The sequence below is a fragment of the Actinomadura rubrobrunea NBRC 15275 genome, from assembly GCF_001552235.1.
Lineage (GTDB): Bacteria > Actinomycetota > Actinomycetes > Streptosporangiales > Streptosporangiaceae > Spirillospora > Spirillospora viridilutea.
Map to the genome: position 1 here is coordinate 1 of NZ_BCQU01000022.1, position 55490 is coordinate 55490.

The window sequence follows — 55490 nt, forward strand, 5'->3', positions numbered from 1 at the left end:
GTCCCGGGCGCCGCGGCCGCCGGGGACGGCGGCCCGCCGGTCCGCGCCGCGGCCCGCCTCCAGGAGGGATCATGAACGTCCGCAGGCCGCCCGACGAGCGCACGGCCGCCGAGGTGATGAGCACCGACCTGCTCACCGTCACCGCCGACGAGTCCGTGCTGATGGCATGGGAGCTGATGTGCCGGGCGCGCGTCCACCACCTGCCGGTCCTCGACGGCACCGGGCACTGCCTGGGCGTCCTGGACTCCGCGTCGCTCACCGCCGCCTGGGAGCCGTCCGGTCCGTTGCGCGCCCGCCGGTCCGTCGCCGCGCTGCTGCCGCGCCGCGGCCCCGCGTGCGTGCGGCCGGACGCCACGCTCGCGCGGACCGCGGCCGCCATGCTCGCGGCCGAACGCGACCACGTCATCGTGACGGGCGAGCGCGGCGACCTCATCGGCCTGATCACAGCCCGCGACCTGATCGCGGCCTTGGCCGGCGTCGCCGGACGCGACCGCTCCCGCACGTCGAGCATGCCGTCGATGTTCCGGATCGAACCGGTGCTTCCCGAGCACGCCCCCGACGGGGACGCCGTCCCGGGCAGCGCGGTCTCCCCGGACTGACGCGATCTCCACCTCGCCGGGGCGCCGTCGGGCGGAGGCGGCGGTTTGGGGCGGCGGGTGTCCGGGCAGACGGATGAAGCGCCGACACGTTGGGTGACGAGCCCGTCGCTTTGCGCCCCGGACCGTCGCGTCAGAGGACGCCGTGCTCGCGCAGCGGCCCCACCTGCAGTCCCAGGTCGGCGCAGCGGGCCACGAGGCCGGGCAGGGCGCCGAGCGCCGCCCGCCAGGACCCCGGAGCGGAGGTGCAGTCGGAGTCGTGAAGCAGGACGGTGGCCCCGCCGTGGAGGCCGGGGGCGAGCGCGGCGAGGACCGACGCGGGCGTCGCCGTGGAGACCCAGTCCTTCCCCCACGCGGTCCACAGCACCGGTCGGAGCCCGTGACGGCGGGCCCCTGCCAGCGCCTCGGCGCTCAGCACACCGTAGGGAGGGCGGTACCAGAGCGGTTCGGTCCCGGTGACGGCGGCGACCAGGTCGACGGTGCGGCCGAGCTCCGCCGTCACCCTGCCGGGGCGGGTCAGCAGAGAGTTGCGGTGGTGCCAGCCGTGCACCGCGATCTCGTGCCCCTCGGCGACGATCCGGCGGCCGAGCTCGGGCCGCCGCCGGAGCATGTCGCCGAGCACGAAGAAGGTGGCCCGGCAGCCGAGCCGCCGCAGCTCGTCGAGGAAGAGCGGGGTCGACCGGGGGTCCGGTCCGTCGTCGAAGGTCAGGGCGACGTGCCCGGCGCGGCCGACGCCCGCCAGCGCGGGCAGGCGGCGGCGCACGGCGGGCAGCCAGGACGCGGCGGGCCCGGCGTGCAGCAGGGCCAGGCCGGTGATGGCGAAGGTCAGCGCGGCGCGGGCCATTCACCCCAGTCTGCGGGACGCCGGACCGTGACGCCAGCGCGACACAGGGTGTTGATCGTCAGCGCGAGCATGGGCGCCGGGCACGACGGCGCCGCCGCCGAGCTGGCCCGGCGGCTCGCGGCGGCGGGCGCCGCCGCGGAGGTGGTGGACCTGCTGGAGCTGCTGCCGCTGGGCGTGGGCGGCGCCCTGCGCCGGTGGTACGGCTGGATGATGCGGTCGGCGCCGTGGGTCTACGCGCTGATCTACCGGGTGTTCTTCGCTCCCCCGCCGCCGTCCGGCGCGGGCGGCGGCGCCCCGACCGGACCGGCCGCGGCCCGCGACGGCCGCGACAACCGCGCTTGGGACTCGCCGCTCACCGTTCTGGCCGCCGCGCGCCTGCGGCGGCTGGTGCGGCGCCGCCGCCCCGACGAGGTGGTCACCGTCTTCCACGTGGCCGCGCAGGCCGCCGGACGGCTGCGCGAGCGCGGCCGGCTGGACGTGCCGTGCACCGTGCTGCTGACGGACTTCGCCGTGCATCGGATGTGGCTGCACCCGGGCAACGACCGCTACCTGTGCCCGTCCCGGGCCGCCGCGCGACGCGTGACCGCGCTGACCGGGCGGCCTGCGGCCTGCTGCGCCCCTCTCACCGACCCGGCGTTCGCCCGTCGGGCCGGGCGAGGGCCGGCGGCGGCCGGGAACGGGGCGGGCGCCGCGCGCGCCCTGTCGGGCCTGCGGCCGGAGGACCGGCCGGTGCTGGTGTCGGCCGGCTCGTGGGGCGTCGGCGAGGTGGCCGAAACCGCCCGAGTCCTGGCGCGCTCGGGGCGGTACGTCCCCGTCGTCCTGTGCGGCCGCAACGAGCGGCTGCGCCGCGGCCTTGCCGATCTGCGGCCCGGCCTGGCGCTGGGCTGGCGCGACGATCTGCCCGCGCTGATGGCCGCCGCCTACGCCCTGGTCGACAACGCCGCCGGGCTGACCTGCCGGGAGGCGTTCGCGGCCGGACTGCCGGTGATCTCCTACCGGCCGATCCCCGGCCACGGCCGCGACGGCGCGGTCGCCATGGTGCGCGACGGGTTGAGCGTCCTCGCCGACGGCCCGGCGGACCTGCTGGCCGCCTTGGACCGTCTGGCCGACCCCGAAGAGCGCGCCCGCCTGGTGTCCGCCGGCGCGGCCCTGTTCGCGGAGCCGTCCGCCGAGGCGCTGCTGCTGGGCGGTGCACGGCCCGGGGCGCGGGACGGCCTTCAGTCGCAGTCCCTGCCCTCGGCGTGGTCGCGCAGCGGCCGGGACTGGGTCAGGCGGACGCTGCCGTAGAGGATCATGCCGATCCCCAGCAGCTCCAGGACCACCCACCCGCCCAGGCGGATCGACTCGCCGAACAGGCCGACCCCGTAGGCGATGCTGGCGACCGGGTCGGAGACGTTGAGCGCCGGCTGCACGGCGACCAGGGAGCCGCTGCGCAGGGCGTCCTGCAGCAGCACCAGGCTCGCCAGCCCGGCCGCGACCATGGCGTACAGGGCCCACGAGGTCAGCACGGCGGTCGCCCCGCGGGAGATGGCGCCGGTGGCCTCCTTCATGAGCGCCGCCGTGAAGGAGAACCCCAGCCCGGCGGCGATCCCGACCATGACCGCCCGGCGCGCGCCGCCGACCAGGCGCGCCGCCGTCGTCAGGTACCCCATCAGCCCGACCGTCACCAGGACGGCGATCGCCCATTCGAGGCCGCTGGGCGTCCTGGTGCCGTGCGCCGGGTCGGCCGCGGCGAGCAGCGCGGCCAGCCCGACGGTCAGCGCCGCGACCGCCGTCCAGGAGTCGCGGTCCAGCCGGCTGCCGAGCATCAGCCACAAAAACGCCATGGTGAACGGCAGCTCGGTCACCAGGATCGGCTGGACGAGGGCGAGCTGGCCGACGGTGAGCGCCCCCGCCTGGAACAGGAAGCCCCCGATCATCGCGAGGATGCCGAGGAGCCAGCCGGGGCTGCGCAGCAGGCCCAGCATGATCGACAGGCGGAACGAGTCCCCCGGGGCGACCACGCGGACCGCGCGCCGCTGCAGCACCGAGGACAGGGCGTTGCTGGCCGCGGCGCACAGCGCGAGGACGATCGCGATCATGAGGGGCCGTCCCCGCCGGACGCGACCGGTTCCGGCTTGCCGGGATAGGGCGACCGGCCCAGCACGGTGATCCCGACGACGATCATGATCAGCCCCGCCACCTCGGCGGCCAGCGCGCCCGCGGTGATCTGCAGGCGCTCGGCGAAGACGAAGACGCCGAGGACGATCCCGATGACGGGTTCGGCGGCGGTGATGGCGGGCAGCGAGATGGCGATCGGGGCCGCGTCGAAGGCGCTCTGCGCCAGCAGCAGCGACAGAACGGCGATCACGACCAGGGCGTACGGCTGCCAGTTCCACATCACCGACCCGAGGCCGCCGCCCCGGGCCAGCAGCGTGCCGCGGGTCAGGGCGTCCTGGACACCGAACATCATCCCGGCGGCGGCGGAGAACAGGATCGCCTTGGTCCGCAGCGAGCAGGGCGCGGCGGCCAGCACCAGCACGGCGGCCAGCGCCATCACCGCCCCCGCCGCGAGCCAGCGCGGCGACTCCGGTCCCGCGGGCTGGCCGCCGTGCGGCCGCCCGAAGGTCAGAAAGCTCGCCACCCCGCCGGTGACCAGCACCGCGCCCCACCAGACCGCGCGGCTCAGCCACTCCTTGTAGACCAGGTGCGCGATCACGAAGGCGAAGATCAGGTTGGTGGCGAGCAGCGGTTCGACGCGGCCGAGGTCGGACTCGTCCAGCGCCGCCGCGCTCAGCACCTGGCCGCAGACCATCGCGGCGATCCCGAGCAGCCACACCGGCCTGCGGACCAGGTGGGTCAGCAACCGCACGTGCAGCATCTCGGCCAGCGGCTCGCGGTAGGCGACGTGCTGCTGGGCGACGAATCCCGCGCCGATGAAGCACGCCGCCACCAGCGCCAGCGCGGTGGTCACCGCCCCGTCCCCCGAGATCATGGCGTCCGTCGTACCCGCCTCGCGGCGCTTCTCACCGGCCGCATCGCCCGTGGCCTGCGGCTTTCGCGCCGCAAGTCGCGGGCGTCCGGGAGCGGCCGGCGCTATGCGAGGCGATGCGCTGTTTCAGTGGCTCCGTTCGGCCCTTTCCGAGCCCGCCGGACGCCCCGCCTAGACGCGGCGGGCGCGCTCCGCCGCGGCGGGCGGCCTTTCCGGTTGCGCGAATTCGCCCCGGTCTTTGTTTTCTGCTGACGGTGGAAGCGACGGTTCTGGGGCGAGCCAACCCGCCACCACGATTCCGTAGAGGATGTGATCGGCGGCCACAACGGCGCGCCAAAGGGCGGGGCGTTCGCGGGCATGGCGGACCCCGAGAAGCGGGGCGATCCCCAGTTCGAACGCCAGCCAGATCGACAGCCCGTAGACGGGGCCGGCGGCCCGGTGCAGCCTGACCCGGCGGGGCAGCAGGCCGAACACCGCCCCGCCGGCGGCCCCGTAGATCCAATGCGTGAGCTCGGTGACGGCCTCCCGGCGGCGGCGCGGCATCCGCCGGAACCGTTCGGGGGCGTGTTTCTCGAAGATGGCCTGCGGCGGGCTCTTCTCGCGGCCGCCGACGGCCGCGGTGAGGGTGCGGACGCCGGTCATCGCCATCGCGGCGACCAGTCCGCGGGCCGCTGCGCGGGTCATCGTCGGACGCTTTTCTTCCGTGCGCACTCTGCGACCTCCTGACGGGGATTGCGCTTTGAGGCGATCTGCCCGTCCTTCCGGCCCGCATTCACCGTATTTCGCTAGGTGCGCTCTTCACCTATCGTCCGGCGCCACTTACTGCGCATTGAGAATTGTTGCTATACACGGAAAGTCCCCGCCTGTGGGCGGGTGTTCGCCGGCAGCCGAATTCCAGCGCGACGGAGGACGGTCGGATGGGACGGGTCGATTCCGCCACCGCGGGTTTCGAGGCCGCGCGGGCGGTGGCCGACGCCGTCCTGTACGAGGGGTATCTGCTGTACCCGTACCGCCGTTCGTCCATCAAGAACCGGGTGCGCTGGCAGTTCGGGGTTCTCACGCCGCGGACGTGGACACTGGCGCGCGGGCCGGCCGACGCCGGCGTGGCGGGCTCCGCCGAGACCTGGTGGCAGCAGACCGAGTGCCTGCTGGAGGCGCCGGCGGACGCGGTGGTCGACTGCCGGGTCCGCTTCCTGCAGATGCAGCGCCGATCGGTCGAACGGCGGACGCCCGACGGCGCCTACCGGCCCGTCGACGCCCTGGAGGCGGGGCCGCGGACGGAGCTCAGCTTCGACGAGGCGGTCCCGTGGGAGTTCGACGTCGGGTTCTCCGTCGCGGAGGTGCTCGCCGAGACGCGCGAGGTCACGCTGCGGGCCGACGCGGGCGAGGACGTCGAGCCGCTGGCCGACGAGACCGGCCGCCCGATCGGGCGGGTGGTCCGCGGCCGCGCACCGGTGACGGTCCTGCTGGCCGTCTCGGCGTCCCCCTGCCAGGCGCGCACCCCGGCGTTCCGCCTGCGCGTGCGGGTGGAGAACCTCAACGACACCTTCCAGGTGGAGGCGTCCCGCGACGAGGCGCTGCGGGTGTCGCCGATCGCCACGCACGTCCTGCTCGCCGCCCGCGACGGGGCGTTCGTCTCGCTGCTGGACCCCCCGCCGTGGGCGGTGGACGCGGTCCGCGCGTGCAGCAACCAGCACACGTTCCCGGTGCTGGCGGGCGCGCCGGGCCGGCGCGACGTGGTCCTGTCGTCGCCGATCCTGCTGTACGACCACCCGCGCGTCGCCCCGGAGAGCCCGGGCGACCTGCACGACGCCACCGAGATCGACGAGATGCTCTCGCTGCGCACGCGGACGCTGACCGACACCGAAAAGCGCGAGGCGCGCGCGACCGATCCCCGCGCCGCGCGGATCCTCGACCAGGTCGACGGGATGCCCCCGAAGATCCTGTCGCGCCTGCACGGGACGATCCGGTCGCGCCGACCGGTCCCGCCGCACGACCGCCCCTCCGACGGACACGACCGCCCCTCCGACCGACACGACCGCCCCTCCGACGGCACGGGCGAAGAGCGCCCGTCGACGCCGTGGTGGGACCCGGGCGCGGACTCCTCCGTGTCCCCCGAGACGGACACCGTCATGGTCTCCGGCGTGCCGGTGTCCAAGGGGACCCGGGTGCGGCTGCGGCCGCGCAGCCGCGGCACCGACCCGCAGGACGCGTTCCTCGACGGCCGCACCGCCACGGTCGAGGCGGTGCTGCTGGACGTGGACGGCGCCCGCCACCTGGCCGTGACCGTGGACGACGACCCCGGCGCGGACCTGCACCGCTGGTACGGCCGGTTCCGCTACTTCTTCCCCGACGAGGTCGAACCGCTGGTCGGCGAGGGAGGGGACGCGCCGTGAGCGGGACGCCTCGGCGGGTGCTCGTCGCGGGCATCGGCAACGTCTTCCTGGGCGACGACGGCTTCGGCGTCGAGGTGGTCCGCCGGGTGGACGGCTCGGCGCTGCCCGCGTCCGTGGACGTCGCCGACTACGGCATCCGCGGCGTCCACCTGGCCTACGACCTGCTCGACGGCCGCCACGACACGCTGGTCATGGTCGACGCGGTCCCCGTCGACGGTCCGCCCGGCACCCTCGCCATCCTCGACGTGAGCGACGCCGCCGGCGAGCCGGCGGGGGACACGGCGGGGGACGCGGCGGCCCACGCCGGCGTCCCGGCGGCGCCGGCGGTCGACGGTCACGGCATGGACCCGCTCACGGTGCTGCGGCTGCTGCGCCGCCTCGGCGGCGCGGTGGAGCGCGCGCTGGTGGTCGGCTGCCGTCCCGCGTCCCTCGAGGAGCGCATGGGGCTGTCGGAACCGGTCGCCGCCGCCGTGCCGGAGGCGGTCCGCCTGGTCATGGCCGTGGCGCGCGAGGAGTCGGCGCCGGCGGCCGCGCAGGGCGCGGAGGCGGCGCGCACGGTCACGGCACGGGGGGTGGGCGCCGATGCATGAGCTGGGCATGTGCGAGGCGATCGTGGACGCCGCCGTCCGCGAGGCCCGCGGCCGGCGGGTGCGCGGGCTGCGGGTCCGCGTCGGCGGGCACGCCGTCGACCCGGGCGTCGTCGAACAGGGCTTCCGGATGGCGGCCGCGGGGACGGTCGCGCAGGACGCCGCCCTCGATCTGGTCGTGGAGCCGCTGACGGCGCGCTGCGGCGGCTGCGGCGCCGAATCGCCGGTCACCGACGCCGCCCGCCTCGTCGCCTGCCCGCGGTGCGGCGGGGTCGACGTCGAGGTCGCCGGGCACGACGACGTCGTGGTGGAGTCGATCACCCTGGACGGCGCCGGCCGGGGAGGCTCCTGATGGACGCCGTCGACCTGCTCGTCCACGACCACCGGAGGGTGGAGCAGCTGTTCCGCGACTACCACTGCGCCGCCTCGGACCGGCAGCGCCGGGCGGTGGTGGAGCTCCTGGTGCGGGAGCTGTCCCGGCACACCGCGGTCGAGGAGCTGGTGTTCTACCCGTTCGCCGAGCGGGTGCTGGACGACCGGCAGGGCATCGCCCGGTACCGCGGCGAGCACCTGACCGTCAAGCGCCTGCTGGCCGAGCTGGACCGGCTGCCCGAGGGCGACGAGCGCACCGGCCGGCTGATGGCGGGCCTGCGCACCGCCGTCGCGGAGCACATCCGCGAGGAGGAGGGCGACCTCATGGTCCGGGTGCGCGGCCGGGTCGGCGAGCGGGCCCTGCTCGCGCTGGCCCGCGACATCCGACGTGCCAAGGAGCGGGCGCCGACGCGCCCGCACCCGGCCGCCCCCGATCGGCCGCCCGCGTTGACGCTGGCGGCGCCGGTGGCCGCCGTCTACGACCGTGTTCGCGACCGGATGCAGGGGAGGCCACGCACATGACCCAGGCACAGGAGGCGACCGCTCCCGCCCGCGAGGGGTTCGACGAGATCACCATCTTGTGGATCTCGGAGGGGATGAGCTGCGACGGCGACACCGTCTCGATGACCGCCTCGGCCCAGCCGTCGATCGAGGACCTGGTCAACGGCCGGATCCCCGGGCTGCCGAAGGTGAACCTGCACAACAAGGTGCTGTCGCCCGCCGTCGGCGGCGAGCAGTTCCTGGCCCCGTTCCGCGCGGCCGCGCGCGGCGAGCTGGATCCGTTCATCCTCGTCATCGAGGGCTCCATCCCGAACGAGAACGTCAACGGGGACGGCTTTTGGACGTCGTTCGGCAACGACCCCGACACGGGCGAGCCGATGACGCTCAACCGGTGGATCGACATGCTCGCGCCGCGGGCGTGGGCGGTGGTGGCCGCGGGGACCTGCGCCGCCTACGGGGGCATCCACGCGATGGCGGGCAATCCGACCGGCTGCATGGGGCTGGCCGACTACCTCGGCTGGGACTTCCGGTCGGCCGGGGCGCTGCCGATCGTCAACGTCCCGGGCTGCCCCATCCAGCCGGAGAACTTCATGGAGACGCTGACGTGGGTGCTGTACCACGCGGCGGGGTCCGCGCCCCCTCCCCCGCTGGACTCGATGCTGCGCCCGCAGTGGCTGTTCGGCAAGACGGTGCACGAGGGCTGCGACCGCGGCTCCTACTACGAGCAGGCCGACTTCGCCAGGGACTACAACTCCCCCAAGTGCCAGGTGAAGGTGGGCTGCTGGGGGCCCGTCGTCAACTGCAACGTGCCCAAACGGGGCTGGATGGGCGGCCTCGGCGGCTGCCCGAACGTGGGCGGCATCTGCATCGCCTGCACCATGCCCGGGTTCCCGGACAAGTTCATGCCGTTCATGGACCAGCCGCCGGGCGGCAGCCTCTCCACAATGCTGATCAAGCCCTACGGGGCGTTCATCCGCCGCATGCGCGCCATCACCAACCGCACGGCGAACCGCGAGCCCAAGTGGCACCACAAGCGCGACGCACTGACCAGCGGCTACGACCCGCGCTGGCGCCCCTAGCGGCGCACCCCGGCGCCGTCCGCGCCGCGAGGGGCGGACGGCGCCGGCAGAACGGGACGACCGGCAGAACGGGACGAAAGGAACCGGGCGGATGACGACGACAGAGCGCAGACCCGCACCCGCCGAACCCGGGCAGCTCGTCGAGATGTCCTGGGACCCGATCACGCGCATCATCGGCAACCTGGGCATCTACACGAAGATCGACTTCGCCAACCGGCAGGTCGTGGAGTGCCACAGCACCTCGTCGCTCTTCCGCGGCTACTCGGTGTTCATGAAGGGCAAGGACCCGCGCGACGCCGGGTTCATCACCAGCCGCATCTGCGGCATCTGCGGGGACAACCACACCACCTGCTCGGTGTACGCGCAGAACATGGCCTACGGCATCCAGAACCCGCCGCTGGCCGAGTGGATCATCAATCTCGGCGAGGCCGCCGAGTACATGTTCGACCACACGCTGTTCCAGGACAACATGGTCTTCGTCGACTTCTGCGAGGCCATGGTCAAGGAGACCAACCCCGGCGTGCTGGCCAGGGCCCGCGAGACCGAGGCGCCGCGCGGCGACCTGCACGGGTACCGGACGATCGCCGACATCATGGCGGCGTTCAACCCGTTCGAGGGCGAGTTCTACCAGGAGGCGCTGCAGGTCAGCCGCGTCACCCGGGAGATGTTCTGCCTGATGGAGGGGCGGCACGTGCACCCGTCGACGGTCTATCCCGGCGGCGTGGGCACGATGCCGGAGCCGACGCTGTTCACCGACTACCTGAGCCGTCTCATCCGCGTCGTCGACTTCGTCAAGCGGTCCGTCGCGATGAACGACGACGTCTTCGACTTCTTCTACGAGGCCCTGCCGGGCTACGAGGAGGTCGGGCGCCGCCGGATCCTGCTGGGCTGCTGGGGCGCGTTCCAGGATCCCAACGTCGTCGACTACCGCTACGAGACGATGAACCGGTGGGGCAAGGCGATGTTCGTCACGCCGGGCATCGTGGTGGACGGCCGGCTGGTCACCAACGACCTGGTCGACATCAACCTCGGCATGCGCATCCTGCTCGGCAGCTCCTACTACGACGACTGGGTGAACGAGGAGCCGTTCGTCACGCGCGACCCGCTGGGCAACCCCGTCGACATCCGGCACCCGTGGAACCAGACGACGCTGCCGGTGCCGCAGAAGCGCGACTTCGAGAACAAGTACAGCTGGGTGATGAGCCCGCGCTGGCTGCACCCTGACACCGGGGAGCATCTCGCGCTGGACACCGGCGGCGGTCCCTTCGCCCGGCTGTACGTCACCGCGCTGTCGGGGATGGTGGACACCCCCTACGTGCAGGCGACCGGTTCCAGCGTGCGGATCACGCTGCCGAAGGGCGAGAAGCTGCCGGAGCAGACGCTGGAGTGGCGCATCCCGGAGTGGTCCAACACGATCGAGCGCGACCGGGCGCGGGTGTACTTCGTGGCCTACGCGGCGGCGATGGCGCTGCACTTCGTCGAGCAGGGGCTGCAGCTCGTCCGCGGGGGCGACACCCGGGTGTTCCAGGACTTCGAGGTGCCGGACGAGGCGATCGGCTGCGGCTTCCACGAGGCGGTGCGGGGCGTGCTGTCCCACCACATGGTGATCCGCGACGGCAAGATCGCCAACTACCACCCGTACCCGCCGACGCCGTGGAACGCCAGCCCGCGCGACAGCTTCGGCACGCCCGGCCCGTACGAGGACGCCGTGCAGGGGTCGCCGATCTTCGAGGAGAACGGCCCCGACGAGTTCAAGGGCGTCGACATCATGCGGACGGTGCGCAGCTTCGACCCGTGCCTGCCCTGCGGCGTGCACATGTACCTCGGCAAGGGCCGCGAGCTGCGCAAGCTGCACTCTCCCATGTTCGGTGCCGCCCATGGCTGACCGGCGCGCCGTCGAGCGGGAGCCGCGGCCGGCGGCCGCGGCTCCCGAGGCGGGCGCTCCGCGGCGGCTCGGCGATCGGACGGTCGCCGAGCGGCTGGAGCGCCTGGAGCGGCTGCTCGCCGACCTGGAGCGCACGCCGGGGCCGACCGCCGAGACGGCGCTCGACGCCGTCGCGATGCTCACGGAGGTGTACGGCGAGGCGCTGGCCCGCTGCATGGACCGGGTCGGTCCCGAACCGGCCGCGGCGCTCGCGGGCGACCGGCTCGTCGGCCACCTGCTCGCCCTGCACGGCCTGCATCCCGCGTCCGTGGAGCAGCGGGTGCGGGGAGCGCTGGAGGAGGTGCGCCCCTTCCTGCGCGCGCAGGGCGGCGACGTCGAACTCAGCGGCGTCGAAGGCGGCGTGGCCCGGATCCGTCTGACCGGCGCGGGCCGGTCGTGCGCCGCGTCGACGCGGACGCTGGAGACCGCCGTCCGGGAGGCCGTGCTGGCCGCCGTACCCGAACTGTCCGCCGTCGAGCGGGTCCCTTCGCCTTCGGACGGCGGGCGGGCCGAGGCCCCGGCGGCGTTCGTTCCCGTCGACGCGTTGCTGCGCACCCGTCGCTCCGGAACGGAGGGCACGGCATGACGGCGGGTGCGCTGCAGCGGGCGATCCGGCGGGCGGACGGCCTCGGCCGGGAGCGCGGCGAGCGCTGCGACCTGTGCGGCGCCGACGTCCCCGACGCGCACGCGCATCTGCTGGACGAGCGGCAAGACAGCCTCATGTGCGCGTGCCGGGCGTGCGCGCTGCTGTTCGAACGCGAGGCCGCGGGCCGGGGCCACTACAGGCTGGTGCCCACCCGGCGGGTCCGGCTGAGCGGCGTGCCGACCGCGGAGTTGGGCGTGCCCGTGGGGCTGGCGTTCTTCGTCACGAGGCCGGACGGCGCCGTCCTCGCGCACTATCCGAGCCCGGCGGGCGTCGCCCGGTGGGAGTTGGACGCCGGAATCTGGGAACGCGTCGTCCAGGAGTGCCCGGAGCTGCGGTCCCTGCGCCCCTTGGTCGAGGCCCTGCTGGTCAACACCGTTCGGGGTGCGGACGAGCAGTGGCTGGTCCCCATCGACGACTGCTACCGGCTGGTGGCCGTCGTCCGCGGCGCCTGGAAGGGCCTGTCGGGCGGGCCGCGGGTGTGGCCGGAGATCGACCGGTTCTTCGCCGCGCTGGCCGGGCGCGACGGTCGACGGCGCCCGCATGCGGCGGCGAGCTGAAAGGACGAGCTGAAAGGAGGCGAGGCGGATGGCGGAGATCCGTGTGGGCAGGCGCCACGTGAAGCCCGACGCGCCCTCGCACGTCAGGGGCGTGCGCCAGGGCAACCGGAAGGGCGCGCTGAAGAGGCAGGCGGGGCACTACCTGGACGGCACGGCCGACGCGCGGCGGTCGACCGGTGTGAACCCCAAGAAGCGCGACCCGATCCTGCCGGTCATGCCGAATCTGCCGCCCGGGTGAGGCCGGCCCGGCGACGAGGCGCGACGACGAGGCGCGACGACGAGGTCCGACGACGAGGTGCGACGACGAGGTGCGACGACGACGTGAAGGGAGAGGGGCGATGCGGCGACCGTTGACCTGGGTGGCCGTGCTGGCCGGCGCGGGGGTGATCGCGCTGATCGTGAAGGAGTTCCCCGCGATGCGGCGCTACTACAGGATCGCGCGGATGTGAGCGGGGGGACGGCGGATGTGTCTCGGCATCCCCGGGGAGATCGTCGAGATCCTCCCCGGGCGGACCGATCTGGCCCGGGTCGAGGTGGCGGGCGTCCGCCGCGCGATCAACATCGGGCTCCTGGGCGAGGGCGCCGTGCGCCCCGGCGACTGGGTTCTGGTGCACGTCGGCTTCGCCATGTCGAAGATCGACGAGGCGGAGGCGGCGGCCACGCTGGCCCTGCTCGACGGGCTCGGCCAGGCCTACGCCGACGAGCTGGAGGCGCTGTCCGGTTCCGACATCACCTGAGCCGGCGGCGGCCGCGTCCCGCGGCGCCCGGCGGCTCCCGACGAGAAGGCGGCTGACGACATGCGGTTCGTCGACGAGTACCGCGACGCGGACAAGGCGCGCGCGCTGGCCGCGCGGATCGCCTCACTGTGCGAGCCGGGCCGGCGGTACAAGTTCATGGAGGTGTGCGGCGGCCACACCCACACCATCTACCGGCACGGCCTGGAGGACTACCTGCCGGAGAGCGTCACGCTCGTGCACGGCCCGGGATGCCCGGTGTGCGTGATCCCCATGGGGCGGGTGGACGACGCCATCGCCATCGCCCGGCAGCCCGACGTGATCATGACGTCGTTCGGGGACATGATGCGGGTGCCGGGCGGGCGGGGCTCGTTCCTGGACGCCAAGGCCGCGGGCGCGGACATCCGCATGGTGTACTCGCCGCTGGACGCGCTGGCCCTCGCCCGGCGCAACCCCGACCGCCGCGTGGTGTTCCTGGCGGTGGGGTTCGAGACCACGGCGCCGTCCACGGCGATGACCGTGCTGCGCGCGGCCCGCGAGGGCGTGGCGAACTTCTCGGTCTTCTGCAACCACGTGACGATCATCCCGGCGATCAAGGCGATCCTGGACTCGCCGGACCTGCGGCTGGACGGCTTCATCGGCCCGGGGCACGTGTCCACGGTGATCGGCTGCCGTCCGTACGAGTTCATCGCCCGCGACCACGGCAAGCCGCTGGTGTGCGCGGGCTTCGAGCCGCTGGACGTGCTGCAGGCGGTGGCGATGCTGCTGCGGCAGCTCGCCGAGGGACGGGCCGAGGTGGAGAACCAGTACGCCCGGGTCGTCCCGTGGGAGGGCAATCCCCGCGCGCTGCGCGCGATCGGCGAGGTGATGGAGCTGCGTCCGCACTTCGAGTGGCGCGGCCTGGGCTTCATCTCGCAGTCCGCGCTGCGCATCCGGGACGCCTACGCCGCCCACGACGCCGAGCGGATCTTCGAGGTGCCCGGCGTGCGCGTGGCCGACCCGAAGGCGTGCCAGTGCGGGGAGGTGCTGAAGGGCGTCCTCAAACCCTGGGAGTGCAAGGTGTTCGGCACCGCGTGCACCCCGGAGACCCCGATCGGCACCTGCATGGTCTCGTCGGAGGGCGCGTGCGCCGCGTACTACAACTTCGGGCGGTTCACGCGGCGGCGCGTCGAGGAGGTGACGCCCGCATGACCGAGCCGGGCACGGCGCGCCTGTCGCGGGAGGAGCAGGTCCTCGAGCGCATCGAGCGCGTGCGCCGCCGCCCCCGCGTGCGCGAGTCGCACATCACGCTGGCGCACGGGGCGGGCGGCAAGGCGACGCAGACGCTGGTGGAGGCGCTGTTCGTGGAGCGGTTCCGCAACCCGGCGCTGGAGGCGCTGGGCGACGGCGCCGTGCTGGCGGTCGACGGCGGGCGCATGGCCTTCACCACCGACTCGTTCGTGGTGTCGCCGCTGTTCTTCCCCGGCGGCGACATCGGCGACCTGGCCGTGAACGGGACCGTCAACGACCTGGCCATGTGCGGGGCGCGGCCGCTGTACCTGTCGGCGGGCTTCATCCTGGAAGAGGGGTTCGCCGTCGACGACCTGCGGCGGATCGTCGCGTCGATGGCCGCGGCCGCCGAGCGCGCGGGCGTCGCCGTCGTCACCGGCGACACCAAGGTGGTGGAACGCGGCAAGGCGGACGGCTGCTACGTGACCACCGCCGGGGTGGGCGTGCTGGACCGGGACCTCGAGCTGGGCGCCGCCGCGGTGCGGCCCGGCGACGCCGTCCTGGTGTCCGGGCCGATCGGCGAGCACGGCGTCACGATCATGCTCGCGCGGGGCGAGCTGGAGATCGAGGCGGACCTGGCCTCCGACACGGCGCCGCTGCACGGACCGGTCGCGGCGCTGCTGGACGCGGTGCCGGGCGGGGTCCGGGTGCTGCGCGACGCCACCCGCGGCGGGGTCGCCACGGTCCTCAACGAGCTGGCCCGGGCGGCCGGCGCGGCGGTCGTCGTGCGGGAGTCGGCGGTGCCGGTGCGGCCGGTGGTGCACGGCGCCTGCGAGCTGCTGGGCATCGACCCCCTCTACGTGGCGTGCGAGGGCCGCTTCGTCGCCGTCGTCGACGGCGACCGCGCCGACGCCGCTTTGGAGGCGCTGCGGGCGCATCCCCTGGGAGAGGACGCGGCGATCGTGGGCCGCGTCGAGGCGGAGCCGGCCGGCATGGTGCTGCTGGAGACGCCCATCGGCGGGACCCGGATCATCGACATGCTCGTCGGCGACCCGCTGCCGCGCATCTGCTGACGCCCGCCGGCGCCGGTGCGCCGCCGCGCCCGGCGGGCGGCGGCGCTCTCACGGCGCCGAGCCGCGGTCCCGGGCGGCGGCCACGACGGCCTGGCCGAGGGAGACGCCCCCGTCGTTGGGAGGCACGCGCGAGTGGACGAGCACCGCGAACCCGGCCTCTTCCAGCCCGGACACCACCCGCTCCAGCAGCACCACGTTCTGGAAGACCCCGCCCGACAGGGCGACCGTCCCGAGGCCGGTCCGCGAGCGCAGCACCTCGGCGGCGTCCACGACGGCGCGGGCCAGGCCGTTGTGGAAGCGGGCGGCGACCCGGCCGACCTCCGCGCCCGCCGCCAGGTCCTCGACCGCCGCCCGCACCAGGTCCTTGCCCGAGACGACCAGCTCGGGGCCTTCGGTCAGGCCCGCCCGGTACGCGCCGTGCTCCCCCAGGTGCACCCGCTGCTCGAGTTCCACGGCGGCCTGCCCCTCGTACGTGACCGAGTCGCGCACCCCCGCGACGGCCGCCACCGCGTCGAACAGCCGGCCCGCGCTCGTGGTGAGGGGGGCGTTCGTCCCCGTGCGCGCCATGCGGGTGACGGCCGCCCAGCGCTCGCGGTTGCGCCGCACCACGTCCAGGTCCGGCGGGTCGTCGCCGTAGAGGGCGTCCAGGTAGGCCGCCGCCATGCGCCACGGTTCGCGGATCGCCTTCGCCCCGCCGGGCATGGGCACCGCCTCCAGGTGCCCGGCCCGCTCGTAGCCCGCCAGGTCGGCGACCAGCAGCTCGCCGCCCCACAGGACGCCGTCGTCGCCGTACCCGAGCCCGTCGAACGCCACGCCGATCACGGGGCCGCACGCGCCGTTGTCGGCCAGGCAGGAGGCGATGTGCGCGTGGTGGTGCTGCACCGCGACCGGTTCGGCGTCGGCCTGCTCCAGCGCGTACTTGGTCGACAGGTACTCCGGGTGCCGGTCGTGCGCCACCACCTCCGGCCGGACGCCGAACAGCCGGCGGTAGTGCGCGACGCCCTCGATGTAGGACCGCAGCGTCGCGTAGTCCTCCAGGTCCCCGATGTGGGGGGACAGGAACGCGCGGTCGCCCTTGGCCAGGCAGAAGGTGTTCTTCAGCTCGGCGCCGCAGGCCAGCAGCGGCCGCGGGAACCGGCGGCGGACGGTCACCGGCGACGGCGCGTACCCGCGGGAGCGGCGCACCGGCAGCGTCCGGCCGCGGAACACCCGGACCACCGAGTCGTCGGCGCGGACGCGGATCGGCCGGTCGTGCGCGAGGAAGCCGTCGGCGATGCCCGACAGCCTCGCCACGGCGTCGTCGTCGCGGTGCACGATCGGCTCGTCGGAGACGTTCCCGCTCGTCAGCACGATCGGGCGGGCGAGCCGCCGCAGCAGCAGATGGTGCAGCGGCGTGTAGGGCAGCATGATCCCGAGGTGGCGGGCGCCGGGGGCCACGGCGGCGGCCACGCGGGCCCCGGACCGGCGCGGCAGCAGCACGATCGGGGCGCGGGCGCCGGTCAGCAGCCGCTGCGCCGCGGGGTCGACGTGGACGAGGGCGCGGGCGGCGGCCAGGTCCGGGACCATCAGCGCGAAGGGCTTGTCCGCGCGGCGTTTGCGGGCGCGCAGGTCCGCCACCGCTCCCTCGTGGTCGGCGAGCGCGGCCAAGTGGTACCCGCCGAGCCCTTTCACCGCCAGGATCCGGCCGCGCAGCAGCCAGCGCGCCGCGGTGTCGACGGGGTCGGACCGGACCGCCCGGCCGTCCCGGCCGAGCAGCCGCAGGACGGGCCCGCAGGCGGGGCAGCACACCGGCTGCGCGTGGAAGCGCCGGTCGCCCGGGTCCCGGTACTCGGCCGCGCAGTCCCGGCACATCGCGAACGCGGCCATGGTGGTGTTGCACCGGTCGTAGGGGACGTCGGTGACGATCGTGAACCGCGGCCCGCAGTTCGTGCAGTTGGTGAACGCGTAGCGGTAGCGGCGCGCCGACGGATCGAAGATCTCCGCCACGCACGCCGCGCAGGTCGCCGCGTCGGGCGGCACGAGCGCCTCCCGGTCGGCGCCGTCGACGCTCGGCACGATGCGGAACCCGCGCTCCCCGAGCGGCCGCCGCGCCTCGGTGACGACCCGTTCGACCAGCGCCAGGGGCGGCGCCCGCCGCTCCAGGTCGGCGACGAACCGCGCCAGCGCCTGCGGGGCGGCCTCGGCCTCGGCGAACACGCCGGCCGAGTCGTTGCCCACGAACCCGGCGACGCCGTGCTCGTCCGCCAGCTCGTGGACGAACGGCCGGAACCCGACGCCCTGCACGAGGCCTTCGACGCGGATCCGGATCCGCGCCCGGGGCCCCGCCCCGTTCGCCGACGTCACGGCGCCCCTTCCAGCGCCCGCACGGTCAGCTCCCACAGGACGTGGTAGACGGTCGTCTGCGCCTCCTGGATGCGGTGCACCGACGACGACGGCACGACGAACAGGTGGTCGACGGTCCCGGCCTCGGCCATCGCGCCGCCGTCGTAGCCGGCGAACCCGACCGTCACCATGCCGCGGCGGGCGGCCTCGTCGAAGGCGCGCAGCAGGTTGCGCGAGCCGCCGCTGGTCGACAGGCCCAGCGCGATGTCGCCGGGCCGCCCCAGGGCGGCGAGCCGCCGCGCGAACACCACCTCGAACCCGACGTCGTTGGACAGCGCCGTCAGCGTGGCGACGTCGTGCGGCAGGGAGATCGCGGGCAGGGGCGGCGCGGGCGGCGGCGGGCCCGCGAACAGGCGCGCGACGGCCTGGGCGTCGGTGCTGCTGCCGCCGTTGCCGAACGTCAGCAGCCTGCCGCCCGCCCGGAACGCCTCCGCCATCCGCCGCGCGCAGCGCCGCAGCGCCTCGCCGTGCCGGTCGGCGAGGTCGGCCCGCAGCGCGGCGATCTCGGCCGCCTTCGCCTCGGCCGAGCGCCGGGCGTCCTCCAGGAGGGCGTCGGCGCGGGTTCCGCCCGCGTAGAGGAACGGGTACAGCGTCTCCATGTCGGCGGCGTCGCCCGCGTGGTCCGGTGCGGTCATGGCGTGTCCTTCACGACGGCGATGGCCTCCTTGGCGTGGACGAGGACGACGTCCCCCGGAGCGGCGTCCACCAGCGCCACGCTGATCTCCTCCGGGCCCGCGTCGGTGTCGACGACGGCGAGGCCGTCGCCCTTCAGCTCGCGGATCCGGACGGGGACGGCGCTGTCGGAGCAGGTCACGCAGACGTCGTCATGGCAGACCGGTTCGGCGCGGCGGCGCGGCTCGTCGCGGTCAGCGGGCATCGTCGGGCTCCGGCGCGTCCGGGTGCTCCAGGAACACGTGCACCAGCTCCCAGAGCAGGTGGTACAGGGTGACGTGCATCTCCTTCACCACGCAGGGGTCGTCGGACCCGGCGAGCAGCACGTGGTCGGCGGCGGCGCGGCGCGCGAGCTCCCCGCCGTCGGCGCCGGTCAGCGCGACGGTGAGCATGCCGAGCCGCCGGGCCGTCTCCAGTCCGCGCAGCACGGCCGGGCACCGGCCGTCGCCGGACACGCCGAGCGCGATGTCCCGCGGGCCGCCCAGCAGGTCCAGCTGCGCGGCGAACACCGCGTCGAGCCCCTCGGCCGCGGCGATGCCGGTCAGGGCCGCGGCGTCGTCGGTCAGGGAGACGGCGGGCAGCGCGCGCTTGCCCACGATCACCGGGTGGACGAACTCGACGGCGATGTGCTGGGCGTCGGTCGACGCGCCGCCGCTCCCGAAGACGATCAGCTTGCCGCCGTCGCGGAACCGTCCCGCCATGTCGCGGCACGCGCGGGCCACGTCCCCCGCCTGGCCGGCGAGCGCCCGGCCGGGTTCGGCGCGGCGCTCGAACGCGTCCCGCACCGCCGGCGCCGCCGGCCGTCCCTCGGCCATGCGATGCCTCCTCTCCCGTTCACGAGACCGTGTACGAGCCGTATCGCCCGTTCGGCGACCCGGGCCGCGGCCCGCCCGCCTTGCTCCACCGGACCAGGCAGGCGTCGAGCACCTCGCGCAGCCGCGACAGGCGGGCCATCCACGACTCCAGGTCCGCGCGCCCTTCGCGGGTCAGCTCGTAGCGGCGGCGGGCCGGTCCCGCGTCGGACGTGACCCAGGTGGAGACGACCAGCCGGTCGCGCTCCAGGTTGCGCAGCACCCGGTAGGCGTGGCCGGGCTCCACCCCGCGGACCCCCAGGCAGGCGAGCCGGTCGATGAGCTCGTACCCGTGCCCCGGCTGCTCGCAGATCAGCAGCAGCAGGAAGGGGTGGAGCAGGCCACGCGCCTCGCCGCCGTCCGCCACCGCTCGCCTCCCCTGGTGCGCCGCCGGGCCGGATCGCCGATCGCCTACCCGGCGTACGCGAGGGCTACCTCTGCGTCACGTCTAATTTCGGTCGCGTCCGGGCACAGCTCCGCCCCGCCGCCCGTGCCCGGCGGCGGTCGCGGTCCGGGGCGGCGGCAGTCCGGGCGGCTTCATGTACACCGTCGTCCGTGAAATCCGCAGCGGGCGTCGCCTCAGGGCCGGGCAAAGAAGATCGCTCAAAGCCGTAAAAAGCGGCAAATACCCCTAGTTTCGTGACTTCGACCGAGTGATAGTGGCTGTAGGCCTGTGAGACGAGCGAGGGAGCCGGACCCGAGGTTCTTCGAAGGAGAAATCCGGAGGAGGATCACGGGGAAAGCTGAGAGGCCGGAACGCGTCCAGCGGTACGGCGACCCCTTGAACCTGATCCGGACAATGCCGGCGCAGGGAGAGCGCCTCACAGGTCTTCTCCTGTTCGGAGAGGCGTCCGCCCGCGGGCCGGACCGCCCCTCGGGACGTCCCTTCCGGGCGACCGCTCGACGGTCGCCGCGGGACATCCGCCCAGAACAGTCGACCGAGTCCAGCCGAAGACCGAGAGCGGCCGCCCCGGTACCGGCTGCCTCCGGCGGGCGGTCGCGACACGCCGACCTGAAGGAGACGTCATGGGCGCACTGGAGCACTTGGAGCCGCGCAGCCTGTTCCCCGACCTGTTCGACTGGCTGGAGTCCCCGTTCCCCGCGTTGCGGTCCGGCATGGGGCAGACCATGCGCGTCGAGGACTACATCGAGGGCGACGAGCACGTCATCCGGTGCGAGCTGCCCGGCATCGACCCCGACAGGGACGTGGAGATCACGGCCGGGAACGGCGTCCTGCGCATCCACGCCGAACGGCACGAGGAGAAGAAGGAAGCGCACCGGTCGGAATTCCGCTACGGGACCTTCACCCGCTCCTTCACCCTGCCGCCGGACACCGACTACGACGCGGTCAAGGCGTCCTACGACAAGGGCATCCTCACCGTCCGCGTGCCGCTGCCCAAGACCGCCAAGCCGGAGATCAAGCGGATCGCCGTCCAGAAGTGACCGCGGCCGCCCGGCGCCGCCGCGCCGGGCCCCGGGGCCGCACTCCCGTCCCGTTCGCGGGCCGCGGTCGCGCCGCGCGGACCGGGACGGGAGTGCCGGCGCCGGTCGGCCTCGTCGACGCCGAGCCGGCCGGATCAGGAACCGGATGCCGGGTCAGGGCGCCGACGCGAGCCGGCCGCCGTCGCCCTGCCCGGTGATCAACGCTTCTCCCGCAGGTCGAGGAAGACCCACTCGGCGTCGGGCGCGAGCCCGGCGAGCCACTTGCCGCACCTCTGCAGGACGACCGGCCCCGAGGTGACGTGCTGGGTGCCGGCGTGCAGGTCCCGGAAGAAGCGCTGCAGGACGCCGCGGCGCAGCGCGGCGGTGGCCGCCCACTTGTAGACGGTCTGGCCCACCGCCTGCACGGACCAGGTGGTGTGGTTGAGCATCAGCCGCGTCAGCGTCTCCTGCTCGGTCGTCAGGTGCTCGCCGCGGTCCAGCGTCGCCTCGTTGTCCGCCCACACCTGCATGGCGAACGCGTGGGCGGCCCGCAGCTTCGCCTCCGCCTCCGCGTACGCCGCGTAGAAGTGGTCGGTGTCCACCGACGCGTTCGGCAGGCCGGTCTTCTTGGCCGCCAGCGCCCGCATCTCGTCCAGCATCCGCCTGCCGACGCCGAGCGCCCACCCGGTGTGGCAGATGCCGGACATGTTGGCCAGCCCCAGCCGGTAGATGGCGCCGCCGTTGCGCGGCTCCATCGTGGCGATCTGGTAGACGTACGCGTCCGGGACGAACAGGTCCTCGCACACGTAGTCGATGCTGCAGGTGGCGCGCAGCCCCATCACGTCCCAGTTGTCCACCAGCCTCGCCCGCTCGACCGGGAACGTGAAGATCAGCGCCTCGCCGGTCTCCTCGCACAAGGCGGCCGTGTGGATGTGGCTGGCCATGGAGATGCCGGACGCGAAGTGCCAGTGCCCGGTGATCCGGTAGCCGCCGTCGACCTTGACCGCCGTGCCCAGCTTGGTGCCCTGGCCGGCGATGAGCGCGTACCGCCCGCCGCGCACGTCCGGGAACAGCTCGTCGGCCGCCTCCCTCCCGAGATACGCCGCGGTGGTGCCGGTGACCATCTGCAGCGCCATGAACGACCAGCCCGCCGAGGCGTCGGCGTAGGAGATCTTGGCGATCGTCTCGATCACCTGGCGCGGCGAGAACTCGTACCCTCCCAGGTCGCGCGGTATCCCGACGAGGAACGCGTCGCTGTCGCGCAGGGCCTTGGCGGTCTCGTCGTTGAGCCGGCCGAGCTCCTCGTTCTCGTCGGCGTTCGCCTCGAGCACGGGCGCGATGCCGTCGAGCCGCTCCATCAACGCGTCGAACTCGTCACTGACGTGTAGCTGTCCCATGATGATCAGTCCGGCACAGGGATCGCGATCCGTCAACGGTCCTTCACGGACTCGATATCAAGATCACATAACGGCCGGTTGTGGACACATGGGCGCGGCCGGGGCGACGGACCGGCCCGGGCCGCGGCGACGGGCCCAGGGGCCGCGCTCCTCCTTGTCGTCGGCGGTGGGGCCGTAGGAGCACAGCACGACGGGCGCGGCCAGCGTCTCCTCGATCACCGCCACGGCGTCGGTCAGGTCCGCGTAGACGGGACGGGCGGCCATCAGCCGTTCGGTGAGCGCCGCCTGGCGGCGCAGATCGCCCGGCGGGCCCGCCGGCAGGCGCCGCACCCGTCGGCCGCCGATCTCGTACGCGTGGCAGTACCGCAGATCGCCGCGGGCGCGCGCGACGTCCAGGTGCGTGACGGCGAGCGCGTCCACGCCGCCGGCGACCTCGACGGCGTACCGGAGCGCCACCGCGTCCAGATGTCCGACGCGGAACGGCCCCTGCCACCGTCCCGTCCCGTTGTGGGGTTCGGGCAGTTCGGCGGTCAGCACGGGGTCCTCGGTGACGAACGGGCCCGGGCCGTGCCGCGTCGCGTACGCCCGCAGCACCCCCAGCCGGACCGCCCGCTCACCGCCTGCCTCGGCGAGCAGCGTCTCGGCGTTCGCGAACGTGGTCGTGGACCAGGTGGTGTAGGGGTGGAAGCCGTGCCACTCGTCCAGCAGCACCCCTTGGGCGCCTTCGAACACGACGTCGCCGGTGCGCACGAGCCGGTGCAGGTGCTCGCCGCCGACGATGCGGACGCGCTCGCCGAACGCGGTGAACGCGTCCGCGCACTCCGCGACGTCGGGCACCGGTTCGCCGTCGGGGAATTCCGCGCGGTACCAGTCGCGCAGCGCGGCCAGGCGGCGGCGCAGCCGCGCGGGCGACAGGCAGTCGCCCGCGCGGGGCGCGTCGTCGTGGGCCAGCGCGTACGCGGCGGTCTCGCCGACGCCCACCCCGCAGGAGCCGTGCCGGGCCGCGCCGCGGGCGGTCTCCCGCGCCCGGTTCGCGGCCCGGTGGTAGGGCGTGGTGAGCAGCGCGTCCTCGTCGACGGTGAGCCGGTCGAGCGCGTCCGCGACGCCCAGGGACCGCAGATGGGCGGCCTCGGCGGCGAGCGCGAGCGGGTCGACCATCATGAACCGCGACAGGTGCGTCCGCACGCCCGGTGTGAAGGTCCCCGAGCCGAACTGGGCGAAGGTGTGGTGCCGCCCGTCGGGGGCGACGACGTTGTGCGCCGCCTGCGCTCCCCCGTTGAACCGCACCACCGCGTGGACCGGCTCCGGCCCCCGTGCGCAGAGCCGGTCCACCACGGTGCCCTTGCCCGCGTCCCCGAACCCGAGGTCCACCACGATCACGTGCCCCATCGGCCGCCGTCCCTCCGGGTCACAGGCGGGTGTGGCGCGACGGGCCGGAGCCCAGGTCGGCGGGCGCGGACGACACCGCGGCCGGGGCGCGGGAGGCGTCGAGGCGGGCCAGGGCGCGCGACACCGAGGGGCCCGCGGTGGAGCCGACCTCGTCCAGGTGCGCCAGGCCCTCCGCCAGGTCGATGGCGCCCTCGCCGAGTCCGACCGTCAGCGCGATCGTCTCGCAGACCGCGTCCAGGTCGTCCAGGTAGAGGACGTTCTGGCCGAGCAGCCCCCGCCAGAAGTCCCGCAGCCGGGCGTCGCCGGAGTGGTAGCCGCCCTCGGGGATGATGAAGTAGACGTCGTATTTGCCGCGCAGCTCGCCGAGGATCTCGGCGACCGGCACGTCCCGCCCGGGGTCCGCCCCGATCACCTCGGCGACCTCGGCGCGCTTGACCTTCGGGTACGCCAGCTCGTCGCCGATCATGAACAGGTAGCCGCGCTTGCCGCGCCGTTCCAGGCAGTCGATCGAGGTGTGCCGCGCCATGAAGTACATGGCCAGCTCGTAGGACTCGGTCATCTGGCCGCCGCCCCCGCCCTCCAGCAAAATCTTGCCGAGGTCGTCGTCCATCCGGTTGTCGGACTCGAACTGGCCGATCTGCAGCGGCGCCCGGTCGCAGGTGGCGTCGCCGACCGCGCCGAACAGGATCTGCGGATGCGCGACGTACCCCTTGCGCAGCAGCAGGCCCATCAGGTCGGGCAGCCGCGTCTGCAGCGTCCGGGGCACCGTGCCCATCGAGCCGGTCACGTCGAACAGGACCGCGATCGCCAGGGACTCGGGGTGCTCGTCGGAGTCGCGGCTCTCCCGGACGGTGACGCCGTGCGGGTCGAGGTCGGGGTGGACGGTGGTGGCGCCGCCGTCGCTGTAGGCGAACGCGCTGGCGCCCGTGGCCCTGCGGTAGTCGGCCGCGGCGGCGTACACGTCGGTGGACCAGCGTCCGCTTCCCATCGGAACTCCTCCTTCGTCCGGGTCTCGTCGGGGACCGGTCGGGGTCTTGTCAGGGCCTCATCGGGCGGCGGGCATCGTGAACGGGCGGAACCGGCGCGGCCCGTACAGGCGTTCCAGCAGCTCGTCGAGCTCGGCCAGCAGCCGCCAGGCGTCGCCGGGACGGCGTTGCCAAGCGGGCAGCCGGCAGCCCCTGGCGAACCGCCGCATCAGTTCGGGCGCCCTGTCGCCCATCAGATGGGTCATGCATCCGGTGGCCATGTGGATGTCGGTGGCGGGGCCCGGTCTCCGTCGCGCGGGGACCTCCGGCGGATACCAGTCGGCGTAGCGATCCACCATCGCGGGCACGTGTCCGTCGAAACCGTCGGGGTCGCCGACGGACACCGAATAGCACCAGTCGACGAGCACCAGCCCGTGCAGCTCGGGGTGGATGAGCACGTGCTCGGGCAGCACCGCGCCGTGCACCACGCCCGCCCGGTGTGCGAAGCCGAGCGCGACCAGCAGCCGCCGCCACATCCACGCCGCGTCGCGCGGGTCCACCCCTTCGGGGTAGGCGGCGCGCACCTCGGCCAGGTTGTAGAAGCCGTCGAACTTGGACAGGGCGTTGACCCTGCGCTCCGCGCCCGTGCCCGCGTCACGATGCCGGAACGACTCGACCAGGCGCGGCACGTACGGCAGGAACCGCGGGTCGCCGTCCTCGGAGAGCCGCCGCAGCGCCACCGCCTCCCGCTCGATCAGGTCGCTGTCGCGGGGGTCCCGCGGCATCTTCACGAGCACACCGCCGTCTTCGTGCTCGGCGTCGTACAGATCGGCCAGGTCGCCGCGGGCCGCGCGGCCCGCGAGCCGGTAGCGGTGCCTCCGCGTGGTGATCGTGTGGGAGTCGCCCCCCCGGTAGCGGCGCCACAGCGCGTTCAGGCGGGTGAACGCGTCCTTCGTGCGGCCGCCGTTGACGTCGGGGTGGACCACGCGGGCCAGACGCCGGTAGACGCGGGCGGCCTCGGCCGCGTCATCGCCGAACACGTCGGCGGGGGTGCGGGCGCGGTCGAGCAGCGCCAGGGCCTGGTCGAGGTCGGGCGCCGTCACCGGACCTGCTCCTCCCGGCTGGGCCGCAGCAGCGCGGGGTGCAGCAGGCGGGCGTCGCCGGCCCGGTAGAGCTTGGGGCGCGGGCCGCCGCGCCGACCGGCCTTGTCCGAGGTGCCGCCCGTGCTCTCCACGAACCCGGGCACGGACAGGACCTTGCGGTGGAAGTTGCCCGCGTGCAGTTCCTCGCCCCACACCGCCTCGTACACGGCGCGCAGTTCGGGGATGGTGAACTCGGGCGGGCAGAACGCCGTCGCCAGCGGGGTGTACTCCAGTTTCGAGCGCGCCCGCTCCAGCCCGTCGGCCAGGATCCGCGCGTGGTCGAAGGCGAGCTTGCGGGTGGTGCCCGGCCGCTGTTCTCCGGTCTCGGTGAGGCCGAGCGCGTCCACCGGCGTCCACGCCGCGTCGGCCGCGTCCCCTCCCGCCCGGGGGTCGGGCAGTTCGGGGGCGAACACCAGGTACGCGACCGAGATGACGCGCATGCGAGGGTCGCGGCCGGGCGCGCCGTACGTGGCGAGCTGCTCCAGGTGGATGCGCTCCAGCGGGCCCTCTCCGGCCTCGAGCCCGGTCTCCTCGGCCAGCTCCCGCACCGCCGCCTCGGGCAGGTCCTCGGCGTCGCGGACGCCGCGCACGAATCCGCCGGGCAGCGCCCACATGCCCGCGTACGGCGCCTCCCCGCGGCGGACGAGCAGCACGTGGAGCGCGCCGTCGCGGATCGTCAGCGCGACCACGTCGACGGTCACCGCCACCGGGTCGTAGGCCCGCGGGTCGTAGCGCTCCAGGAACTCCCGCTCGCCCTCCTCCCCCAACGCGGCCATGGACCGGCACCCCCAATCGATCTCAGCTTGAGAATATCTCAACGTGAGAAGAACTTACCGGACGGGACGCCCGCCGTCCACCCCTCCGCGGGCGGAGTCGGCCTACTCGGGGAGGCTCAGGGCGATGAACTCCTCGACCATCCGGTCGATCTCCTCACGGTCGCCGGTGGCCAGCAGGTCGAGCAGGGCGCCGCGGGTGCAGGCGAGGATCATGCGGGCCCGGACGCGGCGCTCCTCGGGCGTGGCGCCGGGGACGTGCTCCAGCCCCTCCAGCCAGGAGTCGACGATCCCGTCCAGCAGAGGAGCGGCCACGGGATGCCCGGTCAGCGCCAAGCCGTACAGCTCGAAGAACAGCCGTTCGTAGGGGGCGAGCGCGGGGTCGCTGAGGTGGCGCCAGAACGCGCGGGCGAGTTCGCGCGGCCGCCGGCACGTGGCGCGCAGCCGCGCCAGCACCTCCCGCTGACGGCGTTCCATCTCCTTGACGACCTCCACGAGGAGGCCGTCACGGGAGCCGAAGTGGTAGATCAGCATGCGGTGGCTGGTCCCCGCGCCCGCCGCGATCCGCCGCAGGCTGCGGTCGCCCACCCCCTCGGCGGCCAGATGCTCGATCACGCGGTCGAGGAGGGCGGCCTTGGCGTCGCTCATGAACCAAATGGTACATTCAAGGTCCTGGCATCTCGGATCTGAGGAGTCGCGATGCGGCATGAGGTCGTGACGACGGTGCGGGCGCCGGCCGAGCTGGTGTGGGAGACGATCGCCTCGGTGGAGCGCTGGCCGGAGTGGACGCCGACGGTCACCGCCGCCCGGAGGCTGGACGACGGCCCCCTGCGCGTCGGCGCCCGGACCGAGGTCGTCCAGCCGGGCCAGCCGTCGCGCGTGTGGGTCGTCACCGAACTGCGCGACGGCGCGTCGTTCACCTGGAGCTCGGGCGGGCGCGCGCTGCGTCTCACCGCCGGGCACGCCGTGCGCGCCGGCGAGGACGGCGAGGTCACCGTCGCGCTGAGCTTCGCGGTCTCGGGACCGCTGGCGCCGCTGGCCGCGCTGACCGCCGGCCGGACGATCCGGCGCCTCCTCGGCACCGAGGCCGAGTCGCTCAAGCGGTGGTGCGAAAGGCAACGGGCCTGACCGTGTCGGCCGGTCCGCCGCCCGGTCCGCCGGCCGGCGGCCGTGCCCGACGCGCTCCGGTCACCATCTGAAAACCCCGGCGTTGCGCCGCCGCCCGAGGAGCGCCGAGGATCGGCGCAGGAGAGTAGCGGGCTGCACTCTCGCGGGCGCGGGCGCCGCCGACATCCGGCTCCGCCAGGTTCGGCGGCACCTGCGCCCCAACGCGTTCACGGTGTGCGGCGGCCCGCCGTCGCGGGCCCCCTCAGGGCGTCGGACGGCGCCGGGTCAGCCGACGCGGACGGGCACCGTCCGCGGTCCGCGCACCTGGCCGACGGACCAGGTCACCGCGGCGGGGTCCGCCAGGGTGAAGGACGGGATGCGCTCGAGCCAGACCTCCAGGGCGACGCGCAGCTCCATGCGGGCCAGGTGGGAGCCGACGCAGCGGTGGATGCCCAGGCCGAACGCGGCGTGCCGGTTGACCTCGCGGTCGATGACGACCTCGTCGGCCCGATCGAACACGGCGGGGTCGCGGTTGGCGGCGGGGAACGACAGCAGGACCCAGTCGTCGGCCTTCATGTCCACGCCGCGCCAGCGCATGTCCTTGCGGACGAGGCGAGCCATCGTCACCGGCGCGTAGGCGCGCAGCAGCTCCTCGATCGCGGTGGGCAGCAGGCCGGGTTCGGCGACCAGGCGCTCGCGGTCGGCGGGCGTCTTGGCCAGGTGCCACAGGGACGCGCCGATCGCGCTCCACGTGGTGTCGATGCCGGCGATCAGCAGCAGCGCCATCATGCCGGAGACGTGGGTCGCCGACAGCTTCTCGCCGCCCAGCTCGGCGTTGAGCAGGTAGGTGGTCAGGTCGTCGCGGGGGTTGTCGACGTGGTCGTGGATCTGCTCGAGCAGGTACTCGAACAGCGGATCCATGCGCTCGACGCGCTCGTCGGGCGACAGGTTGACGCTTTCGAGGACGTTCTCGACGAACTCGCGGAACCGCGGCCCGTCCTCGGGCGGGAAGCCGAGCATGTCGGCGATCACGCGCACGGGGATGTGCTGGGCGTAGTCCTTCGCGGCGTCGACGACGTCGCGTCCGTCCATCGCGTCGATGAGCGCGTGGCAGTACGCCCTGGTCGCGGGTTCCAGCCGTTTCACCGCGCTCTTGGTGAACGGCGGCAGCAGCAGTTTGCGGGCGTCGTGGTGGAACGGCGGGTCGGAGGTGATCGGCGGGGTCAGGCCGCTCGGCGCCACGTCGGGGGACGGCCGGAAGTTGCTGACGACGACCGCCCGCGAGGTGAACCGCTCGGTGTCGTAGGCGACGGCCGCGACGTCCTCGTAGCGGGTGGGCAGCCAGGCGCCGCCGAACCGCTCGGTGTGCGCGATCGGGCAGCGCCGCCGCAGGTCGTCCTGGATCGGGTAGGGGTCGGCGGCCCACTCGGGGTCCACGTGGGAGAAGTCGGTGGCCCAGTCCGTCACGGGGCCCGTGATGACCTCGCTGGAGGTGGCCGCCGGACGGGCGTCGCGCAGCCCGCGGGCGTCCACCGCGAAGCGGTCGTCGCCCGCCATGTCACCCCTCCTCGGCGAGCACGACGGCCCGTTCGGGGCAGTTGGCGGCGGCCAGGCGCGCCTGCTTCTCCTTCTCCGGCGGGACCGCGCCGTCGCCGAGGACCGTCCCGTAACCCTCCTCGTCCTCGCCGAACAGGTCGGGGGCCAGCTCGTAGCAGCGGCCGTGGCCCTGGCAGCGCCCTGTGTCGATCTGGACTTTCACGTCAGTTCTCCCGTCTTCGGGGTGCGGTGGTCAAAGGGTCCGGACAGGCCGGCGGTCGGGTCGGCCATGGCCCGGCCGGCGTGCGCGTGCGGCGCCGCCGCCGACGGCTCGGTCGTGGAGCCGAGGTGCGCGCGCGGCATGCCCTTGCGCGCGTCCGCTGCCACGGCGGTGTCGGTGACGCTGACGCCGGCGACGGGGCCCATACGGCAGATTTAAATGATCGCTCATTTGCCCGGTCAAGGACCCGGCGGGGGCGGCGGCACCGCACAGGTGCCGATCATTTTCTTGACGAGCCGGACCTCCGGCGGATCCGGCGCCTGGCGGCGGTGCCGTCGCTGACCTCCTTGGGCGCCCGGATTCTCGCGAGCACATCGGCAAGTCGCACAAGGTGCGGCCCGCGTGGCGTGCCTTGGGGAAGACGTACGCCGCGAGGGGCGGTGCTCTGAGCGGCCGGACGCGTGTTCGTCCGCCGAACGACATGTCCTGCCGCGGCATCGGGGTTGACCGCGCCGGCCGCCAATGCGACATCCGGCGATACCGCATCGTCCCGACCCGACCGCAATTTCTTCCGGGCCGCACACTGAATACGACAGCCGTCCGGACGAACGCGCCAAGCCGCCGACCGCGAAATCTTTCATCGCTCGCCATTCAAAGCCGCAGGTGGGAGGCGCCCCCAGGGCACAACAATTCCGATTCCTTGACGGGCTGGAATAAGGAACTTAATGTTCGGCGGGTTCGGGGCAGTGAAAGCTCTGCGAGTACGGCGCCTTCGTGAATTCCAGTCCGCGGCCGGGACGCGACCGCCCCGGCCCCTCCCACGTGAGGAGGCATTCACGCTGAACGGAGCCGCCTGCTCCGTCGACTGACCGCGTCCGAGGCGCGGCGCGGGCCGTGAGGCGACCTGCGCCGCCCCGCACGGCGGCCGGTCCGGATTTCGGATCGGCCGCCGACGCGGGTCCTCGCTCCGCGTCGGCGGCCACTCGTCCCAGGTGCGGCGGCTCGCCGCGGCCGGCGGCTAGTCGACGACGATCAGGTCGCGCGGGCTGGTGTTCAGACGTTCGCAGCCGTCGTCGGTGCACACGACGATGTCCTCGATGCGGGCGCCGTGCGGCCCGGGGTAGATGCCCGGTTCGACGGAGAACGCCATGCCGGGTTCAAGGGGCTCGGTGTTGCCCGCGACGATGTAGGGGTCCTCGTGCGCCTCCAGGCCGATGCCGTGGCCGGTGCGGTGGAAGAAGTGCTCGCCGTACCCGGCGGCGGCGATGATGTCGCGCGCCGCGGCGTCCACCGACTCGGGGGTGACTCCGGGGCGGACTGCGTCGCAGGCCGCCTGCTGCGCCTCCTGCAGGACCCGGTAGTAGGCCCGGTACTCCGCGGGCGGCTCGCCGATGCAGTAGTTGCGCGTGGAGTCGGAGCAGTAGCCGCTGGGCATGGCGCCGCCGATGTCGACGACGATCGGCTCGCCGGGCCGGATGACCCGGTCGGACAGCTCGGCGTGCGGGTTGGCGCCGTTGGGCCCGGAGCCGACGATGACGAACTCGACGGTGGCGTGCCCCTCGGCGATGATCGCGTCGGCGATGTCGCGGCCCACCTCGCGTTCGGTGCGTCCGGGCTTGAGCAGCTCGGGGACGCGCCGGTGCACCCGGTCGATCGCGGCGCCCGCCTCGCGCAGCGCGGCGATCTCGGCGGGGCTCTTGCGCATGCGCAGCTCGCGCATGACGCCTCCGGCGGGGACCTGCTCGGCGCCGGGCAGGGCGGCGCGGAACCGCAGCGCCATGACCGCCCACATCCGGTCGGCCACCGCGACCTTGGCGATGCCGCGGGGCAGCCGGGAGGCGACCAGCGCGTACGGGTCGTCGGTCTCGTCCCAGGGCACCATCTCCACGTCCAGGCGGCCGGCCGGGGACGCCTGCGCGGCGGGCAGCTCCAGCCGGGGCACCACGAGGAACGGGTCCCCCGACGCCGGCACGACCAGGCAGGTGAGCCGTTCGAGCTGGTGCGCGTCGTAGCCGGTGACGTACCGCAGATCCGGTCCGGGCGTCAGCAGCACCGCGCCCAGGCCCGCGCGGTCGGCCGCCTCCCGGACGCGGTCCAGCCGCTCCCGTGGATACAACTCCGTCGTCACATCCATCCCCATATCCGTGAGCTGCCCTTGGTCCGTCAGCATCGTATGCCCGCCGGCGGGGGCGCACGCACCTGCGGCGCCCGGCCCGCGGGCGGGCGCCCGGCGTGGGAGGATGGGCGTCATGAGCGGGCTGATGCTGCTGGACACGCCGTCGTTGTACTTCCGCGCCTTCTACGGCGTGCCGGAGAGCGTCACCGCGCCGGACGGCACCCCGGTCAACGCGGTCCGCGGCCTGCTCGACATGATCGCCAGCCTGGTGCGGGACCGCGCCCCGGACCGGCTGGTGTGCTGCATGGACGCCGACTGGCGGCCGGCGTTCCGGGTGGCGGCGCTGCCGTCCTACAAGGCGCACCGGGTGGCCGCCGACGGCGGCGACCAGACGCCGGACGCGCTGGAGGCGCAGCTTCCGCTGATCGACGCGGTGCTGGACGCGTTCGGGCTCGCCCGCGCCGGCGTGCCCGGGTACGAGGCGGACGACGTGATCGGCACGCTGGCGGTGCGGGGCGCGCGGCGGGGGCCGGTCGACGTGGTCACCGGCGACCGCGACCTGTTCCAGCTGGTGGACGAGCGCGGCCCGATCCAGGTCCTGTACACCGCGCGCGGCATCCGCAACCTGCAGGTCATGGGCGAGAAGGAGGTCGCGGCCAAGTACGGCATCCCCGGCCGCGGCTACGCCGACTACGCCATGCTGCGCGGCGACCCCAGCGACGGGCTGCCGGGCGTGCCCGGGGTGGGCGACAAGACCGCGGCGGCCCTGGTCACCCGGTTCGGGTCGGTCGAGGGGATCCTGGCGGCGCTGGAGGCCGGCACCGACGAGGGGTTCCCGGCGGGGGCGCGGCGCCGGATCGAGGCCGCCCGCTCCTACCTGGCCGCGGCCGGGACGGTGGTGCGGGTGGTGACCGACATCGACGCCGCCGAGCTGCGCGACCTGGACGACCGGCTGCCGTCGCGGCCGCGCGACCCGGACGCGGTGGTGGAGCTGGCCGACCGGTGGGGGCTCGGCGGGCCGGTCAACCGGCTGCTGAACGCGCTGGCGGCCCGCGCCGCGTCCTGACGGCCGTTCTGACAACGGCGCCCGACGGCGTCGCGGCGCCGTCCGAATGCGGCCGGTGCGGCGGCCCGGCGGTCCTGACCGGGTTTCTGACGTTCGCGCCGCGGGGCGCGCCGTTCTGTGTCAGATGACACAGACAACGCGTGCGCGGCGGCGCACCATCCTGATCAATGGCGGGTTTTCCTGGACCTGTGACGACCAGGCACGCACCGTCGGCGCGGACCCGCAGCGGTCCTCGCGGCCGGCGCGGCGCCCGCATGGACGGACCGGGCCCCGCGACGCTGGGTCTCACCGCCCCACTCCTCCCATCCGCCGCGGGTTCCGGTCCGGTCCGGATCCGACCGGCCCCGGCGGCGCGGCCGGAGGGCCGGGCGGGCGGCCGCGGCGACGCCGCGCGCCGGTCGTCCGCCGCAGTGGGCCGCGTCCCCGGTCCGCGGGTCCGCGGCCGTGGGGAACCCGAGAAAGCGGGTCGCCGGTGACCGAACGGACTGTCCCAACGATCACCCCCCGGCGCGCCGCGGGGCGCGCCGCGCGGGGATCCGACGCCGCCGCGGCCGCGCCGCGCGACGGCTTCTGGAACGCGCTGACCGCCGCGCAGCGCAAGGACCTGCGCGCCGCGGCCCGTCCCCGCACGTACTCGGCGCGAACGCCGCTGTGCTACCAGGGCGAGGACTCCGACCACATCATCATCATCGAGAGCGGCTGGGCCAAGGTCACCTCGACGACGCCGGACGGCCGCGAGGTCGTGCTGGCCGTGCGCGGCCCCGGCGACCTGATCTGCGAGAGCGCCGTGCTGGCGGCGCGGCGCCGGTCGGCGACGGTGACGGCGCTGAACCCGGTGCGGGCGCTGGTGGTGCCCGCGGCGCGGTTCACCGGCTTCCTCGACGCCCATCCGGCGGTGTGGCGGCTGGTGAGCGGCACGCTCGTGCAGCGCCAGGACGACGCCGACCGCCGCCTGCAGGCGCACGTGTCGGCCAAGGGCGCCCAGCGTCTGGCCGGGCTGCTGGCGCAGCTGGCCGAGATGTCGGCCAAGCACGGCCCTCCCGAGCCGGACGGCGGCATCGCGATCGCGCCGCCGCTGTCGCAGGAGGAGCTGGGCAGCTGGATGGACGCCTCCCGCGAGACGGTCGCCCGGGCGCTGAACAACCTGCGCTCCCGGGGCCTGGTCCGCACCGGCTGGCGCAAGATCATCGTGGCGGACCTGCCGCGGCTGCGCGCGTACGCCGACGGCGACGCCTGACCCGGCGGCCCGGGCCGCCGGGGGCGGGACGGCCGTGCCCGCCCCGCCCCCGGCCGACGCGGACGCCCGCGGTCAGGCGACGGAGGAGTAGGCGACGACGCCGCGGCGCATGGCGTCCATGGCGCGGCGGGCGGTCTTGCGGATGTGGCTGTTCTCCGGGGACGCGTCGGCGATCTGCCCGAGCAGGTCCAGCAGCTGCTTGACCGCGCGGACGAAGTCGCCGGCGGTCAGGTCGGTGTCCAGCAGCACCTCGTCCAAGTCGCCGCCCCGCGCCCACCGGTAGGCCGTCCACGCGAACCCCAGGTCGGGTTCGCGCAGGAACGACACCCGGTTGTCCTTTTCGACGGCGTCCAGCCGACCCCACAGCCGCACCATGGCGGCCAGGGCGTCCTGCGCCGCGCCCGACGGGGTGCGGGGCGGGGCCGCGTCGTCGGGCTGCCGCGACTCGTACACCAGCGCCGACACGCAGGCGGCCAGCTCGGCGTGATCGAGCCCCTCCCACACCCCCGCGCGCAGGCATTCGGCGGTGAGCAGGTCCAGCTCGTTGTAGATGCGGGCGAGGCGGCGGCCGTCCTCGGTGACGGTGTCGCCGTCGAGGTAGCCGAGCTGCTGCAGGACGGCGCACACGCGGTCGAACGTGCGGGCGATCACCTGGGAGCGTCCTTCGACGCGGCGGCGCAGCTGCTCGGTCTCGCGTTCCAGGCGGAAGTAGCGCTCCGCCCAGCGGGCGTGCTCCTCGCGCTTGTCGCAGCCGTGCACGGGGTGGCGGCGCAGCGCGGCGCGCAGCTCGGCGATCTCCTTGTCGTCGGCGGGCGGCACGTCGCGTCCGCGGCCGCGGCGCCGCAGGTGGGCGTCGTCGGGCACCTTGGCGCGCAGCGCGGCGGCCAGGTCGCGGCGCGCCTGCGGGTTGCGGGGGCTGAACGACTTGGGGATGCGCAGCCGGTCGAGGGGTTCGACGGGGCGGGGGAAGTCGTGCACCGACAGCCGCTGCACGGACCGGTTGGCGGTCAGCACCAGCGGCGCGGGCCCGTCGGAGCGGCGGCCCAGGCCCGGGTCGAGCACCACGGCCAGGCCGGTGCGGCGCCCGGACGGCACGTGGACGACGTCGCCGGGCCGCAGCCGCTCCAGGCTGCGGGCGGCCTCGGCGCGGCGGGCCGCGGAGCGTTCGCGGGCCAGCTCGGCCTCGCGGTCCGACAGGCGGCGCCGCAGCGCCGCGTACTCCATGAAGTCGCCCAGGTGGCATTCGGCGGCCTGCGCGTACCCCGCCAGGGCCTCTTCGTTGCGGTGCACCTGCCGGGCCAGGCCGACGACGGCGCGGTCGGCCTGGAACTGGGCGAACGACTCCTCCAGCAGGGTGCGGGCGCGTTCGACGCCGACGGCGCCGACCAGGTTGACCGCCATGTTGTAGGACGGGCGGAAGCTGGAGTTGAGCGGGTAGGTGCGGGTGCCGGCCAGCCCGGCGACCGCCGCGGGGTCCACGCCCGGCCCCCAGATCACCACCGCGTGGCCCTCGACGTCGATGCCGCGCCGCCCGGCCCGCCCGGTCAGCTGGGTGTACTCGCCGGGGGTGAGGTCGACGTGGGCCTCGCCGTTCCACTTGTCGAGCCGTTCGATCACCACGGTCCGCGCCGGCATGTTGATGCCCAGCGCCAGCGTCTCGGTGGCGAACACCACCTTGATCAGCCCGCGGACGAACAGCTCCTCGACGATCTCCTTGAACGTCGGCAGCATGCCCGCGTGGTGGGCGGCGATCCCGCGTTCCAGCGCCGCCAGGAAGTCGTCGTAGCCGAGCACCGCCAGGTCCTCGCGGGCGATGTCGGCGGTGCGCAGCTCGACGTGGGCGCGGATCTCCTCGCTCTCCTCCTTGGAGGTCAGTCGCAGCCCGGCGTTCAGGCACTGCAGGACGGCCGTGTCGCAGCCGTTGCGAGAGAAGATGAACGTGATCGCGGGCAGCAGCCCCGCGCGGTCCAGACGCGCCACCACGTCGGGCCGGGACGGCGGCCGGTAACGGGCGGGCCGGGGCGCGCGGCGGCGGCCGGTGCGGCGGTTCTGGTTCAGCTTGGTGCGGCGCACCTCCTCCACCGCGATGCGCTGCAGCTGCGGATTGACCCGCGCCTGCCGGTTCGCGCCCTTGCCGACCTCCACGAACAGGTCGTACAGGCGCGTGCCGACCATCATGTGCTGGAACAGCGGGACGGGCCGGTGCTCGTCCACGATCACGGCGGTGTCGCCGCGGACGGCCTGCAGCCACTCGCCGAACTCCTCGGCGTTGCTGACCGTGGCCGACAGCGCCACGATCCGCACCGAGTCCGGCACGTGGATGATCACTTCTTCCCAGACGGCGCCGCGGAACCGGTCGGCCAGGTAGTGCACCTCGTCCATGACCACGAACGCCAGCCCGGACAGGGTCGGCGAGGCCGCATACAGCATGTTCCGCAGCACCTCGGTGGTCATCACCACCACGGGCGCCTCGCCGTTGACGCTGTTGTCGCCGGTGAGCAGCCCGACCTTCTCCGGACCGTAGCGGCGCACCAGGTCGGCGTACTTCTGGTTGGACAGCGCCTTGATCGGCGTGGTGTAGAAGCACTTGCGGCCGGCGGTGAGGGCCAGGTGGACGGCGAACTCCCCCACCACGGTCTTGCCGGAGCCGGTGGGCGCGGCGACCAGGACGCCGCTGCCGGACTCCAGGGCGCGGCACGCCTCGATCTGGAACGGATCCAGGTCGAAGTCGTACAGGGTCTGGAAGTCCAGCAGCGCGGGGCCGTTGCCCGCGGTGCGCCGGCGGAAGGCCGAGTAGCGCGCCGCGGGCGACTCGGTGGCCGACTGCGTGTCGGGAGGGGTCATGGGTCGAGCCTACGTTTCCCCCCGGCCCGAATCCCAATCGCGGACGCCGCGGCGCCCCGCGGGCCGGGGCCGGGTCAGCGGGCCGGGTCGGCGGGGCGCCCGCCCCGCTCCAGCTCGGCGTCGATCTCGTCCAGGTCCAGCGGGGACGGCTCGTCGTCGGACAGGCCCGCGTACGGGTCGGGGCGGCGGGCGCGGCGCCGGTCGTTGAAGAACGCCAGCACCGCCGACACCTCGAACAGCAGCAGGGTCGGCACGGCCAGCGCCAGCATCGTGAACGGGTCGCCGCTCGGCGTCGCCACGGCCGCGAACAGGAAGATCCCGAAGATCGCGATCCGCTGCGTCTTCTTGATCCGCTCGAAGCTGAGCACCCCGGCCAGGTTGAGGATCACCACGAACAGCGGCAGCTCGAAGGTCATGCCGAACACCAGCAGCATGGCCAGCACGTAGCCGAGGTAGTGGTCGACGGTGATCAGCGCGGTGACGTCGTCGATGGAGAAGCCGCCGAGGAACAGCTGCAGCCCCTTGTCGACGGTCAGGTAGGCCAGCACGGTCCCGACGATGAACAGCGGGATCGCCGCGCTGAGGAACACGTACGTCCAGCGCTTCTCCCGCCGGTACAGGCCGGGCGCCACGAACGCCCACAGCTGGTACAGCCACACCGGCGACGACAGCACGATGCCGATGATGAAGGAGATCTTCAGGCGGAGGAAGAACTGCTGGAAGATGGTGTTGACCACCAGCGTGCACTTGCCCGCCTCCAGCTGCTGCGACGCGGGCAGGGAGCAGTAGGGGTCCTTGAGGAAGTCCCAGATGGGCTGGAAGAAGATCCAGCCGACGATCGTCCCGACCAGCAGGGCCAGCAGCGACTTGATCAGCCGGTTGCGCAGTTCGCGCAGGTGGTCCATGAGCGGCATGCGGCCTTCGGGGTCGACGGCCTTGCCTCTCGGGCTCAGAAACTTCATCGTCGGCTTCGGGGTCGGGTGCCGATCACGCGGTCACGGTCGGGTCGGACGGCCGGCGCCCGGCGCGCGCGCCGTCCGGACGCGCGGGTCGCGCGCGGGACGCGTGCGCCCGCGGCGCACGGGGCCCGCCGGGCGGACGCCCGGAAGCCGCCCACCGCGGGTGCGGGACCGGCGCCGGGCGGTCAGGAGTTGCGGATCTTGTTCGGGTCGGAGACCGGGACGCCCTGGATCGGCTCTCCGGAGGGCAGGGGACGCCGCTGAGGGGTGCCGTCGGCGGCGGCCGCCTCGCGCTCCAGACGCGCGGCCTCCTCGCGGAGCCGGGCCGCCTCCTGGCGCGGGTCGCTCGGCGACGCGGCCGCGGGCTGGGCCGCGGTCTCCTCGTCCTCGCGCAGCCCCTTGGTCTCGGCCTTCAGGATCCGCACCGACTTGCCCAGCGAACGGGCCAGCTGCGGCAGCTTGGCCGAGCCGAACAGCAGCAGGACGACCACGAGAACGATCAAGATCTCGCTGGTGCCGAAATTACCCATGACATTCCTCTTCAGCAGGTCTACTCACGACGATCGTACGCCGTCCCGTCGGCGCCGCGCCTCCCCCCGGGCGGCCCTCTCCTGCAAGACCTCCAGTTCGTCGCGCAGCGCGGAGTGCCGCGGGGCGAGCCGCCGCCGGGCGCGGTCCAGCTGCCGCCCCAGGTGCCGGACACCGAGGTAGACCTTGAACGCGCACACCGCCAGCACGGCCAGACCCGCGAAGCCCAGCGCCACCGACGCACCGACCCATCCCACGTCCGCCACGGTAACCGACGCCGTCCGCTGCTGTCGTCACGCGGCACCGTCCGCGCGACACCGTCACGTGATGTTCATGAAAACGTCGTATCACCGCGCCGCGGCCCCGACAATGCCCGAGCCGGGCCCGGCGGCACGTTCCCCGGCGACACGCCCCGGTGATGCGTTCCCCGGTGATGCGTTCCCCGGCGACCCGCGGCCGCCGACGTCACATCTGCTCGTACAGCGCCAAGGCGCGGGCGGCGTCGTCGCGGACCGCGTCGGCCAGCTCGGTCGGCGCCACGACACGCCCCTGGTCGCCCAGGCGCAGCGCCAGGCCCCGCACCCAGCGGGTGTCGGAGGTGCGCAGCACGACCCGCAGCCGCCCCTCCCCCAGCTCCTCGACGCTCTCGCACGGGTAGTAGTCGGCGACCCAGCGTCCCTGCGCGGTCAGCTCCAACGTCACCACGACGTCGTCGGGCGACGGCCGGTACAGCCCGGCGTCCACGTCGCGCGGCTCGGCGTCCTCGGGGACCTGCGCGGGCACGTCGTCCAGCACCCGCAGCGAAGTGATGCGGTCCAGGCGGAACAGCCGCACCGCCTCGGCGCGGCGGCACCACCCCTCCAGGTAGGTGTTGCCCTCCACCACCAGCAGCCGCATCGGGTCCACGTCCCGCTCGGTGTTCTCGTCGCGCGCGGGCACGTAGTACGCCAGGTGCACGCGCCGCCCCCGCGCGATCGCGTCGCGCAGGCGCCCCAGGTGGCCGGCCGTGTCCGGCCCGCCGCCCGCGGCGACCTCCACCGCGACCTTGCTGGCCGGCGCGGCCGCCGCGCCCGCCGCGCTCTCCAGCTTGGCGATCACGCGGCTGAGCGCGTCGCGGTCGGGCAGGTCGGGGATGCCCGCCAGCATCCGCAGCGCCACCAGCAGCGCGCTGGCCTCGTCGGCCTTCAGCCGCAGCGGCCGGTCGATCGACTCGGCCTCGGTGACGATGATCTCGCCGCCCTCGTAGGACAGGTCGATCGGGCAGTACGGGTCGGGCGCGCGCAGCTCCACGCACCACAGCAGGTTCAGGTCGTCGATGAGCTGCTTCTCGGTGACGCCGAAGTCCTTGGCGGCCTGGTCCAGCGCCACCGAGTCCCGGCTGATGACGTACGGCACCAGCGCCAGCAGCCGCGCCAGCCGGCCGCTGGAGGTCGTCGTCCGGCCCGGCGCCCGTCCCCCGGGCGCCCCCGTCGTCCGCCCCGTCATCGCTCACTCCCCGTCGTCCGCTCGCATTCCGTCCGGCCGCCGCCCGCCGCCGGCCCCCGCCCGGCGCTCATCGGCCGCTGCCCGCCAGCGCGGCCTTGAGCTGCCAGATGACCGCCTCCCGCAGGTCCGGCGGGTCCAGCACCACCACGTCGTCGGCGAACCGCGCCAGGTAGGGCGCGAAACGGTCCACGTCCCGGAACGTGAGCGTGGCCTCGTCCCAGGTGCCGTCCCCCACCGGCCGCACGTCGCGCGCCCAGCGCCGCGGCCCGTGCGCCGCGCCCGCGCGCAGCCGCACCTTCGCCGGACGCGGCTCGCTCACCGGCTCCCCCCAGTCGAACGCGATGCGCCGCACGTCCACCCCCGGCGGGACGGTGACGCTGCCGGGCGGGCCGTCCGGCACCACCTCCCCGACGATGCGGCTCAACCGGAACACCCGCGTCTCGTCGCGGTCCCGGTCGTGCCCCACCACGTACCAGCGGCCCCGGCGGCTGACCACGCCCCACGGCTCCAAATGCCGCCGCGTCGCCGACGTGCGCCCCACCCCCTGGTAGTCGAACGCCACGGGACGGCCGTCGCGCACCGCCTCCCACAACGCCGGGAACGACGGCTCGCCGGTGTCCAGCCGCGGCTCGATGCCCGGCGCGGTCGCCGTGTCGGTCTCCACCCCGGCGGCGCGCAGCTTCAGCAGCGCCCCCGACGCCGCGTCCGCCATGCTGGCGCGCTGCCACACCCGGGCGGCCAGCCCCAGCACCGCCGCCTCGTCCGGCGTCAGATGGATGTCGGGCAGCTCGTAGTCCTGCCGGGGGATCCGGTAGCCGATCTCCTCGCCGCCCGCGCCCTGCTGGTCGCTGCCGACCTCCAGCGGCACCCCCAGCTCCCGCAGCTCCTCCTTGTCGCGCTCGAACATCCGCTTGAACGCCTCGTCGGAGTCGGGGTAGCCGGGCACCGCCCGGCGGATCTGCTCGGCGGTCAGATAGCGCCGCGTGGCCAGCAGACAGACCACCAGATTGAGCAGGCGCTCGGTCTTGCGCCGCGACACGTGGCCACCACCTCGAAACTGTGCTGCGGTCCGCTCGGCGAGCCCGCGCGTTCCCGGACGATTCCTCCGACCAGGACGCTACCGTTTCCTGCTGTGATCCGATGGCGCAAAGGCACGGTTGACAGCGTCCGCCGGGAATGGCCGGGCGCGATCGAGCTCGACGTGACGATCGACGGCGACGGCGCCCGCCGGGCCCTGGCCTACACGCATCTGGTCGGCAGACCGCAACCGGGAGACACCGTCCTGCTCAACACTACGGCCTTGGCGCTCGGCCTGGGCACCGGCGGCTACGCCATGGTCGTCGCGGTGCCCGACCGGCTGCCGCCCGACCCGACCGGGCCCGGCCACCTGGTCAAGGCCCGCTACACGCCGCTGCAGGCCACCGTGCTGGGCGCCGACGAACAGGGCTCCCCCCACCACGAGACCCTCCGCGACGCCGACTCCCTGGACGGCATGCCGGTGATCGTCGCGGACCTGCACTCGGCGCTGCCGCCGATCCTGGCGGGCCTGCTGGCCGACCGGCCCGGCACCCGCGCGGTGTACGTGATGACCGACGGCGGCGCCCTGCCCGCCTGGTTCTCCATGTCGATCGCGCGCCTGCGGGAGGCGGGCGCGCTGGCCGCCACCGTCACCGTCGGGCAGGCCTTCGGCGGCGACCTGGAGGCGGTGACCGTCCACACCGGCCTGCTGGCCGCCCGCCTGGTGCTGGACGCCGACGTGGCGGTCGTGGCGCAGGGGCCCGGCAACCTGGGCACCGGCACCCGCTGGGGCTTCTCGGGCGTCGCGGCGGGCGAGGCCGTCAACGCCGCCGCCGTGCTGTCGGGCCGCCCCGTGGCGTCCCTGCGCGTCAGCGAAGGCGACGCGCGGGAACGCCACCAGGGCGTGTCCCACCACAGCCTCACCGCCTACGGACGCGTCGCCCTGGCCCGCGCCCAGGTCGTCGTCCCGGAACTGGGCGGCAAGCTCGGGCAGCGGGTGGCGCAGCAGGCGGCCCCGCTGGGGGAGCGCCACGAGCTGGTGCCGGTGCCAGTGGACCGCTTGGAGGACGCCCTGCGCGCCGCCGAGCAGGACTGGGGGGTGCGCCTGTCCACGATGGGCCGCCGCCTGGACCAGGACATGGCCTACTTCCTGTCCGCGGCCGCCGCGGGCCGCCACGCCGCCGCCCTGCTCACCTGACCGGCCGTCACGTCCGGCCGCACCCCCTCGGGGACCCCCTCCGGGGTGGAGAAGTCGCGGAAGGTGAACGCGCTCGGAGCGGCCCCCGCTCGCGCAGCAGCTCCAGGCGCTCCACCGCCTCCTCCACCGTGGGGATGCGGCCGGCGGGGACCCACCACAGCGCCTGGTGGGCGTCCACGTGCCGCCGGAACCACTCCCGGCGGCGGCGCAGCGCCTCCAGGTGGGCGCTGCGGTAGACGAAGTTCCACAGCGCCTCCCGCGACTCCCACACCGAGGGGTTGACGAGCACGTCGGCGCCGACGGGGCGCACGCCGGTCGCGCCGTCGGCGCCCTCCCCCACCAGGCGCCACACGAAGCCGGGCGATCGGTCGGCCGGCGCGTCGATCGGTTCGAGCAGGGACACGAAATCCGCCATGCCCGGGGGCGTCCAGGGGCTCCTTCAGCGTGCCCACGTTGATCTGGGCGAGATGGTGCACGGCCCGGAAGACGGCACCGGTCAGTGCACTCCCAGGAGGTCCACGACGAACACCAGCGTGTCGTCCCCCTTGATCCCGGCCTGCGGCAGCCCCTGCTTGCCGTACCCCAGCGACGGCGGCACCACCAGCAGCAGGCGGCTGCCCACCTTCTGCCCGACCAGCGCCTGATCCCAGCCCTTGATCACCTGACCGGTGCCGATCGTCACCGCGTACGGGCGGCCGCTGCGCCACGACGAGTCGAACTCGCGGCCGTCCCGCCAGAACACCCCCACATACTGCAACGCCACCAGCCGCCCCTTGGCGACCGGCGGCCCCTCCCCCTGGATCAGCGTCCGCACCTGCAGCGTCTTGGGCGCCGCCGCCCGCGGGACGCTCACCTTCGGCGCCTGCCCCGGCGCCCCCGGCGTCACCCTCGGCAGCTTCGGGTCGTCCAGCCGCTGCTCGCGGCCCCGCGCATGCGCCGTCCTGCCGTACACACCCCGAATGTCCAGGACGTACACGAGCGAATCGCCCGCGCCCACCTGATGCTGGGTGTCGCCCTTGTCGCCGTACCCCTCCTCAGGAGGGATCTTCGCCACCACCCGATCCCCGGGCCGCACACCCAGCAACGCCTTGTCCAACCCCGGCACCAGGCGCCCGGTCGGAAACGCCCCCGGCTGCCCGCTGATATAGCTGTTGGCCAGCAGCTTGTTGCCGTCCTTGTTCCACCGGTACCCGACATAGTCGGCCACCACCAGATCGCCCTTGCGCGCGCCCTCGCCGCCGCCCTTCCCCTTCACCAGGGTCTTCACCGCGAGCTCTTCGCTCGGCGCCCCCTTGGGAAACGACACCTCCGGGCGCACCCCGAACTTGCCCCGGACCGACACCTCGACGTCGCCCCCGCCGGAACACGCGGCGGCCAACGCCAAAGGCCCCGCCAGCACGACGCCCACCAGCGACGCCAACACACGACGGCGCATGCGGCTCCTCACCAAACGCACTGCGACCCGAACTGAGCGCACACCCTACCGCCAAGGTGACCCGCCAGTAGCCCCGCACGCGAAACCGGAGCCGCCACCGCAGGCGAACGGGAGCGGGGGCGGCACGGCCCCGGCCGCACCGCCCCCGCTCCCGGACGAACGCGCCCCGATCACATGCCGGCGATCAGCTTGTCGACCCGCTCGTCCACCGACCGGAACGGATCCTTGCACAGCACCGTCCGCTGCGCCTGATCGTTCAGCTTCAGATGCACCCAGTCGACCGTGAAGTCCCGCCGCTTCTCCTGCGCCCGCCGGATGAACTCCCCGCGCAGCCGCGCCCGCGTCGTCTGCGGCGGCACCGACTTCGCCTCGAAGATGTCCAGGTCGCGCGTCACCCGCTCCACCGACCCGCGCTTCTCCATCAAGTAGTACAGGCCCCGACCGCGATGCACGTCGTGGTACGCCAGATCCAGCTGCGCCACCCGCGGCGACGACAGCGGCAGATCGTACTTGCGCCGGTACCGCTCGATCAGCCGGTACTTCGTCACCCAGTCGATCTCCCGGGACACCAGGTCCAGATCGCCGGTCTCCACCGCCCGCAGCGTCCGCTCCCACAGGTCCAGCACCCGCTCGACCACCGCGTCCCCGCCGCGCCGGTCGATGAAGTCCTTCGCCTTGCCGTAGTACTCCTTCTGGATCTCCAGCGAACTGGCCTCCCGGCCGTTGGCCAACCGCACCTTGCGCCGCCCCGTCATGTCGTGGCTGACCTCGCGGATCGCCCGGATCGGGTTCTCCAGCGTCAGGTCCCGCATCACCACGCCCGCCTCGATCATCCGCAGCACCAGGTCGGTCGCGCCCACCTTCAGCAGCATCGTGGTCTCGCTCATGTTCGAGTCGCCCACGATCACGTGCAGCCGGCGGAACCGCTCGGCGTCGGCGTGCGGCTCGTCCCGCGTGTTGATGATCGGCCGCGACCGGGTCGTCGCCGACGAGACCCCCTCCCAGATGTGCTCGGCCCGCTGCGACACGCAGTACACCGCCCCCCGCGGCGTCTGCAGCACCTTCCCCGCACCGCAGATGATCTGCCGCGTCACCAGGTACGGGATCAGCACGTCCGCCAGCCGCCCGAACTCCCCGTGCCGCCCCACCAGATAGTTCTCGTGGCACCCGTAGGAGTTGCCCGCCGAGTCGGTGTTGTTCTTGAACAGGTAGATGTCGCCGGCGATGCCCTCCTCCCGCAGACGCCGCTCGGCGTCCACCAGCAGGCCCTCCAGGATCCGCTCACCGGCCTTGTCATGCGTCACCAAGTCGATGACGCTGTCACACTCGGGCGTCGCGTACTCGGGGTGGCTGCCCACGTCCAGGTAGAGCCGCGCGCCGTTGCGCAGGAACACGTTGCTGCTGCGGCCCCACGACACCACCCGCCGGAACAGGTAGCGGGCCACCTCGTCGGGTGACAGCCGCCGCTGCCCGCGGAAGGTGCAGGTGACGCCGTACTCGTTCTCGAGCCCGAAGATGCGCCTGTCCACACCAGCGAGCCTATGCGGCGGGACCGCCGGTTGGCAGTCTCCCCAGCCTCCCGTTTCGCAGCCGTCGGCAGACCGAAGACGGCCACCGCGGACAGGTTTGAAACCGCACCGGCCCGCGCCTTTACGATGTAGATCACGACAGGGCGCGTGAAAAACCCGCCGTGACCAGCCGCCCCGACACCGGCGGCACCGATCACGACGGGTCACCGGAACACGCCAGAACGCGCCCCGACCGCTCAGGACGCCCCGGAACCGCCGTCCCCCGACGACGCGCCCTCGCCCGACGCCTCACCGCCGCCGGACCCGCCGTCGTCCGCCTCACGCAGCAACGCCTCGATCCGCGCCGCCGGCAACCGCCGGAACAACCGGTGCTCCCGGTTGCGGTCCAACACCGCGACCTCCAACGACGTCGCCTCCAACCGGCGATCGTGATCCTGCGCCTCCAACGACCGCACCGCCGCCCGCAGCGCCTCCGCCAGACCCATCCCCTCCCGGAACCGGTCCTTCAACGCCTGCGCCACCGCGTCGGCCTGACCGCCCATCGCCACATAACCGTGCTCGTCGGCCACCGAACCGTCGAACGTCAACCGGTAGATCTGGTCCGAGGAGGCGTCCTCCCCCACCTCGGCCACCACCAGCTCCACCTCGTACGGCTTGTTCGTCTCCGTGAAGATCGTCCCCAGCGACTGCGCGTACACGTTCGCCAACCCGCGCGCCGTCACATCACGCCGGTCGTACTGGTACCCGTTGATGTCGGCGTACCGCACCCCGCCCAGCCGCAGAGCCTCGAACTCGTTGTACTTGCCGACCGCCGCGAACGCGATCCGGTCGTAAATCTCACTGATCTTGTGCAGCGCCCGAGACGGATTGTCCGCCACGAACAGGATGCCGTCGTCATACTGCAGCACCACGACACTGCGGCCCCGCGCGATCCCCTTCCGCGCGTAGTCCGCCTTGTCCTTCATCTGCTGTTCGGGCGACACATAGAACGGCATGGACACCGGTCTGGATCCCTTCTATCGCAGCGGAGCGGTCGGACCACCGGGCGACTCGAAACGAGCCTCCACCACGGCCTGCGCCAACGCGCCCACCTCGTCCTCACCCAGCCTGCGGTAACCGTCGGCCGTCACCGTCGCCACCACCGGGAAGATCCGGCGCGTCAGATCCGGCCCACCCGTCGCCGAATCGTCATCGGCCGCGTCGTACAACGCCTGCACGCACACCATCGCCGCATCCTCGGCCGACAGATCCGCACGGTACAGCTTCTTCAACGCCCCCCGCGCGAACACCGACCCCGAACCGATCGAATGGAACTCCCGCTCCTCGTACCGGCCCCCCGCCGCGTCATAGGAGAAGATCCGCCCCTCGTCCCGCTCCTCGTCGTACCCGGCGAACAACGGCACCACCGCAAGACCCTGCATCGCCAGACCCAGATTCCCCCGGATCATGGTCGCCAGCCGGTTCGCCTTGCCCTCCATCGACAGCGGACGGCTCTCCCGCTTCTCGTAATGCTCCAGCTCCACCTGGAACAGCCGCACGAGCTCCATCCCGATCCCCGCGGTGCCCGCCACCGCGATCGCCGAGAACTCGTCCGCCCGGAACACCTTCTCCACATCGCGCTGAGCGATCATATGCCCCGCGGTCGCACGCCGGTCGCCCGCCATCACCACACCGCCGGGGAACGTCACCGCCACGATCGTCGTACCGTGCGGAATCTCCTCCCCCGCGGACGACTCCGGCAGCACACGCCGCCCAGGCAGCAACTCCGGCGAGTACATCGCCAGAAACTCCGTGAACGACGTCGTGTCAGGGCTACCGAACAACGCCGGCAAACGCCGAAAGTGCGAATCGTGGGACCCCACGCGACTCCTTCCCTCCACCACGGCGCCGGCCGCCCACACGAGCACCGGCGCGGACGACTAGACCCTACTGTTCGAACCACGCTCACCGCATGCAGCGAGCTCCTCACCCCGATCCGCCCACGGCGAAACCACCCCCCGCACGAGCACCCGCCCCCACCGCCACGCCCGACACCGCACACCCGGCCACTACGATGACCATGTGGTGTGGCGTCCTCCAGGCCCCCAAGGCCCCCCGCCCGGACAACCGGGCTGGCCGAGCCCCCTCGGCCAACCGACCTGGCCCAGCGCCCCAGGGCAACCCGCATGGCCCTCGCGGCGTCCCCACACCATCCCCGCCTACGCCGCCATCCCGGCCCCCGCACCCCTCGACACACCCCTCCCCGACGACGCCGACCCCTTCACACGCGCCGAACACGAAACCCGGCTCATCGTCGGCTCCCCCTGGTGGCCCACCGCCACTCCGCTCCAACGCCAGCAAGCCCTCGCCCCCCAACTGCTGTCCCTCCCAGACCACAGCTGGTGGCTCCACGGCGCCTGGGCCCGCTGGTACCGCTGGCACCCCGCCGACAGCCGCTGGTTCCTCACCCCGCCGCCCCACGGCCACGCCCGCACCACCGCCCTCCCCCTCCAACCCGGCTACACCCCGCCCCTCATCGCCCCGGAAATCCTCCCCACCGGCCCCGACTACACCCAGGACTACGGCCCGCCCCGCGCCATCGCCGGCGCCCCCCTCTCCGGCGCCGTCCTCTACCGCCTGCGCTCCGTCATGGCCGAAGCCGCCCAGGCACCCCCCGCCGACTACCCCCTCGGCTGGACCTTCTTCCTCCACGGCACACCCAGCACCATCGCCGCCACATGGAGCGCCACGCTCTGGTGCGCCTCCGTCCCCGCCTTCGACCCCGAAGCCCACGCCGATCTGCTCGACCTGTGGAACCCCCACCTCGCCCAGCCCTACGGCGACCAAGGCCGCCTCCGCTGGCTCGCCCCGCCGCCCCTCCACACCATCATCGGCCTCTACACCGAACGCCTCCGCGCAGGACGCCCCGACGCCGCCGCCCAGCTCATCCGCTGCATGGTCATGACCGCCCAGGCCCTCCGCGACGACCCCCGCTTCCACCTGCGCGCCACCGCCCTGCTCGCCATGATCGAGCCCCTGCAGGCCAACCCCGGCCTCGACCACCCCGCCCTCCCCTACGGCGACCAGGCCGTCGAACGCGAATGGCGCACCCGCTGCCCCGCCCCCCTCGCCGCCGCGCTCTTCGCCGACTCCGCCCCCGGCGAACGCTTCCAAATGGCCGTCTACGACCTCGCCACCGCACTGCGCCCCCTGTGCGGAGACCCCGACGACGCCGCCTTCGTCGAACCCCGCGAGGCCGCCACCGCCCTCCTCGCCGCCGACATGGCCGCCTACCGCCCCGACCTCGCCGCCCCCGTCTCCCGCTGGCTCGACCCCGAGCTGCGCACCCTACTCACCGACATCGTCCTGCAGGACGCCCACCCGCTGCGCGAACTCTGGCCCGCCGACGAAGCCCCCTCCGAACGCCTCACCCCGTCCGACACCGACACCGCCCTCGCCGTCCTCAGCGCCTCCGCAGCCGTCGGATTCGCCTGGACGCGCCTCGCCGGAGGCATCCCCATCCCACCGCGCGGCTTCACCGTTCCCAACGCCTACATCGCCCGCATGGACGCCCTCCGCGCCGTCCCCACCGCCGTCGACGTCCCCCTCAACGGAACGACCGGCGACGCCGCACAGAGCGACACTTCGCAGAGCGACACGGCACACAGGGACACGGCCGAGGACGACGTGTGCGCAATCACCGACCCGGACCAGGTGATCGACCAGCGCCCCGGCCCCGACCCCTGACAGCCGACCCCGTCCCGGTGCAATACGCCCGGTTCCTCAAGGGCGTGGTCGCCGGCCCACCCACGACACCGGCACTGAACGGATCGACGCCGGCCGAACCGATAGGACCCCAGGCAGCCCTTCCCCAGGGGCCAGGAACTTTCCCAAAGGGCGCATGGTCGCGGAATCCACCGCAGCGCCGACGCCGCTCGAGGAGCAGAGCGGTCGGTCATTGACAAGGCCCCGCCAGGCCCAGGAGTGTCGCCGCTCAGCACAGGCGGCTCACAGTTCGAGACCAGCGTCCCGGACCCGACCTGCCCCCGCCTCCGGCCCCTCGAGCATCGATCAGCCCGTCCAGGGCGGGTGGGCACCACGGGCGAGGAGCGTCGCCTTGGGACGCGCGGTCGCGGTACCCGCCCAGAAGCCCGGCGTCCAAACGGCGACCGACGCCGCTCGAGGAGCGGAGCGGTCGGTCATTGACAAGGCCCCGCCAGGCCCAGGAGTGTCGCCGCTCGGCACAGGTGGTGCCCAGTTTGAAGCGGACCGGCTCGACGGGTCTCAGCCGGTCGGGGCTCCCGTGTCGGCGTCCCACTCACCGGGACGACCGGCGACGCCGCACAAAGCGACACTCCGCAGAGCGACACGGCACACAGGGACACGGCCGAGGACGGCGTGTGCGCGGTCGCCGACCCGGACCAGGTGATCGACCAGCGCCCCGGATCCGACCTCTGACAGCCGACCCCGCCTCCGGCTCCTCGAGCACCGATCAACCCGACAACGGCCGAACCGACCGGAGCCCAAGCGGCCCTTCCCCAAGGGCCAAGAACGTCGCCCAAAGGGCGCGTGGTCGCGGAATCCACCCGCAGCGCCGACGCCGCTCGAGGAGCAGAGCGGTCGGTCATTGCGAAGTCGCGCCAGGCCCAGGAGTGTCGCCGCTCGGCACAGGTGGCTTCCAGTTTGAAGCGGACCGGCTCGACGAGTCTCAGCCGGTCGGGGCTCCCGTGTCGGCGTCCCACTCACCGGAGAAGATCGCGGCCCACGGCATGCTCTCGATCTCCTCTTCCACGGCGACGGCGGCCTTCCGGAACTCCCCGTCCTGCCGGCGGTACGGCTCCCACGCGTCCAACGGCACCATCCGAGGATCGACGTCGGGCTCGGTGAACGACAGCCGCGTGCCGCCGCTCTCGTCAGGGACCTCCCGGACGAGCCGCCGCTGGACGTAGTCCGCGGCCCTCCGGAGGGCGACGGGATCGTCGCCGAGCTGCCCCATGCCGGTGTTGCAGCCCGTGCACAGCATGCCGCGCACGTCACCCGTGCCATGGTCGTGATCGACGTGTTCGGCGGGCCTGTCGCAGCAGATCGCGCACAGCCCCACCTGCAGGTGGAGCAGCAGTTCCGCATCCTCGTGGTCGATACCGTACTTCTGGCGGAGGTGGTAGTGGCGCCGCGATCTATGATCCCTCGGCCTCGGCTGGGCCCACTTGCTCAAACTTCGCAGCAGATGGCGGTTGGCGCGGTTGAGGACCGTCGCGCCGAGGTCGATCATCATGCGCCGCGCATGCGGGCCTCTACCCTCCAGGTACAGGGCGGCGTCGCGCATCCGCTGCGGGTCGTCCTCGAACTGGCCGAGCGCTCCGTTGCACTTGAAACACAGCAGGTGCCGGACGAGCCCGGTCATGTGGTCGTGGTCGACGTGCTTGGCGGCGCTCCGCAGGCAGATGACACACACTCCACCCTGGAGGGCCTTCATCTGCTCGACCTGTTCCGCGGTGATCCCGTAGCGAAGCTTGAGTAGGAAGTTGCGGTGGCCGCCGTGCTTGCGCTGCTTGTACTCGGCTATCACCGCGTTGTGGCAGGGCTTGCAATAGCTCGACAGCCCTGAACTGCGCGTCCGGTTGCGGCCGAATTCACCGAACGGCTTGGTCTCCTTGCAGCGAGGGCAGTATTTCATGCCCTCGGGGACAGTCGGACGGGCGCGGTACGGCCTCGTCTGCTTGCCTTGTTTCGCCTGCCCCTTCCGATAGGACTTGGCGTTGCGCCGGCCGAAGCACTCCTTGCAGTAGAGAGCCAGCCCATCGGGGGACGCTTTACGCTTCCAGAACTCCGAGACAGGTTTTTCCTGACCGCAGTCTCGACATTTCTTGGTCAACACGGCCCCGACCCTATAACCCGCCCAACGCCGTGTCAGCGCTTTTGAGGAGACGACCAAGAAATGACTAACATCCGCTCTATTCGATATGTCCGGTTTGTATTACTGACCACCCTTTTGCACGAAACCGCGGACGAATTCCTCTGCGTTTTCTTCGAGAACTTCGTCGATTTCATCCAGAATTGCGTCGACGTCGTCGTCGAGCTTTTCCTTGCGCTCCTGCAGTTCCTCGGTGTTCGCCGCCTGGGTCTCCTCGACCTCTTCGGTGCGGCGCGTGGTCTGCTTCTGACCGCCGGTGTCCCTCGTGGCCATCCCGTAACCTCCTCTGCCGGTTGCCCCCACCCTATCTCCGATCATGGGCGGTGAGCGGATCATGAAGAGTCGTTTCACCGCCTCGGGGGCCCGGGGGCCTGGTGGGGTTATCGCCCGTCCCCCGACCAGCGAAACGGTCAAAACGGTCACAAATAAGCAGCGCCCCCTGCATGGCGCATTACCGCCTGGGGGCGCGTGCGGGAGACCGCGGGGCCGGCTCAGGCCTCGCCGGTCAGGGTGGCGACCAGGTCGGCGGCGGTGCGGCAGCGGTCCAGCAGGGCGCCCACGTGCTGCTTGGTGCCCCGCAGGGGCTCCAGCGTCGGGACGCGCTGAAGGGATTCGCGGCCGGGGACGTCGAAGATGACCGAGTCCCAGGACGCGGCGGCCACCGAGTCGGCGTACTGGCGCAGGCAGCGGCCGCGGAAGTAGGCGCGGGTGTCCTCGGGCGGGTTCTCGATGGCGTGCCGCACCTCGTCCTCGGAGACGATGCGCTCGAACCGGTTGCGCGCGACCAGGCGGTTGTACAGGCCCTTGTCGGGGCGGATGTCGCTGTACTGCAGGTCGATCATCTGCAGGCGCGGGTGGGACCAGTCGATGCCGTCGCGGCTGCGGTAGCCCTCGAGCAGTTCCAGCTTGGCGACCCAGTCGAGCTCGCGGGACAGCTGCAGGGGGTCCTCGCCGAGGCGGTGCAGGACCGACTCCCAGCGGTCCAGGACGTCCTTGGTCATCTCGTCGACGTCGGCGCCGTAGCGGTCCTCGACGTACTTGCGGGACTGCTCCAGGTACTCCATCTGGAGCTGGACGGCGGTCATCTTGCGGCCGTCGCGCAGGGTGAGCAGGCGCTTGCAGGTCGGGTCGTGGGAGACGGCGCGCAGCGCGGCGACGGGCATGTCGACGGACAGGTCGACGGTGAGGAAGCCGTCTTCGATCATGGCGAGGACCAGGGAGGTCGTGCCGAGCTTGAGGTAGGTGGAGACCTCGCTCATGTTGGCGTCGCCGATGATCACGTGGAGGCGGCGGTACTTCTCGGGGTCGGCGTGGGGTTCGTCGCGGGTGTTGATGATCGGGCGTTTGAGGGTGGTCTCCAGGCCCACCTCGACCTCGAAGAAGTCGGCGCGCTGGCTGATCTGGAAGCCGTCGCCGCGGCCGTCGACGCCGATGCCGACGCGTCCGGCGCCGGTGACGACCTGGCGGGAGACGAAGAAGGGGGTGAGGTGGCGGACGATGTCGGCGAAGGGCGTCTCGCGTCGCATGAGGTAGTTCTCATGGCAGCCGTAGGAGGCGCCCTTGTTGTCGGTGTTGTTCTTGTAGAGCTGGATGGGGTGGGTGCCGGGGATCATGGCGGCGCGCTGGGCGGCGTCGGCCATGACGCGTTCTCCGGCCTTGTCCCAGATGACGGCGTCGCGGGGGTTGGTGCATTCGGGGGCGGAGTATTCGGGGTGGGCGTGGTCGACGTAGAGCCGCGCGCCGTTGGTGAGGATGACGTTGGCGAGGCCGAGGTCCTCGTCGGTGAGCTGGCTGGGGTCGGCGACCTCGCGGGCGAGGTCGAATCCACGGGCGTCGCGGAGGGGGTTCTCCTCCTCGAAGTCCCAGCGGGCCCTTCTGGCCCGCGCCGCGGACGCCGCGAGGTAGGCGTTGACGACCTGCGAGGAGGTCACCATCGCGTTGGCCCCTGGCTGGCCCGGTACGGAGATGCCGTACTCGGTCTCGATGCCCATCACCCGCCGAACACTCATATCGTCGAGCCTATAGGGGCGGAGGATGTCGAGCCATGGGCGTCCTCCTCATGGCTCCGGGGTGTCGGGTCGGACGGGGGGTTGCCGGTGGTTTCGCCGGTGGCGGCGTGCCGGTGCTCCGTTTCGGCTGCGGGGGCGGTGGCGGGCCGTGTGCGGGCGGGGTTGCGCAGGCCGCGGTCGGCGAGGCGGACGCGGTCGAAGGAGTCGCGCAGGCGGGGTTTGAGCCATGCGGCGGCGGGGCGTTCGATGAGGCGGTGGATGAGGTAGGCGGCGGGGAACACCGCGGCGATGAGGAGGACGGTGGCGGCCCAGAGCGGCAGTCGGGGGTAAAGGTGTCGTGCGATGACGGGTCCGATTTCGTAATGGATCAGGTAGGTGGGGTAGGTGAGGGCGCCGAGGGTGGCGAGGCGGCGCCAGCGGATGCGGCGGAGGCGTCCGGTGGCGACGAGGGCGATGGTGGCGTAGAGGGCGGTGATGATCAGGGGGGCGGCGGGCCAGGCGTCGGCGGGGGCGATGTCGTAGGGCTTGCCGGTGGCGGTGGGGAGGGCGTGCCGGATGGAGACGGCCCAGGAGAAGGCGGCGATGCCCCAGAGGAGGGTGGTGGGGCCGAAGCGGTGGATGAGGTAGAAGGCCATTCCGGCGATGAAGTAGGGGGCGTGGCCGGGGATGAGGAGGGCTTCGAGGGTCTGGTTGCCGGTTTCGTCGGCGAAGAGGGCGAGGACGGTCCAGGCGCCCATGAAGGCGACGCAGTTGCGGTAGGTGGTTCCGGCGAGGACGAGCAGGGCGATGAGCGCGTAGAAGTGCATCTCGACCCAGAGGGTCCAGTAGACGCCGCTGACGTCTTCGACGCCCATGCCGCGCTGGAACATGGTGAGGTTGGGGACGAGGTTTTCGGGGCGGCCCTTGCCGAGGCCGGTGGTGAGGTAGATGGCGCCGACGAGGGCGACGCTGAACCAGTAGGCGGGGTAGAGGCGGGTGACGCGGGAGACGGTGAAGTCGGCGAGGCCGCGTCCCCAGGCGCTCATGAGGATGACGAAGCCGCTGATGAGGAAGAACAGTTCGACGCCGAGGTAGCCGAACTGGGTGGCGAGGGAGAGGGGGGCGTGGAGTTCGCGGGCGGCGTGGTCGTCACCCCAGGGGCCGGCGTTGCTTCCGGTGAAGTGGTAGAGGACGACGGCCGTGGCGGCGAGGAAGCGGAGCAGGTCGAGCTCGTAGAGCCTGGTGCGGCCTGCGGGGTTGGTGTTGGTGGTGGTGTCGGCGGGAGACATCGCGTCGAGCCTAGGGGACGGTTCGGACGTCTGCGCACGGTCGGCGGGTGTGGGCGGAGCGTGGTGGCCGGGGGTGGGGTGCTGTTGTGCTCGACATGTCGAGCAGTACGGATGTGGGCCGTTCCGCGGCTTGGTCGTCCGCTCGGTCGGCGTGTCCGGTGGCGGTCTGGGGGCCTGGCGTGCCGGTCGGCGTGGGGGCGTGTGGGCGCGTGTAAGCCCCTCCATCGCCTCCTGGTGGTCGACCTGTAGCTGCTGTGCCCGTCACCGTGGGGGCGTGTAGCGGGGGCGCGTTGCCGGTTGCGGCGGGATCCCGAGCTGGGCGGCCAGCTTGCCGAGTCACCGTGGGGGCGTGTAGCGGGGGTGCGTTGCCGGGGGTGGAATGCGGCGCGGCGGCCACCGGAGGGTGGCCGCCGCGTCAGGTCGTCGGTGATCGGTGCGGTGGTGCGGGCTCCTACAGGTACTGGCCGGTGTTGGCGACGGTGTCGATGGACCGGCCGGCCTCGGCGCCCTGCTTGCCGGAGACGAGGGTGCGGATGTAGACGATGCGCTCGCCCTTCTTGCCGGAGATGCGGGCCCAGTCGTCGGGGTTGGTGGTGTTGGGCAGGTCCTCGTTCTCGCTGAACTCGTCGACGCAGGCGGCGAGCAGGTGGGAGACGCGCAGGCCCTTCTGGCCGGTTTCCAGGTACTGCTTGATGGCCATCTTCTTGGCCCGGTCGACGATGTTCTGGATCATCGCGCCGGAGTTGAAGTCCTTGAAGTAGAGGACCTCCTTGTCGCCGTTGGCGTAGGTGACCTCGAGGAAGCGGTTCTCCTCGGTCTCGGCGTACATCCGCTCGACGACGCGCTGGATCATCGCCTCGACGGTGGCCTCGGGGCTGCCGCCGTGTTCGGCGAGGTCGTCGGGGTGCAGCGGCAGGTCGGGCTTGATGTACTTGGAGAAGATGTCCTTGGCGGCCTCGGCGTCGGGCCGCTCGATCTTGATCTTGACGTCCAGGCGGCCGGGCCGCAGGATCGCCGGGTCGATCATGTCCTCGCGGTTGGAGGCGCCGATGACGATGACGTTCTCCAGGCCCTCCACGCCGTCGATCTCGCTGAGCAGCTGCGGGACGATGGTGTTCTCCACGTCGGAGGACACGCCCGAGCCGCGGGTGCGGAAGATGGAGTCCATCTCGTCGAAGAAGACGATGACGGGGGTGCCGGCGGAGGCCTTCTCGCGGGCCCGCTGGAAGACCAGGCGGATGTGGCGCTCGGTCTCGCCGACGTACTTGTTGAGCAGCTCGGGGCCCTTGATGTTGAGGAAGAAGCTCTTGCCCTCCTGGCCGGTCTTCTCGGCGACCTGCTTGGCGAGGGAGTTGGCGACGGCCTTGGCGATGAGGGTCTTGCCGCAGCCGGGCGGGCCGTAGAGCAGGACGCCCTTGGGCGGGCGCAGGTGGTGTTCGCGGAACAGGTCCGCGTGCAGGTAGGGCAGCTCGATGGCGTCGCGGATCATCTCGATCTGGGAGGCGAGTCCGCCGATCTCCTCGTAGGAGATGTCGGGGACCTCTTCCAGGACGAGTTCCTC

The 55490-nt window shown here is 73.2% G+C and carries 55 protein-coding genes (1 of these 55 running past the window's edge); 20 read left to right on the top strand and 35 right to left on the bottom strand.

The annotated features are described in order from the left end of the window. The first annotated feature begins 71 nt into the window (after positions 1-71). Positions 72-599, top strand: coding sequence for a CBS domain-containing protein (locus AR3_RS09240; protein ID WP_067911560.1), 528 nt, complete (start codon positions 72-74; stop codon positions 597-599). Between the two features lie 130 nt (positions 600-729). On the opposite strand, the gene AR3_RS09245 is transcribed toward AR3_RS09240, so the two are convergent. Then, positions 730-1440: a polysaccharide deacetylase family protein gene (locus AR3_RS09245; protein ID WP_067911563.1), complete on the bottom strand. Its 711-nt coding sequence runs from the start codon at positions 1438-1440 to the stop codon at positions 730-732. Positions 1441-1509: 69 nt separating this feature from the next. Between AR3_RS09245 and AR3_RS09250 the strand changes: the two genes are divergently transcribed. Next, positions 1510-2727 carry an MGDG synthase family glycosyltransferase gene (locus AR3_RS09250; RefSeq protein WP_083951200.1) on the top strand — a complete coding sequence of 406 codons (1218 nt, stop codon included), beginning with the start codon at positions 1510-1512 and terminating at the stop codon, positions 2725-2727. Here AR3_RS09250 and AR3_RS09255 read toward each other — a convergent pair. The 3 genes from AR3_RS09255 to AR3_RS09265 form a co-directional block, all read right to left on the bottom strand. Continuing rightward, on the bottom strand, positions 2658-3521 hold the full coding sequence (locus AR3_RS09255) for a DMT family transporter (protein ID WP_067911566.1): 864 nt from the start codon (positions 3519-3521) through the stop codon (positions 2658-2660). The two genes, AR3_RS09250 and AR3_RS09255, sit on opposite strands and share 70 nt — an antisense overlap. Further along, the gene (locus AR3_RS09260) at positions 3518-4414 is read right to left on the bottom strand and encodes a DMT family transporter (protein WP_067911569.1); all 897 of its coding nucleotides are present in this window, start codon (positions 4412-4414) and stop codon (positions 3518-3520) included. The genes AR3_RS09255 and AR3_RS09260 overlap by 4 nt, the downstream gene beginning before the upstream one ends. Positions 4415-4582: 168 nt before the next feature. Beyond that, positions 4583-5059, bottom strand: a complete 477-nt coding sequence (locus tag AR3_RS09265) for a hypothetical protein (protein ID WP_146150265.1) — start codon at positions 5057-5059, stop codon at positions 4583-4585. 269 nt (positions 5060-5328) lie between these two features. Between AR3_RS09265 and AR3_RS31585 the strand changes: the two genes are divergently transcribed. From AR3_RS31585 to hypE, 12 genes are all read left to right on the top strand, one after another. After that, positions 5329-6807, top strand: a complete 1479-nt coding sequence (locus AR3_RS31585; RefSeq protein WP_067911575.1) for a hypothetical protein — start codon at positions 5329-5331, stop codon at positions 6805-6807. After that, positions 6804-7397 (top strand): hydrogenase maturation protease, encoded by a 594-nt coding sequence (locus AR3_RS31590; RefSeq protein WP_067911578.1) that lies wholly within the window; start codon positions 6804-6806, stop codon positions 7395-7397. The genes AR3_RS31585 and AR3_RS31590 overlap by 4 nt, the downstream gene beginning before the upstream one ends. Further along, positions 7390-7746, top strand: a complete 357-nt coding sequence (locus tag AR3_RS09280) for a hydrogenase maturation nickel metallochaperone HypA/HybF (protein ID WP_067911581.1) — start codon at positions 7390-7392, stop codon at positions 7744-7746. Before AR3_RS31590 ends, AR3_RS09280 begins: the two co-directional genes overlap by 8 nt. After that, positions 7746-8288, top strand: coding sequence for a hemerythrin domain-containing protein (locus AR3_RS09285; protein WP_067911583.1), 543 nt, complete (start codon positions 7746-7748; stop codon positions 8286-8288). Before AR3_RS09280 ends, AR3_RS09285 begins: the two co-directional genes overlap by 1 nt. After that, on the top strand, positions 8285-9346 hold the full coding sequence (locus tag AR3_RS09290; RefSeq protein WP_067911586.1) for an NADH-quinone oxidoreductase subunit B family protein: 1062 nt from the start codon (positions 8285-8287) through the stop codon (positions 9344-9346). Before AR3_RS09285 ends, AR3_RS09290 begins: the two co-directional genes overlap by 4 nt. A 91-nt stretch (positions 9347-9437) precedes the next feature. Continuing rightward, positions 9438-11231, top strand: a complete 1794-nt coding sequence (locus AR3_RS09295; protein WP_067911589.1) for a nickel-dependent hydrogenase large subunit — start codon at positions 9438-9440, stop codon at positions 11229-11231. Beyond that, positions 11224-11856, top strand: a complete 633-nt coding sequence (locus tag AR3_RS09300) for a NifU family protein (RefSeq protein WP_067911748.1) — start codon at positions 11224-11226, stop codon at positions 11854-11856. Before AR3_RS09295 ends, AR3_RS09300 begins: the two co-directional genes overlap by 8 nt. Then, positions 11853-12473 (top strand): DUF5947 family protein, encoded by a 621-nt coding sequence (locus tag AR3_RS09305; protein ID WP_067911592.1) that lies wholly within the window; start codon positions 11853-11855, stop codon positions 12471-12473. The genes AR3_RS09300 and AR3_RS09305 overlap by 4 nt, the downstream gene beginning before the upstream one ends. Positions 12474-12501: 28 nt before the next feature. Then, positions 12502-12711, top strand: coding sequence for a hypothetical protein (locus AR3_RS09310; RefSeq protein WP_067911595.1), 210 nt, complete (start codon positions 12502-12504; stop codon positions 12709-12711). A gap of 226 nt (positions 12712-12937) precedes the next feature. After that, positions 12938-13210, top strand: coding sequence for a HypC/HybG/HupF family hydrogenase formation chaperone (locus AR3_RS09315; RefSeq protein ID WP_067911597.1), 273 nt, complete (start codon positions 12938-12940; stop codon positions 13208-13210). Between the two features lie 60 nt (positions 13211-13270). Continuing rightward, positions 13271-14398 (top strand): hydrogenase formation protein HypD, encoded by a 1128-nt coding sequence (gene hypD / locus AR3_RS09320; RefSeq protein ID WP_067911601.1) that lies wholly within the window; start codon positions 13271-13273, stop codon positions 14396-14398. Continuing rightward, positions 14395-15489 carry a hydrogenase expression/formation protein HypE gene (gene hypE / locus AR3_RS09325; RefSeq protein WP_067911604.1) on the top strand — a complete coding sequence of 365 codons (1095 nt, stop codon included), beginning with the start codon at positions 14395-14397 and terminating at the stop codon, positions 15487-15489. Before hypD ends, hypE begins: the two co-directional genes overlap by 4 nt. 48 nt (positions 15490-15537) lie before the next feature. Here the strand turns inward: hypE and hypF are convergent, their stop codons facing one another. Genes hypF through AR3_RS09350 form a run of 5 tightly spaced genes read right to left on the bottom strand, consistent with a single transcriptional unit; the run spans position 15538 to position 19761 of the window. After that, positions 15538-17832, bottom strand: coding sequence for a carbamoyltransferase HypF (hypF, locus tag AR3_RS09330; protein WP_217998504.1), 2295 nt, complete (start codon positions 17830-17832; stop codon positions 15538-15540). Continuing rightward, positions 17829-18506, bottom strand: coding sequence for a D-sedoheptulose-7-phosphate isomerase (locus AR3_RS09335; protein WP_067911608.1), 678 nt, complete (start codon positions 18504-18506; stop codon positions 17829-17831). The genes hypF and AR3_RS09335 overlap by 4 nt, the downstream gene beginning before the upstream one ends. Next, complete coding sequence (locus AR3_RS09340) at positions 18503-18748, bottom strand: HypC/HybG/HupF family hydrogenase formation chaperone (RefSeq protein ID WP_067911611.1); 246 nt, start codon at positions 18746-18748, stop codon at positions 18503-18505. The genes AR3_RS09335 and AR3_RS09340 overlap by 4 nt, the downstream gene beginning before the upstream one ends. After that, the gene (locus AR3_RS09345) at positions 18738-19358 is read right to left on the bottom strand and encodes a D-sedoheptulose-7-phosphate isomerase (protein WP_067911618.1); all 621 of its coding nucleotides are present in this window, start codon (positions 19356-19358) and stop codon (positions 18738-18740) included. Before AR3_RS09345 ends, AR3_RS09340 begins: the two co-directional genes overlap by 11 nt. A gap of 19 nt (positions 19359-19377) precedes the next feature. Next, on the bottom strand, positions 19378-19761 hold the full coding sequence (locus AR3_RS09350) for a helix-turn-helix transcriptional regulator (protein ID WP_067911621.1): 384 nt from the start codon (positions 19759-19761) through the stop codon (positions 19378-19380). Positions 19762-20420: 659 nt separating this feature from the next. Here AR3_RS09350 and AR3_RS09355 point away from each other — a divergent pair. Continuing rightward, positions 20421-20837: an Hsp20/alpha crystallin family protein gene (locus AR3_RS09355; protein ID WP_067911624.1), complete on the top strand. Its 417-nt coding sequence runs from the start codon at positions 20421-20423 to the stop codon at positions 20835-20837. Between the two features lie 197 nt (positions 20838-21034). On the opposite strand, the gene AR3_RS09360 is transcribed toward AR3_RS09355, so the two are convergent. The 6 genes from AR3_RS09360 to AR3_RS09385 all read right to left on the bottom strand — a co-directional run bounded on the left by AR3_RS09360 (position 21035) and on the right by AR3_RS09385 (position 27130). Continuing rightward, positions 21035-22213: an acyl-CoA dehydrogenase family protein gene (locus tag AR3_RS09360; RefSeq protein WP_067911627.1), complete on the bottom strand. Its 1179-nt coding sequence runs from the start codon at positions 22211-22213 to the stop codon at positions 21035-21037. 63 nt (positions 22214-22276) lie between these two features. Beyond that, complete coding sequence (locus AR3_RS09365) at positions 22277-23602, bottom strand: adenylosuccinate synthetase (RefSeq protein ID WP_083951177.1); 1326 nt, start codon at positions 23600-23602, stop codon at positions 22277-22279. Between the two features lie 19 nt (positions 23603-23621). Next, positions 23622-24590: a hypothetical protein gene (locus AR3_RS09370; protein ID WP_067911630.1), complete on the bottom strand. Its 969-nt coding sequence runs from the start codon at positions 24588-24590 to the stop codon at positions 23622-23624. Between the two features lie 57 nt (positions 24591-24647). Further along, entirely contained in the window at positions 24648-25670 is a 1023-nt protein-coding gene (locus AR3_RS09375; RefSeq protein ID WP_067911633.1) for a molecular chaperone DnaJ, read from the bottom strand. Beyond that, on the bottom strand, positions 25667-26485 hold the full coding sequence (locus AR3_RS09380) for an NUDIX hydrolase (RefSeq protein ID WP_067911636.1): 819 nt from the start codon (positions 26483-26485) through the stop codon (positions 25667-25669). Before AR3_RS09380 ends, AR3_RS09375 begins: the two co-directional genes overlap by 4 nt. A gap of 102 nt (positions 26486-26587) precedes the next feature. Continuing rightward, complete coding sequence (locus AR3_RS09385; RefSeq protein ID WP_067911639.1) at positions 26588-27130, bottom strand: TetR/AcrR family transcriptional regulator; 543 nt, start codon at positions 27128-27130, stop codon at positions 26588-26590. A 51-nt stretch (positions 27131-27181) separates the two neighbouring features. On the opposite strand from AR3_RS09385, the gene AR3_RS09390 reads away from it, so the two are divergent. Continuing rightward, positions 27182-27610 (top strand): SRPBCC family protein, encoded by a 429-nt coding sequence (locus tag AR3_RS09390; RefSeq protein WP_067911642.1) that lies wholly within the window; start codon positions 27182-27184, stop codon positions 27608-27610. Between the two features lie 264 nt (positions 27611-27874). Here the strand turns inward: AR3_RS09390 and AR3_RS09395 are convergent, their stop codons facing one another. The 4 genes from AR3_RS09395 to AR3_RS09410 form a co-directional block, all read right to left on the bottom strand. Beyond that, complete coding sequence (locus AR3_RS09395) at positions 27875-29146, bottom strand: cytochrome P450 (protein WP_083951179.1); 1272 nt, start codon at positions 29144-29146, stop codon at positions 27875-27877. A gap of 1 nt (position 29147) precedes the next feature. Further along, the gene (locus AR3_RS09400) at positions 29148-29348 is read right to left on the bottom strand and encodes a ferredoxin (protein ID WP_067911644.1); all 201 of its coding nucleotides are present in this window, start codon (positions 29346-29348) and stop codon (positions 29148-29150) included. After that, positions 29345-29551 carry a hypothetical protein gene (locus tag AR3_RS09405; protein WP_067911647.1) on the bottom strand — a complete coding sequence of 69 codons (207 nt, stop codon included), beginning with the start codon at positions 29549-29551 and terminating at the stop codon, positions 29345-29347. Before AR3_RS09405 ends, AR3_RS09400 begins: the two co-directional genes overlap by 4 nt. Before the next feature lie 812 nt (positions 29552-30363). After that, entirely contained in the window at positions 30364-31479 is a 1116-nt protein-coding gene (locus tag AR3_RS09410; RefSeq protein WP_067911650.1) for a M24 family metallopeptidase, read from the bottom strand. A 115-nt stretch (positions 31480-31594) separates the two neighbouring features. Between AR3_RS09410 and AR3_RS09415 the strand changes: the two genes are divergently transcribed. Together AR3_RS09415 and AR3_RS29455 are read left to right on the top strand one after the other, a co-directional pair. Continuing rightward, positions 31595-32527, top strand: coding sequence for a 5'-3' exonuclease (locus AR3_RS09415; RefSeq protein WP_083951183.1), 933 nt, complete (start codon positions 31595-31597; stop codon positions 32525-32527). Positions 32528-32999: 472 nt separating this feature from the next. Further along, the gene (locus AR3_RS29455) at positions 33000-33764 is read left to right on the top strand and encodes a Crp/Fnr family transcriptional regulator (protein WP_227023163.1); all 765 of its coding nucleotides are present in this window, start codon (positions 33000-33002) and stop codon (positions 33762-33764) included. 72 nt (positions 33765-33836) lie between these two features. Here AR3_RS29455 and AR3_RS09425 read toward each other — a convergent pair whose 3' ends face one another. The 6 genes from AR3_RS09425 to AR3_RS09450 form a co-directional block, all read right to left on the bottom strand. Continuing rightward, the gene (locus AR3_RS09425) at positions 33837-36608 is read right to left on the bottom strand and encodes a DEAD/DEAH box helicase (RefSeq protein ID WP_067911654.1); all 2772 of its coding nucleotides are present in this window, start codon (positions 36606-36608) and stop codon (positions 33837-33839) included. A 74-nt stretch (positions 36609-36682) separates the two neighbouring features. Beyond that, a complete protein-coding gene (gene tatC, locus AR3_RS09430) occupies positions 36683-37570 on the bottom strand; it encodes a twin-arginine translocase subunit TatC (RefSeq protein ID WP_067911657.1) in 888 nt (295 codons plus the stop codon). 182 nt (positions 37571-37752) lie between these two features. After that, a complete protein-coding gene (tatA, locus tag AR3_RS09435) occupies positions 37753-38097 on the bottom strand; it encodes a Sec-independent protein translocase subunit TatA (RefSeq protein ID WP_067911660.1) in 345 nt (114 codons plus the stop codon). 24 nt (positions 38098-38121) lie between these two features. Further along, positions 38122-38352: a hypothetical protein gene (locus tag AR3_RS09440; RefSeq protein WP_169803802.1), complete on the bottom strand. Its 231-nt coding sequence runs from the start codon at positions 38350-38352 to the stop codon at positions 38122-38124. Positions 38353-38560: 208 nt separating this feature from the next. Continuing rightward, positions 38561-39580 carry a helix-turn-helix transcriptional regulator gene (locus AR3_RS09445; RefSeq protein ID WP_067911667.1) on the bottom strand — a complete coding sequence of 340 codons (1020 nt, stop codon included), beginning with the start codon at positions 39578-39580 and terminating at the stop codon, positions 38561-38563. A 67-nt stretch (positions 39581-39647) separates the two neighbouring features. Then, the gene (locus AR3_RS09450; protein WP_067911670.1) at positions 39648-40619 is read right to left on the bottom strand and encodes a helix-turn-helix transcriptional regulator; all 972 of its coding nucleotides are present in this window, start codon (positions 40617-40619) and stop codon (positions 39648-39650) included. A gap of 93 nt (positions 40620-40712) precedes the next feature. On the opposite strand from AR3_RS09450, the gene AR3_RS09455 reads away from it, so the two are divergent. After that, on the top strand, positions 40713-41795 hold the full coding sequence (locus AR3_RS09455; RefSeq protein ID WP_067911673.1) for a DUF3866 family protein: 1083 nt from the start codon (positions 40713-40715) through the stop codon (positions 41793-41795). Positions 41796-41802: 7 nt separating this feature from the next. On the opposite strand, the gene AR3_RS09460 is transcribed toward AR3_RS09455, so the two are convergent. The 5 genes from AR3_RS09460 to prcB form a co-directional block, all read right to left on the bottom strand. Beyond that, a complete protein-coding gene (locus AR3_RS09460; protein WP_313819626.1) occupies positions 41803-42210 on the bottom strand; it encodes a DUF3291 domain-containing protein in 408 nt (135 codons plus the stop codon). Between the two features lie 81 nt (positions 42211-42291). Next, positions 42292-43230 carry an FKBP-type peptidyl-prolyl cis-trans isomerase gene (locus AR3_RS09465; protein ID WP_083951187.1) on the bottom strand — a complete coding sequence of 313 codons (939 nt, stop codon included), beginning with the start codon at positions 43228-43230 and terminating at the stop codon, positions 42292-42294. A 170-nt stretch (positions 43231-43400) separates the two neighbouring features. Further along, positions 43401-44759 (bottom strand): Pup--protein ligase, encoded by a 1359-nt coding sequence (gene pafA / locus AR3_RS09470; protein WP_067911679.1) that lies wholly within the window; start codon positions 44757-44759, stop codon positions 43401-43403. A gap of 236 nt (positions 44760-44995) precedes the next feature. Then, positions 44996-45754, bottom strand: a complete 759-nt coding sequence (prcA, locus tag AR3_RS09475; protein WP_067911682.1) for a proteasome subunit alpha — start codon at positions 45752-45754, stop codon at positions 44996-44998. Positions 45755-45775: 21 nt separating this feature from the next. After that, complete coding sequence (prcB, locus tag AR3_RS09480) at positions 45776-46537, bottom strand: proteasome subunit beta (RefSeq protein WP_083951204.1); 762 nt, start codon at positions 46535-46537, stop codon at positions 45776-45778. Between the two features lie 286 nt (positions 46538-46823). On the opposite strand from prcB, the gene AR3_RS09485 reads away from it, so the two are divergent. Continuing rightward, positions 46824-48485 (top strand): hypothetical protein, encoded by a 1662-nt coding sequence (locus AR3_RS09485; RefSeq protein ID WP_146150264.1) that lies wholly within the window; start codon positions 46824-46826, stop codon positions 48483-48485. A gap of 961 nt (positions 48486-49446) precedes the next feature. Here the strand turns inward: AR3_RS09485 and AR3_RS09490 are convergent. From AR3_RS09490 to arc, 5 genes are all read right to left on the bottom strand, one after another. Then, complete coding sequence (locus tag AR3_RS09490) at positions 49447-50616, bottom strand: endonuclease VII domain-containing protein (RefSeq protein ID WP_227023162.1); 1170 nt, start codon at positions 50614-50616, stop codon at positions 49447-49449. 99 nt (positions 50617-50715) lie between these two features. Further along, a complete protein-coding gene (locus AR3_RS09495; RefSeq protein ID WP_067911691.1) occupies positions 50716-50925 on the bottom strand; it encodes a ubiquitin-like protein Pup in 210 nt (69 codons plus the stop codon). Between the two features lie 218 nt (positions 50926-51143). Beyond that, entirely contained in the window at positions 51144-52661 is a 1518-nt protein-coding gene (dop, locus tag AR3_RS09500; protein WP_083951188.1) for a depupylase/deamidase Dop, read from the bottom strand. Then, positions 52658-53929 (bottom strand): acyltransferase family protein, encoded by a 1272-nt coding sequence (locus AR3_RS09505; protein ID WP_067911697.1) that lies wholly within the window; start codon positions 53927-53929, stop codon positions 52658-52660. The genes dop and AR3_RS09505 overlap by 4 nt, the downstream gene beginning before the upstream one ends. 451 nt (positions 53930-54380) lie before the next feature. Next, positions 54381-55490 carry the 3' portion of a proteasome ATPase gene (gene arc, locus AR3_RS09510; protein ID WP_067911700.1) on the bottom strand. 654 nt of this gene lie beyond the right edge of the window, so the window shows 1110 of its 1764 coding nt (coding positions 655-1764); the start codon falls outside the window, past its right edge; the stop codon is at positions 54381-54383.

Bases quoted from the DNA above. Each gene is read 5' to 3' on its own strand.
- AR3_RS09240 (WP_067911560.1), top strand. From the start codon at position 72: ATGAACGTCCGCAGGCCGCCCGACGAGCGCACGGCCGCCGAGGTGATG.
- AR3_RS09245 (WP_067911563.1), bottom strand. From the start codon at position 1,440: ATGGCCCGCGCCGCGCTGACCTTCGCCATCACCGGCCTGGCCCTGCTG.
- AR3_RS09250 (WP_083951200.1), top strand. From the start codon at position 1,510: ATGGGCGCCGGGCACGACGGCGCCGCCGCCGAGCTGGCCCGGCGGCTC.
- AR3_RS09255 (WP_067911566.1), bottom strand. From the start codon at position 3,521: ATGATCGCGATCGTCCTCGCGCTGTGCGCCGCGGCCAGCAACGCCCTG.
- AR3_RS09260 (WP_067911569.1), bottom strand. From the start codon at position 4,414: ATGATCTCGGGGGACGGGGCGGTGACCACCGCGCTGGCGCTGGTGGCG.
- AR3_RS09265 (WP_146150265.1), bottom strand. From the start codon at position 5,059: ATGGCGATGACCGGCGTCCGCACCCTCACCGCGGCCGTCGGCGGCCGC.
- AR3_RS31585 (WP_067911575.1), top strand. From the start codon at position 5,329: ATGGGACGGGTCGATTCCGCCACCGCGGGTTTCGAGGCCGCGCGGGCG.
- AR3_RS09280 (WP_067911581.1), top strand. From the start codon at position 7,390: ATGCATGAGCTGGGCATGTGCGAGGCGATCGTGGACGCCGCCGTCCGC.
- AR3_RS09285 (WP_067911583.1), top strand. From the start codon at position 7,746: ATGGACGCCGTCGACCTGCTCGTCCACGACCACCGGAGGGTGGAGCAG.
- AR3_RS09290 (WP_067911586.1), top strand. From the start codon at position 8,285: ATGACCCAGGCACAGGAGGCGACCGCTCCCGCCCGCGAGGGGTTCGAC.
- AR3_RS09295 (WP_067911589.1), top strand. From the start codon at position 9,438: ATGACGACGACAGAGCGCAGACCCGCACCCGCCGAACCCGGGCAGCTC.
- AR3_RS09300 (WP_067911748.1), top strand. From the start codon at position 11,224: ATGGCTGACCGGCGCGCCGTCGAGCGGGAGCCGCGGCCGGCGGCCGCG.
- AR3_RS09305 (WP_067911592.1), top strand. From the start codon at position 11,853: ATGACGGCGGGTGCGCTGCAGCGGGCGATCCGGCGGGCGGACGGCCTC.
- AR3_RS09310 (WP_067911595.1), top strand. From the start codon at position 12,502: ATGGCGGAGATCCGTGTGGGCAGGCGCCACGTGAAGCCCGACGCGCCC.
- AR3_RS09315 (WP_067911597.1), top strand. From the start codon at position 12,938: ATGTGTCTCGGCATCCCCGGGGAGATCGTCGAGATCCTCCCCGGGCGG.
- hypD (WP_067911601.1), top strand. From the start codon at position 13,271: ATGCGGTTCGTCGACGAGTACCGCGACGCGGACAAGGCGCGCGCGCTG.
- hypE (WP_067911604.1), top strand. From the start codon at position 14,395: ATGACCGAGCCGGGCACGGCGCGCCTGTCGCGGGAGGAGCAGGTCCTC.
- AR3_RS09335 (WP_067911608.1), bottom strand. From the start codon at position 18,506: ATGACCGCACCGGACCACGCGGGCGACGCCGCCGACATGGAGACGCTG.
- AR3_RS09340 (WP_067911611.1), bottom strand. From the start codon at position 18,748: ATGCCCGCTGACCGCGACGAGCCGCGCCGCCGCGCCGAACCGGTCTGC.
- AR3_RS09345 (WP_067911618.1), bottom strand. From the start codon at position 19,358: ATGGCCGAGGGACGGCCGGCGGCGCCGGCGGTGCGGGACGCGTTCGAG.
- AR3_RS09355 (WP_067911624.1), top strand. From the start codon at position 20,421: ATGGGCGCACTGGAGCACTTGGAGCCGCGCAGCCTGTTCCCCGACCTG.
- AR3_RS09360 (WP_067911627.1), bottom strand. From the start codon at position 22,213: ATGGGACAGCTACACGTCAGTGACGAGTTCGACGCGTTGATGGAGCGG.
- AR3_RS09365 (WP_083951177.1), bottom strand. From the start codon at position 23,602: ATGGGGCACGTGATCGTGGTGGACCTCGGGTTCGGGGACGCGGGCAAG.
- AR3_RS09370 (WP_067911630.1), bottom strand. From the start codon at position 24,590: ATGGGAAGCGGACGCTGGTCCACCGACGTGTACGCCGCCGCGGCCGAC.
- AR3_RS09380 (WP_067911636.1), bottom strand. From the start codon at position 26,485: ATGGCCGCGTTGGGGGAGGAGGGCGAGCGGGAGTTCCTGGAGCGCTAC.
- AR3_RS09385 (WP_067911639.1), bottom strand. From the start codon at position 27,130: ATGAGCGACGCCAAGGCCGCCCTCCTCGACCGCGTGATCGAGCATCTG.
- AR3_RS09390 (WP_067911642.1), top strand. From the start codon at position 27,182: ATGCGGCATGAGGTCGTGACGACGGTGCGGGCGCCGGCCGAGCTGGTG.
- AR3_RS09395 (WP_083951179.1), bottom strand. From the start codon at position 29,146: ATGGCGGGCGACGACCGCTTCGCGGTGGACGCCCGCGGGCTGCGCGAC.
- AR3_RS09405 (WP_067911647.1), bottom strand. From the start codon at position 29,551: ATGGGCCCCGTCGCCGGCGTCAGCGTCACCGACACCGCCGTGGCAGCG.
- AR3_RS09410 (WP_067911650.1), bottom strand. From the start codon at position 31,479: ATGGATGTGACGACGGAGTTGTATCCACGGGAGCGGCTGGACCGCGTC.
- AR3_RS09415 (WP_083951183.1), top strand. From the start codon at position 31,595: ATGAGCGGGCTGATGCTGCTGGACACGCCGTCGTTGTACTTCCGCGCC.
- AR3_RS09425 (WP_067911654.1), bottom strand. From the start codon at position 36,608: ATGACCCCTCCCGACACGCAGTCGGCCACCGAGTCGCCCGCGGCGCGC.
- tatC (WP_067911657.1), bottom strand. From the start codon at position 37,570: ATGAAGTTTCTGAGCCCGAGAGGCAAGGCCGTCGACCCCGAAGGCCGC.
- tatA (WP_067911660.1), bottom strand. From the start codon at position 38,097: ATGGGTAATTTCGGCACCAGCGAGATCTTGATCGTTCTCGTGGTCGTC.
- AR3_RS09445 (WP_067911667.1), bottom strand. From the start codon at position 39,580: ATGACGGGGCGGACGACGGGGGCGCCCGGGGGACGGGCGCCGGGCCGG.
- AR3_RS09460 (WP_313819626.1), bottom strand. From the start codon at position 42,210: ATGGCGGATTTCGTGTCCCTGCTCGAACCGATCGACGCGCCGGCCGAC.
- AR3_RS09465 (WP_083951187.1), bottom strand. From the start codon at position 43,230: ATGCGCCGTCGTGTGTTGGCGTCGCTGGTGGGCGTCGTGCTGGCGGGG.
- prcA (WP_067911682.1), bottom strand. From the start codon at position 45,754: ATGCCGTTCTATGTGTCGCCCGAACAGCAGATGAAGGACAAGGCGGAC.
- prcB (WP_083951204.1), bottom strand. From the start codon at position 46,537: ATGTACTCGCCGGAGTTGCTGCCTGGGCGGCGTGTGCTGCCGGAGTCG.
- AR3_RS09495 (WP_067911691.1), bottom strand. From the start codon at position 50,925: ATGGCCACGAGGGACACCGGCGGTCAGAAGCAGACCACGCGCCGCACC.
- dop (WP_083951188.1), bottom strand. From the start codon at position 52,661: ATGAGTGTTCGGCGGGTGATGGGCATCGAGACCGAGTACGGCATCTCC.
- AR3_RS09505 (WP_067911697.1), bottom strand. From the start codon at position 53,929: ATGTCTCCCGCCGACACCACCACCAACACCAACCCCGCAGGCCGCACC.